This window comes from Paenisporosarcina sp. (genome assembly GCF_049671445.1).
Taxonomy (GTDB): domain Bacteria; phylum Bacillota; class Bacilli; order Bacillales_A; family Planococcaceae; genus Paenisporosarcina.
This window is the reverse complement of the sequence record NZ_JBATUX010000080.1, coordinates 1-51355: the sequence shown is the minus strand read 5'-3', so window position 1 is coordinate 51355 and position 51355 is coordinate 1. Positions and strand designations below refer to the sequence as shown.

46 protein-coding genes and 1 other annotated feature are annotated in these 51355 nt (G+C 37.8%); of the genes, 6 read left to right on the top strand and 40 right to left on the bottom strand.

Features of this window, described 5'->3' with window-relative positions; all coding sequences use genetic code 11:
* Positions 1–11: 11 nt before the first annotated feature.
* From WBG45_RS10505 to citZ, 24 genes are all read right to left on the bottom strand, one after another.
* Positions 12–293, bottom strand: coding sequence for a DUF1294 domain-containing protein (locus WBG45_RS10505; RefSeq protein ID WP_424414344.1), 282 nt, complete (start codon positions 291–293; stop codon positions 12–14).
* Positions 294–499: 206 nt separating this feature from the next.
* The gene (rplT, locus tag WBG45_RS10500; protein ID WP_424414341.1) at positions 500–859 is read right to left on the bottom strand and encodes a 50S ribosomal protein L20; all 360 of its coding nucleotides are present in this window, start codon (positions 857–859) and stop codon (positions 500–502) included.
* 44 nt (positions 860–903) lie between these two features.
* Entirely contained in the window at positions 904–1104 is a 201-nt protein-coding gene (gene rpmI / locus WBG45_RS10495) for a 50S ribosomal protein L35 (RefSeq protein WP_024534254.1), read from the bottom strand.
* Between the two features lie 29 nt (positions 1105–1133).
* A complete protein-coding gene (gene infC / locus WBG45_RS10490) occupies positions 1134–1640 on the bottom strand; it encodes a translation initiation factor IF-3 (RefSeq protein WP_024534253.1) in 507 nt (168 codons plus the stop codon).
* A 102-nt stretch (positions 1641–1742) separates the two neighbouring features.
* Positions 1743–1894: a sequence feature (ribosomal protein L20 leader region), on the bottom strand.
* Between the two features lie 62 nt (positions 1895–1956).
* On the bottom strand, positions 1957–3879 hold the full coding sequence (thrS, locus tag WBG45_RS10485) for a threonine--tRNA ligase (RefSeq protein ID WP_424414338.1): 1923 nt from the start codon (positions 3877–3879) through the stop codon (positions 1957–1959).
* 389 nt (positions 3880–4268) lie between these two features.
* A complete protein-coding gene (locus WBG45_RS10480) occupies positions 4269–5012 on the bottom strand; it encodes an ABC transporter ATP-binding protein (RefSeq protein ID WP_424414336.1) in 744 nt (247 codons plus the stop codon).
* Between the two features lies 1 nt (position 5013).
* Positions 5014–6645, bottom strand: coding sequence for an ABC transporter permease (locus WBG45_RS10475; RefSeq protein ID WP_424414334.1), 1632 nt, complete (start codon positions 6643–6645; stop codon positions 5014–5016).
* A gap of 72 nt (positions 6646–6717) precedes the next feature.
* The gene (locus tag WBG45_RS10470; RefSeq protein ID WP_424414332.1) at positions 6718–7788 is read right to left on the bottom strand and encodes a Fe(3+) ABC transporter substrate-binding protein; all 1071 of its coding nucleotides are present in this window, start codon (positions 7786–7788) and stop codon (positions 6718–6720) included.
* A 399-nt stretch (positions 7789–8187) separates the two neighbouring features.
* Positions 8188–9129 (bottom strand): primosomal protein DnaI, encoded by a 942-nt coding sequence (dnaI, locus tag WBG45_RS10465; RefSeq protein WP_424414330.1) that lies wholly within the window; start codon positions 9127–9129, stop codon positions 8188–8190.
* Positions 9113–10516, bottom strand: a complete 1404-nt coding sequence (locus WBG45_RS10460; protein ID WP_424414328.1) for a replication initiation and membrane attachment family protein — start codon at positions 10514–10516, stop codon at positions 9113–9115. Before WBG45_RS10460 ends, dnaI begins: the two co-directional genes overlap by 17 nt.
* 24 nt (positions 10517–10540) lie before the next feature.
* Complete coding sequence (gene nrdR, locus WBG45_RS10455) at positions 10541–11008, bottom strand: transcriptional regulator NrdR (RefSeq protein WP_424414326.1); 468 nt, start codon at positions 11006–11008, stop codon at positions 10541–10543.
* A 119-nt stretch (positions 11009–11127) separates the two neighbouring features.
* The gene (gene speD, locus WBG45_RS10450) at positions 11128–11511 is read right to left on the bottom strand and encodes an adenosylmethionine decarboxylase (protein WP_024534245.1); all 384 of its coding nucleotides are present in this window, start codon (positions 11509–11511) and stop codon (positions 11128–11130) included.
* Between the two features lie 217 nt (positions 11512–11728).
* The gene (locus tag WBG45_RS10445; protein ID WP_424414324.1) at positions 11729–12751 is read right to left on the bottom strand and encodes a glyceraldehyde-3-phosphate dehydrogenase; all 1023 of its coding nucleotides are present in this window, start codon (positions 12749–12751) and stop codon (positions 11729–11731) included.
* 126 nt (positions 12752–12877) lie between these two features.
* Positions 12878–13468: a dephospho-CoA kinase gene (gene coaE, locus WBG45_RS10440; RefSeq protein ID WP_424414347.1), complete on the bottom strand. Its 591-nt coding sequence runs from the start codon at positions 13466–13468 to the stop codon at positions 12878–12880.
* 15 nt (positions 13469–13483) lie between these two features.
* Positions 13484–14356 (bottom strand): bifunctional DNA-formamidopyrimidine glycosylase/DNA-(apurinic or apyrimidinic site) lyase, encoded by an 873-nt coding sequence (gene mutM / locus WBG45_RS10435; RefSeq protein WP_424414323.1) that lies wholly within the window; start codon positions 14354–14356, stop codon positions 13484–13486.
* 12 nt (positions 14357–14368) lie between these two features.
* Positions 14369–16993: a DNA polymerase I gene (polA, locus tag WBG45_RS10430; protein ID WP_424414321.1), complete on the bottom strand. Its 2625-nt coding sequence runs from the start codon at positions 16991–16993 to the stop codon at positions 14369–14371.
* A 714-nt stretch (positions 16994–17707) separates the two neighbouring features.
* Positions 17708–18700: a protease modulator HflC gene (gene hflC, locus WBG45_RS10425; protein ID WP_424414319.1), complete on the bottom strand. Its 993-nt coding sequence runs from the start codon at positions 18698–18700 to the stop codon at positions 17708–17710.
* Entirely contained in the window at positions 18700–19659 is a 960-nt protein-coding gene (hflK, locus tag WBG45_RS10420; protein WP_424414317.1) for an FtsH protease activity modulator HflK, read from the bottom strand. Before hflK ends, hflC begins: the two co-directional genes overlap by 1 nt.
* Before the next feature lie 555 nt (positions 19660–20214).
* Positions 20215–21759: a two-component system histidine kinase PnpS gene (gene pnpS, locus WBG45_RS10415; RefSeq protein ID WP_424414315.1), complete on the bottom strand. Its 1545-nt coding sequence runs from the start codon at positions 21757–21759 to the stop codon at positions 20215–20217.
* Positions 21756–22469, bottom strand: coding sequence for a response regulator transcription factor (locus WBG45_RS10410; RefSeq protein ID WP_424414313.1), 714 nt, complete (start codon positions 22467–22469; stop codon positions 21756–21758). The genes pnpS and WBG45_RS10410 overlap by 4 nt, the downstream gene beginning before the upstream one ends.
* 53 nt (positions 22470–22522) lie before the next feature.
* A complete protein-coding gene (locus WBG45_RS10405; protein WP_424414311.1) occupies positions 22523–22999 on the bottom strand; it encodes a MaoC/PaaZ C-terminal domain-containing protein in 477 nt (158 codons plus the stop codon).
* A gap of 207 nt (positions 23000–23206) precedes the next feature.
* Positions 23207–24145: a malate dehydrogenase gene (mdh, locus tag WBG45_RS10400; RefSeq protein WP_424414309.1), complete on the bottom strand. Its 939-nt coding sequence runs from the start codon at positions 24143–24145 to the stop codon at positions 23207–23209.
* A gap of 77 nt (positions 24146–24222) precedes the next feature.
* Positions 24223–25491 carry an NADP-dependent isocitrate dehydrogenase gene (gene icd / locus WBG45_RS10395; protein ID WP_424414308.1) on the bottom strand — a complete coding sequence of 423 codons (1269 nt, stop codon included), beginning with the start codon at positions 25489–25491 and terminating at the stop codon, positions 24223–24225.
* A gap of 135 nt (positions 25492–25626) precedes the next feature.
* On the bottom strand, positions 25627–26742 hold the full coding sequence (gene citZ, locus WBG45_RS10390; protein WP_424414306.1) for a citrate synthase: 1116 nt from the start codon (positions 26740–26742) through the stop codon (positions 25627–25629).
* 262 nt (positions 26743–27004) lie between these two features.
* Here citZ and WBG45_RS10385 point away from each other — a divergent pair, with 262 nt between their 5' ends.
* Positions 27005–27964 carry an AI-2E family transporter gene (locus tag WBG45_RS10385; RefSeq protein WP_424414304.1) on the top strand — a complete coding sequence of 320 codons (960 nt, stop codon included), beginning with the start codon at positions 27005–27007 and terminating at the stop codon, positions 27962–27964.
* Here WBG45_RS10385 and WBG45_RS10380 read toward each other — a convergent pair.
* From WBG45_RS10380 to WBG45_RS10345, 8 genes are all read right to left on the bottom strand, one after another.
* Positions 27951–28334, bottom strand: coding sequence for an FxsA family protein (locus WBG45_RS10380; RefSeq protein ID WP_424414302.1), 384 nt, complete (start codon positions 28332–28334; stop codon positions 27951–27953). The genes WBG45_RS10385 and WBG45_RS10380 overlap by 14 nt on opposite strands.
* A 94-nt stretch (positions 28335–28428) precedes the next feature.
* Positions 28429–30189 carry a pyruvate kinase gene (gene pyk, locus WBG45_RS10375; protein WP_424414300.1) on the bottom strand — a complete coding sequence of 587 codons (1761 nt, stop codon included), beginning with the start codon at positions 30187–30189 and terminating at the stop codon, positions 28429–28431.
* Between the two features lie 19 nt (positions 30190–30208).
* Complete coding sequence (pfkA, locus tag WBG45_RS10370) at positions 30209–31168, bottom strand: 6-phosphofructokinase (protein WP_424414298.1); 960 nt, start codon at positions 31166–31168, stop codon at positions 30209–30211.
* A gap of 92 nt (positions 31169–31260) precedes the next feature.
* Positions 31261–32214, bottom strand: coding sequence for an acetyl-CoA carboxylase carboxyl transferase subunit alpha (gene accA, locus WBG45_RS10365; RefSeq protein WP_424414297.1), 954 nt, complete (start codon positions 32212–32214; stop codon positions 31261–31263).
* A complete protein-coding gene (accD, locus tag WBG45_RS10360) occupies positions 32207–33076 on the bottom strand; it encodes an acetyl-CoA carboxylase, carboxyltransferase subunit beta (RefSeq protein ID WP_424414296.1) in 870 nt (289 codons plus the stop codon). The genes accA and accD overlap by 8 nt, the downstream gene beginning before the upstream one ends.
* On the bottom strand, positions 33073–33720 hold the full coding sequence (locus tag WBG45_RS10355) for a FadR/GntR family transcriptional regulator (RefSeq protein WP_424414346.1): 648 nt from the start codon (positions 33718–33720) through the stop codon (positions 33073–33075). Before WBG45_RS10355 ends, accD begins: the two co-directional genes overlap by 4 nt.
* Before the next feature lie 125 nt (positions 33721–33845).
* Complete coding sequence (gene dnaE / locus WBG45_RS10350; protein ID WP_424414294.1) at positions 33846–36926, bottom strand: DNA polymerase III subunit alpha; 3081 nt, start codon at positions 36924–36926, stop codon at positions 33846–33848.
* Positions 36927–36946: 20 nt separating this feature from the next.
* The gene (locus WBG45_RS10345; RefSeq protein WP_424414293.1) at positions 36947–37882 is read right to left on the bottom strand and encodes a DHH family phosphoesterase; all 936 of its coding nucleotides are present in this window, start codon (positions 37880–37882) and stop codon (positions 36947–36949) included.
* Positions 37883–37977: 95 nt separating this feature from the next.
* Here WBG45_RS10345 and WBG45_RS10340 point away from each other — a divergent pair, with 95 nt between their 5' ends.
* A complete protein-coding gene (locus WBG45_RS10340) occupies positions 37978–38286 on the top strand; it encodes a YtpI family protein (protein WP_424414291.1) in 309 nt (102 codons plus the stop codon).
* A gap of 26 nt (positions 38287–38312) precedes the next feature.
* Here WBG45_RS10340 and WBG45_RS10335 read toward each other — a convergent pair whose 3' ends face one another.
* Both WBG45_RS10335 and WBG45_RS10330 read right to left on the bottom strand, forming a co-directional pair.
* Positions 38313–39620: a DRTGG domain-containing protein gene (locus WBG45_RS10335; RefSeq protein ID WP_424414289.1), complete on the bottom strand. Its 1308-nt coding sequence runs from the start codon at positions 39618–39620 to the stop codon at positions 38313–38315.
* A gap of 111 nt (positions 39621–39731) precedes the next feature.
* Entirely contained in the window at positions 39732–40412 is a 681-nt protein-coding gene (locus WBG45_RS10330) for a metal-dependent hydrolase (RefSeq protein WP_424414287.1), read from the bottom strand.
* Positions 40413–40516: 104 nt separating this feature from the next.
* Here WBG45_RS10330 and WBG45_RS10325 point away from each other — a divergent pair, with 104 nt between their 5' ends.
* On the top strand, positions 40517–41617 hold the full coding sequence (locus WBG45_RS10325) for a M24 family metallopeptidase (RefSeq protein WP_424414285.1): 1101 nt from the start codon (positions 40517–40519) through the stop codon (positions 41615–41617).
* A 387-nt stretch (positions 41618–42004) separates the two neighbouring features.
* Here WBG45_RS10325 and ald read toward each other — a convergent pair whose 3' ends face one another.
* Positions 42005–43120 (bottom strand): alanine dehydrogenase, encoded by a 1116-nt coding sequence (gene ald / locus WBG45_RS10320; protein WP_424414283.1) that lies wholly within the window; start codon positions 43118–43120, stop codon positions 42005–42007.
* A gap of 166 nt (positions 43121–43286) precedes the next feature.
* Between ald and WBG45_RS10315 the strand changes: the two genes are divergently transcribed.
* Both WBG45_RS10315 and WBG45_RS10310 read left to right on the top strand, forming a co-directional pair.
* Positions 43287–44594: a purine-cytosine permease family protein gene (locus WBG45_RS10315; RefSeq protein ID WP_424414281.1), complete on the top strand. Its 1308-nt coding sequence runs from the start codon at positions 43287–43289 to the stop codon at positions 44592–44594.
* Between the two features lie 88 nt (positions 44595–44682).
* Positions 44683–45132, top strand: coding sequence for a universal stress protein (locus WBG45_RS10310; RefSeq protein WP_424414280.1), 450 nt, complete (start codon positions 44683–44685; stop codon positions 45130–45132).
* A 46-nt stretch (positions 45133–45178) separates the two neighbouring features.
* Here WBG45_RS10310 and WBG45_RS10305 read toward each other — a convergent pair whose 3' ends face one another.
* From WBG45_RS10305 to sppA, 5 genes are all read right to left on the bottom strand, one after another.
* A complete protein-coding gene (locus tag WBG45_RS10305) occupies positions 45179–46381 on the bottom strand; it encodes an acetate kinase (protein WP_424414278.1) in 1203 nt (400 codons plus the stop codon).
* Positions 46382–46444: 63 nt separating this feature from the next.
* Positions 46445–47374 (bottom strand): class I SAM-dependent methyltransferase, encoded by a 930-nt coding sequence (locus tag WBG45_RS10300; protein WP_424414277.1) that lies wholly within the window; start codon positions 47372–47374, stop codon positions 46445–46447.
* Between the two features lie 100 nt (positions 47375–47474).
* The gene (gene tpx / locus WBG45_RS10295; RefSeq protein ID WP_424414275.1) at positions 47475–47981 is read right to left on the bottom strand and encodes a thiol peroxidase; all 507 of its coding nucleotides are present in this window, start codon (positions 47979–47981) and stop codon (positions 47475–47477) included.
* Positions 47982–48100: 119 nt separating this feature from the next.
* Positions 48101–48682: an RDD family protein gene (locus WBG45_RS10290; protein WP_424414273.1), complete on the bottom strand. Its 582-nt coding sequence runs from the start codon at positions 48680–48682 to the stop codon at positions 48101–48103.
* Between the two features lie 13 nt (positions 48683–48695).
* Positions 48696–49709, bottom strand: a complete 1014-nt coding sequence (gene sppA, locus WBG45_RS10285; RefSeq protein ID WP_424414271.1) for a signal peptide peptidase SppA — start codon at positions 49707–49709, stop codon at positions 48696–48698.
* Between the two features lie 107 nt (positions 49710–49816).
* Here sppA and WBG45_RS10280 point away from each other — a divergent pair, with 107 nt between their 5' ends.
* On the top strand, positions 49817–50617 hold the full coding sequence (locus WBG45_RS10280; protein ID WP_424414269.1) for an NAD kinase: 801 nt from the start codon (positions 49817–49819) through the stop codon (positions 50615–50617).
* Positions 50618–51355 lie beyond the last annotated feature (738 nt).

Sequence of the window (51355 nt, the reverse complement as noted above, 5' to 3'; positions counted from 1 at the left end):
GACACTTTATCTTACAAATCTGCTAATAGTGGTGTTGCCCAAATCAATAAAGCGACATGTGCAATAGCTAATAATGTAAAACCGATGCGAAATGACATGTGTTTTGTTTTATGACGGAATATAATCATTCCAAGGTATGCACCGACGCCTCCACCAAAAATGGCGAGCTTCCATAATGTACGCTCAGGTACTCTGCGATTATTAGCTTTTGCTGCAGATTTGTCATGACCCATTGTAAAGAAGGCTATGATTGACATGACAACAAAAAATCCAATGAAAATGATATGTATCATATTAAATTCCCCTAACAAAAAAACATTTTTTCTTATTCTATCGCTCAGTTAAACAACATTTTGGTTTATCGTACATTTGCGCGAGCCTCACGATTCTCACCCTTGTGGCATGATAGGCGCAAATACTTCTTATTAATCGGCTAACGCCAAAATGATCCGTAAAAAAAGACCGATGGATTATCCATCAGCCTTTTAAGTATTCGAAATTAGTTGTTCATTGATTTTTTAGCAGCATCTGCTAATTGAGTGAATGATGCTGGATCTGAAACAGCTAATTCAGCTAACATTTTACGGTTAACTTCGATACCAGCTAATTTCAATCCATGCATTAAACGGCTGTAAGAAAGACCATTCATACGTGCTGCCGCGTTGATACGAGTAATCCATAATCTACGGAAGTTACGTTTTTTGTTACGACGGTCACGGTATGCATACATACCTGATTTCATAACTGCTTGGTTTGCTACTTTGTATAGTAATTTTTTAGCGCCATAATAACCTTTTGCTAATTTTAAAACTTTATTACGACGTCTTTTTGTTACCGGTGTGCTTTTTACGCGTGGCATAATAATTACCTCCTGCTATTATTTCGAACATTTAATTTCGAGTATTATTTCATGTAAGCGATTAATGATTTGATACGTTTGTAGTCACCTTTTGATACAAGTCCACCTTTACGTAACTTACGTTTAGCTTTAGTTGACTTGTTTGCGAATAAATGACTGCGATATGCACTTGCACGTCTTATTTTTCCAGAGCCAGTCTTTTTGAAACGCTTCGCTGCTCCGCGGTGAGTTTTCATTTTTGGCATGTCGAATTCCTCCTAAACTGTCGTCAATATTACTTTTTCTCGTTCTTCGGTTGAAGAATCAAGAACATGCTGCGGCCTTCCATTTTCGGTTTTTGTTCAACCGTGGCTACCTCAGTACAAGCTTCTGCAAAGCGATCTAATACGCGTTGGCCGATCTCTTTGTGCGTAATTGCACGACCTTTAAAACGAATAGAAGCTTTGACTTTGTCGCCTTTTTCAAGGAACTTGATCGCATTACGAAGTTTCGTTTGGAAATCATGCTCATCGATTGTTGGGCTCAAGCGAACCTCTTTCAATACGATAATCTTTTGATTTTTACGAGTTTCACGATCTTTCTTTTGATTCTCAAACTTGAATTTACCATAGTCCATGATACGAGCAACTGGTGGCTTGGCTTGAGGGGCCACAAGGACAAGATCCAAATTAACGTTAGCGGCAATTTCAAGCGCTTCGAAACGTGTTTTTACTCCTAATTGTTCACCATTTTGGTCGATAATTCGAAGTTCACGTGCGCGAATACCATCGTTTACATACATGTCTTTGCTAATAGTAATCCACCTCCAGATAGTGTCGCGAATACATGGTTTGGGCATATCGTTTATTGAAGACTCCAATAAATCGGTTACGCCGTTCCGACCAATAAAAAAAACGAGCGGACATTCACATAAGTAAATGTCCGCCCGCCGATATATGCAAGTACAACACTGTACGTTACGTTTAATCGTGTGTCGACCTGTCAACAACTTTTAGTGTCAATCAGGTGAGAAGCGGGCAGCCTCTACTTATACCACAAACTTTGTATTCATTAACCTTAATAACTTTATCATGTCTATATGAACCTGTCAACCACTATTAGTTAATTTCTTGTTGAAGGCGTGATAAGAACTCATCAAATGGAATGCTTTCAGAGTTTTGTTCCCCGTATTTACGGACATTGACAAAACCGCTTTCCATTTCTTTGTCTCCGATTACCAGCATGTACGGAATTTTTTGCATTTGTGCTTCTCGAATTTTATAACCTAGTTTCTCTTCGCGGTCATCCATATCGATACGTAAGCCTGCAGCTTGTAGTTTTTCAATAACGCCTTTTGCATAATCAAAATGTACTTCGTTTGAAACAGGAATCACTTGTACTTGAACAGGCGCTAACCAAGTTGGGAATGCTCCTTTGTATTCTTCAATTAAGAAGGCTACAAAACGCTCCATTGTCGATACGACCCCACGGTGGATAACTACTGGACGATGTTGTTTGCCATCTTCGCCGATGTAGGATAGATCAAAGCGTTCCGGCAACAAGAAATCAAGTTGTACAGTTGATAGTGTTTCTTCTTTCCCAATTGCCGTTTTGACCATGACATCCAGTTTTGGGCCGTAGAACGCCGCTTCACCATCTGCTTCGTAGTAATCTAGTCCAAGCTCATCCATAGCTTCTTTAAGCATACTTTGTGCTCTATTCCACATATCGTCATCATCAAAATACTTTTCTTTATCTTCTGGATCGCGATAAGACAAACGGTATGAATAATCGTTAATGTCGAAGTCTTTATATACATCAATAACTAATTGAACCACTCGTTTAAACTCGTCTTTAATTTGATCCGGACGAACGAAAATGTGAGCATCGTTCAATGTCATTCCACGTACTCGTTGAAGACCAGATAATGCTCCAGACATTTCATAACGGTGCATTGTACCAAGCTCCGCAATACGCATCGGCATGTTGCGGTATGAATGGATACCATTTTTGAAAATCATCATATGATGTGGACAGTTCATTGGTCGTAAAACCAAATCTTCATTATCCATGCTCATTACCGGGAACATATCGTCTTGATAGTGATCCCAGTGACCGCTAGTTTTATACAAATCGACACTGCCCATGATTGGAGTGTAGACATGGTCATAACCAAGCTTTACTTCTTTATCTACGATATAGCGTTCGATGATACGACGAATTGTTGCGCCTTTTGGCAACCACATCGGAAGGCCTTGACCTACTTTTTGTGAGTTCATGAATAAATTAAGTTCTTTACCGATTTTACGATGATCACGTTCTTTTGCTTCTTCAAGCATTTGTAAATGCGCTGCAAGATCTTCTTTAGTGAAGAATGCAGTACCGTAAATACGTTGCAACATTTTATTGTCGCTATTACCGCGCCAGTAAGCACCAGCAATACTCAATAATTTAAATTCTTTTAATTTCCCTGTTGATGGCACATGTACTCCCCGACATAAATCGAAAAATTCACTTTGTTCATAAATCGATACTTGGTCATCCTCAGCAATTGCTTCTAATAACTCAACTTTATATTCATCTTCTTTAAACTTCTCAAATGCTTCAGAGCGAGAAACATTATGACGGACAATATCAATGTTTTCGTTGATAATTTTTTTCATTTCTTTTTCAATAACTAGTAAGTCTTCTTTTGTAATTGCTACAGGTGAATCAATGTCATAGTAGAATCCATTTTCTATAACTGGACCAACACCTAATTTCACATCTTTAAATATGCGCTTAACCGCTTGTGCTAATAAATGAGCTGTACTGTGACGCAACACTTCTAATGCTTCGTCTGATCCAGGCATAATAATGGCAATTTCTCCATCTTGGTTAAGTGGAGCTTTTAAGTCGACAAGCTGATTATCTAGTTTACCAGCCAATGCTTTTTTACGAAGTCCTGGACTGATTGATGCTGCTACGTCTTCTGTTGTTGTTCCTTTAGGAAACTCCTTTATTGCACCATCTGGAAACTTCAGTTGAATTGTCTCTGACATGTTGAACACTCCCTTTTTTAGATGTAGTTCAAAAATTTTTGAACATCATTTTTACCATTTTTAAAAATTTGAACGCAAAAAAACCCCGTCCTATGAAAGGGACGAGGTTTGAGTTCGTGGTTCCACCCTTCTTCCTTCTCGATAGTCACATGACTAAAAAGATGAAGCTTTGAGCCGGCTAACGGGCCGTTACCGTCAACAGTTACATTCATTCGTTCACTGTTGCTGCTCCGAGGTGGTAAAAAGACTATCGTACTTAAGAAGCTTCCAGCCATGGCCTCTTTCTCTAGAAAGTCGTACAGACAATTGTTGTCCTCTTCTTGGCATTTCATTATTCGTATGTTGACATTCTACTCTTGCATGAAATGAAATGCAACAGAAAATTGAAATTAAACAGACATTAATTCCCGTTCTTCAATAATGGGAGTAATTTGAGGCACCGGATGTGGATGAGTACCAATCAAGTCACAAGGACGACCTATTAAGTCAATGCAACCATCCTTCAATTTAACAATCCGATCTGCCAAAGCATGGGCATCATTTTCATCATGAGTAACGAATATCGAAGTAATGTTGGCTTTCTTTAATATTTCACGCAAATCTTTGCGAATTTTCACTTGTAGTTCGGCATCCAAATTACTAAATGGTTCATCAAGCAAAATTAAATGTGGATTCGGCGCAATGGCACGCGCTATAGCGACCCGTTGCTGCTGACCACCACTAAGCTGATGGGGATAGCGTTTTTCATACTCTTGAAGTTCGACCAATTCAAGAACTTCTGCAAGACGTTTTTTCTTTTCCGCTTTTTTCAATTGGAATAAACCAAATAAGATATTTTCACCAACCGTCATGTGTGGGAATAATGCATAGTCCTGAAATACCATGCCAATACCTCGTTTTTCTGGTTGTAAAAATGTATTACCATCAAATATCACTTCATCTTGTATAGTCAAGGAACCTTGTGTTGGTTTTTCAAGTCCAGCAAGAAGGCGTAAAATCGTGCTTTTCCCGCTACCACTTCTACCTAATATTGAAATCACTTCCCCTTTTTCAATATTCATTGAAAACTGGTCAAGTGCTGCTTTTTGTGTATTTGGATATGAGAAACAAACATTTTGTATGGTGATAAACATGTCAATCCGGCTCCTTTTCAAGAAACTTATAGAAAACAACAATGGCAAGGGCACTAATACCGACAATTAATAACGAAGCTTGTGAGGCTTCCATAATTTTTTCATCACTTGCATATTGGAATGCTTTTGTAGAAAGCGTATCAAAATTAAATGGACGTAATATTAAAGTTAATGGAATTTCTTTTAAGATATCAATAAATACTAATATAAACCCGCTAATAATCGCGCCTTTTAGCATGGGAACATCAACTTTGAAAAATGTTTTTGTCACACCGACTCCTAATAGTCTCGAAGCGTCTCGGAAGTCTGTTCCAATTTTATCGTATCCAGATTCTATGGAATTATAACCTATTGCAAAGAACCTAATTATATACGCAGAAATTAACATCACTAAACTCACACTTAATACCAGTGTGGTTGTAATACCGATTAATTGATATAACGGTACTAAAAAACGATCCAACGCAATGAATGCAGTGACAACAGCCACAGCAATTACCGCTCCTGGTATAGAATAACCGAGAATGGACAACTTGGGCAATAATTTGGCCACCTTCCCTTGAACAAGGCGACTAAAGTTTCCAACCATTAACGCGAAAATAATAATGGCTGTTGCACTTACACCAGCGACTAAAACTGAATTTTTCACATAGGTTAAAAATTCACCCATAGGGATAGTACCAAATGTTAAAATCATCCAATCAATCAGTTGAGCTATCGGAATAAAGAAACCTAAGCTCAAGATGACCAATCCATAAGTAGTTGCTAGCCCTGCTTTCCAACCTTTTAATTGAATGAGCGGCAGTGGTCGCACTTTTGTTGTGGAGTAGCTATATTGACGTCTTCCACGTAAAACTTTTTCGATTATTAAGATAAAAATAACAAACCCCATTAGGGATGCGGCAAGTTTAATTGATGATTCGATATCGCCTAATCCAAACCATGTTTGAAAAATCGCGGTTGTAAATGTTTGAATGCCGAAATATTTCACGACACCGTAATCATTTAGCACTTCTAGGACAACTAAACTTGCACCACCAATAATAGAAACTCTGGAAATGGGAATAACAACTTGGAAAAATGTACGCCACGGACCTTTCCCCAACATGCGCGCACTTTCAATAAGTGATGCTGATTGTTGTGATAAGAAGATACGTGTAATTGTATAAACATATGGATATAAAAACATCGTATAAATAAATATGGCACCAGGCAAATTCATAATATCAAAATGGGATGGATTCAAAGCCATATCAAATTTTTCACGAAGTGTTGTTTGAATAACTCCCGTATAATTCACGATACCATGATAGGTATAAGCTCCAATAAACGGCGGAATGGATAAAGGCAAGATTAGTGCCCATTTTAAGAATCCGCGTAAAGGAAATTGATATTGAGCAATAAGCCAAGCTAAACTTAATCCAATCGAAATTGTTAATATAGCTGTTGCACTAATTAGAATAAGAGATGTACGTATAAAAGACCCTAGGACAAATTCTTTCATATGTGCCCAGTTTTCATTTGCTGGTGAAAAAATACCCATTACGATCGTTATGTTCGGCAAAAATAATAGAATCATAATGATTGCAGCTGATACCGTCCACGCATTAACATTTGCTAGTCTTCTTTGCACGTTCCAAACACCTCTTCTAATCCCAAGAAATCCCCTGTTACGAAAATTCGTAACAAGGGCTATTTGATTTAATTATTTCCAACCAACTTCATTAAATATTAAAATTGATTTTGCATTGTTATCACCAAGAACCGATAATGAAATATCTTGTTCTTTAAATTCGCCCCATGATTTAAGTAATTCAGTTGCTTCAACTGATTCATTCACTGGGTATTCATAGTTTGCTTCTGCAAATGTACCTTGAGCTTCTGGAGCAGATAAGAACTCAAGAAGTTTAACTGCATTGTCTTTGTTTTTAGAAGTCTTTACAACTCCAGCTCCACTTACATTCACATGTGTGCCTGTTGTATCTTGGTTAGGGAAGAATATACCTAGACCCTCAGCCACTTTAACTTCTTCCGCATCTTCGGAATTCAACATTTGACCAAAGTAATACGTATTCATGATTGCTACGTCACCAACACCAGCAGCAATCGCTTTTGCTTGGTCTCTGTCTCCACCTTCAGGATCACGTGCAAAGTTTGATACAAGACCTGCAGCCCACTCTTTAGCTTTGTCTTCTCCATTAATTTCAATGAAAGAAGCCAACAAGGATTGATTATACACGTTTTCAGACCCACGAATCAAGACACGGCCTTTCCACTGATCTTCTGTTAATGCTTCATACGTTGATAACTCTTCAGGTTTTACTTTTTCCTTATTGTAAATAATGACACGAGCACGCTTAGTTAATCCGTACCACATTTGGTCTTTATCTTGGAAGTTAGCTGGAATTTGTTCGTCTAATGTATCACTTTTAACTGCTTGCAATAAACCTTCATCTTTAGCACGGTATAAACGTCCAGCATCAGCTGTAAGGAATAAATCCGCTTCAGTTGCATCGCCTTCACGTTTAATACGCTCAAGTAATTCATCAGCTTCACCTTTAATCACATTAACTTTAATACCTGTTTCTTCTTCAAATTTCGCATAAAGTTCATCGTCAACATCATAATGACGAGCTGTATATAGGTTTACTTCTTTGCTTTCGTTTGTTTCAGTTGTTTCAGTTGTTTCTTTCTTCGCTGGAGATTTTGTATCGTTACCACATGCTGTTAAAACAAGTAAAGCAAATGCTAAAACTAGGTATAATGCTTTTTTCACTGGATGTCTCTCCCTTAATATGTAGTTAATCGCTATTGAAAACGATTCTCAATCTCAATTATAAATGGCTTATGAGAATTGTCAACAATTCTTGTCTAAAATACTCATAGTCGTACTATTCGGAAAAAATAATAGTTTTTACGATCGATTTCTAAAAAAAAATGAACAAGCTTGATTCTTTACCAATTTTATTCCTCTTCATTTTGTGTTAATCCTATTCACTCGGTATTTATTCCCGTTCACGACGGATTTATTCCCATTCAGCAACACGTTATTCCTTTTCAGAATACTGTTATTCCCTTTCACCCATTTGTCCCCATAAAAACATACTTTCTTCTATAAAAAAAACTACCAGACACTAGTTGTCTGGTAGCACAAATTATTACTTATTTTATGACGTTAGCCATCTCTTCTGTTTTTCCCGCTTAAGCGCATGGGAATGGTTATCGAACGGATTCGTTCCATAATACGAGCAGCTTTTACAAGCTCTCGCTCCCCTTTACTTGAATAAGCTAAGTGTTCTTCTAATCCATCGTAGTCGAAATTCGAAGTGATAAATGTAGGCAAGTTTTCTGCCATTCGGTAATGCAATACGGTCCCTAAAATCTCATCTCGAGTCCAAGTTGATAATGTTTCTGCTCCTAAGTCATCGAGCATAAGCACAGGAGCTTTTTTCACATAATCTACTTTTTCTTGAAGCGATTGATCTTGGATAGCGTGTTTCATTTCGCGTAAAAATTCTGGAACATAAACCAGAACTGTTTTGATTTTTTGTTCAGCAAGTTCATTTGCAAGTGCACCCAATACATAGGACTTGCCGACACCGAACTCCCCATAAATATAAAAACCTTTTGAAGGTAATTGGCCTGTCGATTTAAGTTCTTCCATAAAAGTGTTGGCAGCAGTTCCAAGATTAACACGTGTATTGTGATCATAAGTAACCGTTGCAAGTCTTGCTTTCAAAACATCTTTTGGCATGTGCATGCTCGAAATCATCGCAGATACTTCACGACGTTCGTCCTCAACAATCTTTTGACGACATCTTGAATAATCAAGATCAATTAATCCACGAATCATTGTTAATTGCGGCACATAGCCTTTCATGATGTTCTCGCAGTTCGCAACGTTTTCACATGTTTCACAATCATGATTTTGAGTTGTATACTCGTATAATTTCCCGAGACCGCGGTCTACAATCGCTTTGTTTACAATATCTCCATTTGCAGCTAAAAATGCTTGAACTCCATCGTTTTCAAGAATCTCAGATTTCATTTTTTCATATCGCTCCGTAAATGCATCTGCATTTACGACTCGCTTTAATGTTTCACTTATTGGTTCCACTAGTTTTCGCCTGCCCCTCTGTTACACCGAGTTTCTCAAGCAACTGTTGTTTTTTGGTTTCCCAATCTTCGGTTACTTCATTCTCAACTGATTGTTTAGTTGATCGAGATTCTTTCGCTTTGTAAAACCACTCAGGCACTTTCTCATCACGCACATTTTTACGTTTGTAAGGTGTTGTTGTTGCTGTCTTCGCTGAATTTTGCCAATCCAAATATTGATCATGTTCTTTCCTGGATATCTCAATGGCTTGTTCAGCGGTTTGAATGTTTTCACGCTGCCAATGAGCTGCAATTTTATGCACGTAATTCTTATTTAATTTCATTTTGGCTCGAATTAATACGAATTGCAATAAAACGTTGACAACTGCAGGTGGAAAACTATATTTAAATATCAGTTCGTTAGCTAAGTCCACTTCAACTGGCATCGGTTCTTTACCATTAGATAGATCACGCAACACTTCTAACGGTGGTGTCTCTTCTAAATATTTTATTAAAGATTGATCTTTTGAGAGCACCAAATTTTGTGTTTCGACTTTAGTTTGTTGTGGTAGTTTTTGAGTAAGTCTTGGTGGCTTAGAAGAAATTGATAGTTTGTAGTAATCAGCAGCCGTTTTTTTCAATCGTTCTTCGGTCACACGGTTTTGGTCATCTATTGCCATCATTAATACCTTTTGCATATCAATCGCATTTAATGAATACAAAAAAGCCACTTTCGCAATTAATTCTTTTACAGGTAAAGTTAGAACACTTGAAGGAATCATTACTTCTGACAATCCAGATTTTAATAGATCGAAATCAAAATCCATTGAATAGAATGGGAATTTATTCGGTCGACTTGGTTGTTCCATTTGATCTGGATCGAATACATGTCCAAGTTTCGTATAATCATGATTACTTTTAAAGACGTCTTGTAAATCCCTTGAGACGTTTTCATAGCCACTTTGTTGAGCTTGTTTTTTCACAAATCTTTCTCTTACACGGATATAGGCTTTTTCATGAATGACGCTATATAGGGACGTAGCCAAAATCGGCTCACTGAAAAACGATGCAGCATCAAGGGGTGCCACTACTTCATAAATAAACATGCGTTTATCTTGATCATCTTTTTTCCATGTCTTCATTAAACCAATCGCTTCGAGAGCAACTCGTGCATCAAATATTTTTTTTAATGACATGTTCAAAACATCCATTAAATAATAATGTGATAATTGCTCCGTAATAGGACTCTCTGACTCTGCCCATAACGTGCAGTATAGACTCATTGCATCAGAGCCAATGATTGGCTTGTACAACATTGTGACGAGTTGACGATCGGTATCAGCAAGTGGATAAGGCATTTGGATGATGAAGCTATCTACTGGTTGAAGTTCTTTAAATAAAAGTTGCATACAACATCCTCCTCCTGTTCCTTTCTACTTGTTTTCCGGATTTTTCTTTAATAAGTCTTTTAGTTCGTCAATAAACACATTAATGTCTTTAAATTGACGGTAAACAGATGCAAAACGCACATAGGCCACTTCATCAATTTTCGCTAAACGATCCATGACCATTTCGCCGACTTCTTCAGACTTCACTTCCGAGTTTCCTATTCGACGTAACTCTTTTTCAATAGAGAAAACGACACCTTCAAGCATATCGAGGGATACCGGACGCTTTTCACATGCACGAATAAGACCCCGCAATACTTTTTCATGGCTAAACTCTTCTCGTGACCCATCTTTTTTGACTAAAATTAGTGGCATTTCTTCTACTTTTTCAAATGTAGTAAAGCGAAACCCACAATCTTCACATTCTCTTCTTCTGCGTATTGCTTTATTGTCGTCAACCGGTCTTGAATCCACGACTCGTGTTCCGTTATATTGGCAAGTTGGACATCTCATATTTTAATCTCCTGAGTTTCGGCATTCGTCTAATGTTCTTATTATATCAAATATTATTCATAAAAATCGAAAAAGCAGAGGAATTTCTTCCTCTGCTTACTCATTTAACAGTTTATGTGTTATGCATGTGCTGTTACGAGAGGTTTGCTCGCTTTAACCGGACCCATACCGCGTGGAATTTCTGTCATTTCACGAGTTTGTGATCCAAGTGCATCAGCAATATATTTAGCGGCAATAGTTGGATCTAAATCGCCACATGTATATACATCAATACTTGCGTAACCGTGTTCTGGGAAGCTGTGAATCGTTAAGTGTGATTCTGAAATAATCACGACTCCACTTACACCTTGTGGTGCAAATTTGTGGAATGCTACTTCACGTACTTCTGCTCCTGATTTAAGTGCTGCTTCAACAAATGTACGTTCAATGAAATTCACATCGTTAATTTTGTCAAATTCGCAATCCCATAGTTCTGCGATAACATGACGACCCATTGTCTCCATTGTTTCCATGGTTTGTTTCCCCCTTTGATAAGGTTATTTTTGAATCATCAAAGTCAACTACCACGGGGGAAAGTTAGTCCAGAGAGGTCCTAACCCTTTAAGTAGTCAGTGTATATTTAAAGTACACGAATCACATTATATGATGTATTCAACTACAATGCAATAGATTAAGAAAAAAATCCTTCCTGCTAAATTAAAAGCAGGAAGGATTTTTGTTTTATACGATCACTCTATCTTTTAGAGCTGCTCCAACTTTTTTCGTTAAATCAATTACTCGAGCTGAGTAACCCCATTCATTATCATACCAAGCAAGTACTTTAACTTTACGTGATCCAATAACCATTGTTGTTAATCCATCCACGATTGCTGAGTGAGGATCAGAATTAAAATCAATGGATACAAGTGGTTCAGTTGTAAATCCAAGGATACCTTTCATAGACCCTTTAGAAGCTTCAATAAACGCAGCGTTTACTTCTTCTACAGTTACATCCGTTTTTAAATCTACTACTAAATCAACAAGTGACACATTAGGTGTAGGTACACGGAGTGATAGACCATGAAGTTTTCCTTTTAGCTCTGGCAACACTAATGATAGCGCTTTCGCGGCACCCGTAGAAGTAGGTATAATCGATTGTGCACAAGCTCGAGCTCGACGTAAATCTTTATGTGGGTTATCAAGATTCATTTGGTCATTCGTATATGCATGAACAGTTGTCATAAGCCCATTTTCAATACCAAATGTATCATTTAATACTTTAGCAACAGGAGCTAAACAATTTGTAGTACAGCTAGCATTAGAGATAACATCATGTTTCTCAATATTCAATTGATCTTCATTAACACCCATAACAATCGTGACATCTTCATTTTTTCCAGGTGCAGTTAAAATGACTTTTTTCGCTCCTGCTTGAAGATGCAATGCAGCTCTTTCACGCTCATTAAATTTACCAGTTGCTTCTATAACAATATCGATGTTCATTTCTTTCCAAGGCAACTTTAAAGGATCACGATCGGCTACCAATTGAACTCGTTTTCCATTTACTATTAATGCATTTTCTTCAACGATTATGTCAGCGGAAAATGTTCCGTGGTTTGTGTCATACTTAATCATATGTGCTAACGTTTCTGGTGGATATGTTGCATTAATTGCTACAACATTTATATCATTTTGAAGAATAGCCTGACGAAAAACCATACGACCTATGCGGCCAAAACCATTAATTGCGATAGAAGCTGGCATCAAAAATCCCCCTACAAGTATGTTCTACTGTTAGTCTTTATCCTGTTATTAGTATAACACATTTCAAATTAAGATAAACCCAAAGTTAGCAATATAGAAATGTTCTATTATTCAGAAAGTGGGACGTTAAATGTCCCACTCAACTAATATACGCTCTAATTGTTGCTGTGATTGTGCAATCGTCCCGTTATTATAGATGACCGCATCTGCACCTTTTTCTTTTTCGGAAACTGGTAATTGGGAATGGATTCTTGATGTTGCTTCTTCTTTTGACAGCGAATTACGATTCATTAATCGTTCCAATTGCATCTCTTCGGTTACAGACACTACTAATATTTTATCAACGAAATGTTGCAGTCTACTCTCAAAGAGCAAAGGAATATCCATAATCAAGGTCTTATGACCGCTCTTAAAAAGTTCATCTCGCTGACGCAACATTTCGCTTCGAATGGCTGGATGCATCAAGTCGTTTAATTGTTTCCTTTTTGCCGGATCATTAAAAATCCGTTTACCCAATGCATCACGATTTAATGTGCCATCCTCATTTATTACAGAAGCTCCAAATTGACGTTCTATTTCTTGCAAATTTGATGTGCCTGGTTCTACGACTAATCGAGCAACTAAGTCAGCATCGATTATCGGATATCCTTTTTCTTTTAACATGGCAGAAATCGTGCTTTTACCACTCGCAATACTTCCAGTTAATCCTATAATCATCATATGTTCATCCTCTTATCGTTGACATGAAGGACAGTACCAAGAGTTTCGTCCTCCTAGCACACGTTGTTTTGTAGGGATTAAGCAATGTGGACATTGTTTCTTCCCATACATTTGTAATCTATGTTGCATACCTCCAGCTTCACCATTGATGTTGCGATAATCCGAGATGGAGCTGCCACCAACTAAAATACTTTCATTTAATACAACGACTACCGTGTGAAAAAGTTCGCTAAGTCTTTTTTGACTAATACGGTTTACTTTCCTTGCTGGATGAATGTTCATACGAAATAATGCTTCTGTTGCATAGATATTGCCGCATCCAGAAATAACTTGACCATCCATAATGACTTCTTTAATGGACTTATTCTGATATTTCACAAGCTTAGACATATCAAGAAAATGGTCTCGTGCCGATTCATCAAACGGTTCAGGAGCCATTAGTAATAATGGAGGGAATTGTTCTTCTGATTCTAGTAAACGCATTTCGCCGAATCTGCGAATATCCGCATAAACCAACAACATACCATCATTTAGTCTAAATATCACATGGATGTGTTTTCTGAATTTCTCTTCTGTAATTTCATGTGTTTCGTGAACGTAGAACCACGCACCAGTCATTCCAAGATGATTCACTAATAACAGATTCTTGTGGTTTTTTTCTAAATGAAAATAGATATACTTTGATCTTCTTACGATTTGAATGATTTTGGCATCAACTAGTTCTTGTTTAAAATGAGTGAGCTCGCTTCCTTTGATAATTGCTTGCTTCCCCGCCTTACGGGACACTTCTAAGACAGTTGAAAGAGTAACTTCTTCAATGGTCTTTCCAGTAGCAACAGGCTTAAGGGAGTTTACGACTCCCTCTACCTCTGGTAATTCAGGCATTTTTCGGCCCCCTTACTTCGTATCGTACCAAGTTGGTCCATATGCATAATCAACTTTGAGTGGAACTTTTAATTCAATCGCATGTTCCATTACTTCAGGTACGATTTTTTCTAATATCGCAATTTCTTCTGGCGGTGCTTCAAATATCAATTCATCATGTACTTGTAGAAGCATCGTTGCTTGTAAATTTTCCTTTTCTAAACGAGCAGCCATATCAATCATAGCTTTTTTGATAATGTCTGCTGCACTCCCTTGAATGGGTGTATTCATTGCAGTTCGTTCAGCAAAGCCACGTAAATTAAAGTTTGAACTAGTAATATCAGGCAAGTATCTTCTTCTGTTTAAAATCGTCGTAACAAAACCTGATTTTTTAGCATCATGAACGATATCATCCATATATTGTTTAACACCTGGGAAGCTCTTTAAATATCGATCAATAAATTCAGCCGCTTCTTTACGTGTTATCGATAGGTTTTGGGACAACCCATAATCACTGATTCCATAAACAATTCCAAAGTTTACAGCCTTAGCAGCACGACGCATATCAGACGTTACGGCATCCGCTTCTACATGAAATACATCCATTGCCGTTTTCGTATGGATATCTAAGTCATTGCGGAAAGCAGAGATTAACTCTTCATCATCGGACATATGCGCTAACACACGTAACTCGATTTGAGAATAATCTGCAGCAAATAAAACCCAACCAGGTTGTGAAGGAACAAATGCTTTACGAATTTTGCGACCTTCTTCTAGTCTTACAGGAATATTTTGTAAGTTTGGATTCGTGGAACTCAAACGCCCTGTTTGTGTGAGCGCTTGTTGGTATCTTGTATGAATCTTGCCATCATCTTTGTGAATTTCTTTCAATAATCCTTCGATATACGTAGACTGTAACTTCCCTAATTGACGGAACAACAGAATATGTGAGATCACTTCGTGTTTACCTTCTAATTTTTCTAGCACGTCAGCTGCAGTCGAATATCCTGTTTTCGTTTTTTTCAACGCTGGAAGTCCTAGTTTTTCGAATAGAATCACACCTAGTTGTTTTGGTGAATTAATATTAAATGTTTCTCCAGCTGCATTGTAAATCGTTTGTTCTATCTCCGTTAACTTTCCAGCTAAATCTTCTCCAATGTCGAGAAGTGTTTGACGATCCACATTTACACCATCAGACTCCATTTTCCCAAGAATGGTTGCCAAAGGTAACTCTAAGTCTTGATAAAGTTCATATTGTTCATTGTCTTTTAATTTTTGATCCATTATTGCACGCAAATTCCACACGGCCATTGCTTTTCTAACAACATGTTCTCCTAGCTCTGCATCTGAAGGAACTGATTTTTTTGCGCCTTTTCCATACACTTGTTCATTAGTGAACACATCGCCGTAGCCGAATTCGCGAGATAATACTGCGACATCGTCAGACGTAATTGCTGGATTGACAATATAAGCAGCTAAGACAAAATCGAATTCAACTCCATCGAGCAAGACATCGTTACGATGAAAGGCTGCAAGAGATGCTTTTGAATCAACTAATCTTTTCTTCTTGCTATCATCGGCTAGCCATGTGCGGAATGATTCTGAAGCAAACGCATTCTCGACCTTAATGAAGTAAGCATGTTTGTCATCAACAAGGGCAATCCCTAACATATCGGCAGTGTGATATTGTTCATCATAAAGTTCTAAATGAACGGCCATTTCATCAGACAAATGCTCATCCGTTATCTCGGTTAACTGCGTAAATGTTATGTCAGCCTTTGCTTCTTCTACTTGAGCATATGTTGTTTTTTCGAGTAACGACTTGAAAGCCAACTCTTGCCAAATTTTAATCACCTGATCCATGTCCGGTCCTTTATATGATAAATCGTCGAGACCGATTGTAATTGGAGCCTCTGTTTCGATGGTTGCTAGTACTTTACTCATTTTCGCTTGTTCTTCATTGGCTTCAAGCTTCTCTTTAAGCTTACCTTTAAGCTGAGCAATTCCTTTGTAAACGCCATCAACTGAGTGATGTTCAATTAAAAGTTTCAGTGCAGTTTTTTCTCCCACTCCAGGGACACCTGGAATATTATCTGAAGAATCACCCATCAAACCTTTCATATCAATAATTTGATTAGGTGTTATGCCATATTTCTCTTGGATATGAGCTGGTGTATATTTCTCCATATCAGTGATGCCTTTTCGCGTAATGTAAACGGTTGTTGTATCTGAAGAAAGTTGAGTTAAATCCTTATCACCTGAGACAATGATTACTTCTTCTCCCTTTGCTTCAGCCTGTTTACTAAGCGTTCCAATAATATCATCAGCTTCGTACATCGACAGCTCATATTGAGGGATTTGATAAGCTGTTAGTAGCTTACGTAAATATGGGAATTGCTCAGAAAGCTCGGGTGGGGTTTTTTGACGTCCACCTTTGTACTCGCCAAATGTCGTGTGTCTGAACGTAGTTTTTCCAGCATCAAATGCCACTAGCATATGACTTGGTTGTTCTTCGTCTAATATTTTTTGTAGCATCATGGTAAACCCATAAACAGAATTGGTATGTATTCCGTGTTCATTCGTTAGTAATGGAAGTGCGAAAAATGCTCGATACGCTAAGCTATTCCCATCTAGTAATAAAACTTTATTTTTGCTCAATACTTTTCCACTCCTCTACGCATAAAAATCGTTATCTCCCTTCATATTACCATGTAAGGCAGATGAAATGAAAATGACGTCCCTTGATATAACTAACTTCTTAGAGTTGAGGCTAGATGGAATCGGGCGAGTTATACACCACATGCAGAAAACATCTTGCTTAACGGGGTTAATTTGAGGTGAGCGATCGCTCAGTTGGAATATTTGAGGTTCAAGTTGGAAAATATGGGGGCCAAGTTGTAATTTTCGGGCTCCAAGTTGGAAAAATCTCGCTTCAAGTTGGAATCGCTCCAAAATAAGGACTTTAACCAAAAGATGAAGCGTAATGCTATTTGTAAGAATAGGGCCTTAAATTAAAATGTTGTTTTTAGTACATTTTCTTCTACCGTATGTTCTGCATAAGCCTAGCGCAAATGTACTCTTGCAACTTCATATAAAATCAGCCTTAATTTACATAACCATCCTTGTGGCTCATTTCAATGTGACTAAATACTAAGGGAATCGGCTCAACTCCTGCGGAATAACGGGCTGGCAAGACCCCGCAGCGAGGAACGAGTGAGGAGGTTTGCCTGTTCGTCCGCGGAAAGGGAGCGGATTCCCGCTTTTTTTACACGCTACTTTAAATTATGGTGTTGTTTAACGTACATTAGTTTGTTCTTCACTTATAGGCTTAATAAAAGAAGCACCTCATATGAGATGCTCTCTTTCAGTTCGCTATTCTAAATAGCCTGATAGAATTTTTGCGTAAGGTGAGTCTGATGGTAGGATAATCATCGTATCTTCACCAATTGTTTTCTTATAAGATTCTAGTGTTCGATAAAGTGCGTAGAACTCTGGATCTTTTGAAAACGATTTGTTATAAATTTTTGCAGCCTCCGATTCTCCATCAGCCATAATAATCGATGCTTCTTTTTGAGCGATTGCGACCATTTCTTGAACTTTACGATCTGTCGAAGCTTCGATTGTACGTTTATCTGCGTCACCTTCAGATAAATACTTTTGTGCAATGGATTGACGCTCTGAAATCATACGCGTATATACAGATTGCTCATTTTCTGGAGGTAGATCTGTTCGTTTCATTCGTACATCGATTACTTCAATTCCATAATTGTCAGCTTTCAATAATTCATTCACTCGAGCCGTAACTCGATCGTTTAAACTACCTCTTGATGTATTTTCATCATTTATAATTTCATCATATTCAAGTTGACCAAGCTCCGTTCGAACGACTGAATAAATAAACTCTTCCATCCGGGTTTCCGCACCAATTTGAGTACCTGCATTGGTGATCATATCTATTGGATTTGTAATACGCCATACAGCATAATTGTCGATGATAATACGCTTTTTATCTTTCGTATTGATCTCAGCTTCAGACACGTTATATGTCATTTGATATTTGGGCAATGTTGAAACACTTTGAACAAATGGGATTTTCATGAAAATACCAGGTTCAAATCGAATTTCAACAACTTCTCCAAATTGTCGCACGACTCTATATTCATTTTCTTTAACTACATATACATTCGCTAATAAAATGATGAGTGCAGCAAAGATAATCGTAAAGGCAATAATTGTTTTTACGTGTTTCTTGAGATTTAATGGTTCTCTCGTTTTAGGAACTTTATTGGTTTTTTTGAACTGAGCATTAAACCTTTGTTCTAGGCTTTGGAATGGACTTTGATTGTTTTGGTTGTTCTGATCCATCAGTTTCCATCCCCTTTCTCAGTCGTGACAGGTGGTGCTTGTGTAGGTTGTTGTAAAGGTAAATACTTCACCGTTTCACCTGAATCATTCATGATGTAAATTTGGGCATTAGGTAAAACGGATTCTAGTGTTTCAATGACAAGTCGTTGTCTAGTGATTTCTTGATTGCTTTTGTACTCTGCATAAAGTTTATCAAACACGGCAACTTCACCTTGTGCTTGTTCGATTCGTGCTGTTCGCTGACCTTCAGCACGGGAATCAATTGCTGAGATTTCACCAATCGCTTCACTTTCACGTTGGTTTTTATATTTTTCTGCTTCATTTGTTTTCGTATTTTTCGTTTCACGTGCATCTGTAACTGCCGTAAACGCTGATCGAACTTCTGCATTCGGTAATTCTACGTCTTGCAGTTTAACACCTAAGATTGAGATTCCAATATCATATTTCTCAATGAGTGAAGCTAGTAAGTCTCTAGTTTGCGCTTCAATATCCGCTTTTCCAGAAGTCAAAGCTTCATCTATTAAGGAACTGCCAATAATGGAGCGGATAGAAGCAGAAGTAGCATCATGCAATATGGTTTGTGGAGCTTCTGCATTAAATAAATACTTTTTAGGATCCGATATTTTCCATTGAACAACCAAATCAGTCAATACAATATTTTCATCACCAGTAATCATTTTTGTTTCATTATCAAAGGACACAATCTCACCATCAGGCGATTGTTTATATCCGAATTGCAAACTAAATGTTTCTTTCGATAAGATCTCTACTTTTTGCATTGGCCAAGGCAGTTTAAAATGCAAGCCGGATTCCAAAATGGGATCTTCTGCTTTACCAAATGTAATAACGACCGCTTGTTCAGATTGGTCTACCGTATACCACGACGTGAAAATAGCAATAAGTGCAAAGACTCCAACTATCGCTAAAGACGTAATAGTTAATATTCTTTTAATACTCATATATGTAACCCCTTTTCTATTCTCTAAATGTTTCTACGTTTATAATAGCGGATAAGTTTCAACAACTTTGATTTCAGAGAATTCTTAACAGCCCATCAGAAACAAAAAAAGGAAAGTGGGCTTGTTTAAAAAGTCCCTAATATAAAATAAGTGGAGAACTTAAGTTTGATTGAAGTGAAAGTCGGCGGGAAATCATCTGCTCCTGCGGTTACTCGTCGCAAAGATATTGGACGAATGACAGTTCGTCCAATATCTTTCCAGCGGGATCAGCGGGACAGGTGAGACCCCGCAGATCGCGTAGCGACCGAGGAGGCCCACCGCCCGCCCCGCGGAAAGCGTCCTACTGCAACGGAAATCAATATCTACTAAATATCAAAAAGGAACTCCCCTTAATCATATTTCATGACTTTTAGGTCAACTCATCAGAAACAACAGAACAAGAAAAAAGAGTCCTCATAGAGAACTCTTTTTTCTGCCAAATGCGGTATAAGGGGGTTTCATTAGTAGCTTAACAAAGCACTATGAACCTACTATGAAGAACTTGTAAAGAACATGTTAAGTTGTTTGTTTTTTAGGAATTAGTAATTTAAATTGTGTACCTATTCCAGGCTCACTTTCTACAAAAATCCGTCCATTATGTGCGTCAATTAAATGCTTTACTATCGCTAGGCCAAGACCAGTACCGCCTGAATTTCGACTTCTCGCACGGTCAATACGGTAAAAGCGTTCAAAGATTCGTGGAATCTCTTTTTTGTCCATCCCTATTCCTTCATCACGAATAACAATGATGCCATGGGTATCGCTTTCATGAAGAGATAAATGAACAGACGTGTTTTCTGGTGAATAGGTAATTGCGTTTGTTAATAAATTCATGACCACTTGAATTAGACGATTCATGTCTCCATCAACTATTACATCTAATTCTATATTTGGGACAAATGCCATATTTTTTTCTTCTAATCTAGGACTTGTCATTTCAGCTGCACGTAACATCACTTCGCGTAAATTAGTTTTAGAGAACTCAACAGAAAAACCATGTTGCTCGATTTTCGAAAGTTCAAGTAAATCTTCTATTAACATTTGTAATCGATTGCTTTCTTTGTTGATTATTTCTAAAAAGCTTAGCAATGTTTTTTCGTCTTTCATCGCTCCATCAATCAGTGTTTCAGAGAATCCCTTTATCGATGTTATCGGTGTCCGAAGTTCATGGGATACGTTGGCTACGAAATCTTTTCGAATTTGTTCGAGTCTGATTAAATCCGAAATATCGTGCATCACAATCACTACACCTAACCAGCGTCCGTGTTCGCCAATAACCGGTGCTCCGTAAACTTCCATATGATGGAGTTCTTGTTGAATGACTAGAGTCAATTGCTTACGAGAAGAAGCTTCCATTAAAAAGACATAGTCAATAAACTGCTTCAGTTCTTCAGGTAAACCCACGCTTTTGAATAATTGGTTTTGCACTTCTTGCGCGTTAAAATCAAATTGATCCACAAATGGTTTATTCACAATGCTAATCTGCCCATCACGGTCAATCATCATTAGTGCACTCCCCATGTTTTCAATGAGCGTCTTTAAACGTTCTTTTTCCATTTCACGAACTTTAAACAACTCTTGTAAATTTCGAGCAAGTACATTAATTGACGTGCTAAGTTGTGCGGTACTTAATGAATCATCTTCATAGGCTCTGGCTCTAAAATTTCCTTTAGCAAGTTCTATCGCAACTTCGGTAACATTATCAATAGGTTGTGCATAACGTTTCGTCAGTCGATACGTAAGCAGGATTGTAATGAAAAATGCACTACATAATACAACCAATAAAACTTTCCATAATTGTTGTCGAATTTCAATAAAATCACTGCCTGAAGGATCATTAGAAAGAACATCTTTGATGTCATCTTTCTGGTCATCAGATAAGCTGATATTAGATTGCTTAGCAATCAACGATATTTCATCTACTTTTCCGATAGCATTTGACCTTACTGATTCTTCCACATAAACAGGAAAAAGCTGACTTAAAATAATGCCTAAGCCAGCTAAGATTGAACCTACAACTAAAGTAAACGATAGGACTATTTTTCCTTGAAGTGATTTCATACCACTTTTGGCTCCTCAAATTTGTACCCTAAACCTCGAATTGTTTTAATAAAAATAGGCTTTCGGCTATTATCTTCGATTTTGTCTCTCAAATGGCTGATGTGGACATCGACAATTCGAGTATCACCAGCAAAATCATAGTTCCAAACTGCGCTTAATAGCTGATCACGTGTTAGCACACGATTTTTATTTTCCATTAAGTACACAAGTAATTCAAATTCTTTCGGCGTAAATTCCAATGTTTCTTCTCCCAAAAACACTTCAAATCGATCTGGATAAACACGTAATGAACCAAATTCGAAGGCTTGGTCTGATGCTTTTTGAGGTACTTCTTCTATTGCAGCTGTTGATCTTCTTAAAACGGCTTTAACACGTGCAGTGACTTCTCTAGGACTAAATGGCTTGGTCATATAATCGTCCGCACCTAATTCGAGTCCTAAAACTTTATCAAACTCATCGTCTTTAGCCGTCAGCATAATGATAGGTGTGTTGATTTTTTGTAGACGCAATGCTTTGCAAACTTCCATGCCATCCATTTTAGGTAGCATTAAATCAAGGACAATGAGATCAGGCTTACTTTCTAATACAGCATTGAACCCTTCCATTCCATCGCTAGCTGTTTCAACAGTAAAACCAGCTTGCTCCAAGTTATATTGAAGTAATGTTACGATTGAACTTTCATCATCCACTACGAGAATCTTTTTTGTCATGTTTTTGCCTCCACAATCGATTTAAAACCCCCATCTTAAACCGAATGAGCTATTTAGAAATTATCCATTGATTGAGATGTTAGTTGATTTTCTAAACGAGGAGGAGTTGAAGTGATTTTCCCTTCAATTACAGTATCTCCAGCTTCGTTTGTTGCAAGTACTTCAATCTCTACCAAATTCTTTTCTACGTCTACAGAAATTACTTTTAATAGGAAATCTATCGTTGCGTAGTGATACACAGGTTTCGGGAAAACTAAATGTTGTTCAACAATATGTGAACCCGGTCCAGGTAAATATTTTGAGATGGCTGAAGTCACTATTCCTGTAAGCATAATTGTAGGAACAATTGGTTTTTCATAGACAGTTTGAGAAGCAAAATCATGTTGTATATACAATGGGTTGCCATCGTTTGTTAATCCTAAATATAAAAGTAAATCCTTGTCTTCAATTTTCTCTGTCAGTTTCAACTTTTCTCCCACTGACATATCTTCGACTTTTCGACCTAGTTTACGTTTCTTTCCGAGTAGCATCAGATGTTCCCCCTCTGTTCATGTTCTACCTTCATAGTATCAATAAGTACAAAAAAAATCGAGCAGGGATTTCCTGCTCGATTTTCGTTGTGTCCAGCTCAAGCGCCAGCTCGCACCTCAGCTTGAGAAACTCATTCGAAAACAAATTTTCGATTCGTTCCTTCCACCGTCGGAGTCAAGCTAAAATGTCGCTTTAGCTTTTCGGTATTAAGCTAGAATTCCCATTACATTGCGAACTGATTGTGCTGATTTTGTTAACTCAGCTTTTTCTGACTCCGTTAAATCAAGTTCGAAAATTTTTTCAATTCCACCAGCACCTAAAATTGTAGGTACGCCAAGATAAATACCGTCTAAACCATATTCGCCTTCAAGATATGCAATTGATGGTAATACACGACGTTGGTCTTTTAGAATGGCTTCAGCCATTTCAACTATAGAAGCGGCTGGTGCATAATAAGCTGAACCGTTACCTAGAAGGTTAACGATTTCTGCTCCACCCTTACGAGTACGTTCTACAATTTCGGCTAAGCGCTCTTTTGGAATTAATGTTTCCAAAGGAATACCACCTGCGTAAGAATAACGGACTAAAGGAACCATGTCGTCACCGTGGCCACCAAGAACGAAACCAGTGATGTCTTTAACAGACAAATTTAATTCTTGTGCGACGAATGTACGGAAACGTGCTGAATCAAGTACTCCAGATTGGCCAATTACACGCTCTTTCGGGAAACCGGATTCTTTGTATACAGTGTAAGACATTGCATCAACTGGATTAGTTAAGACAATGATGATGGTGTTTGGAGAATGTTTGACGATTTCACCCGTAACAATTTTCATAACTTTTTGGTTTGTTTGAACCAAGTCGTCACGGCTCATACCAGGCTTACGTGCAATACCAGCTGTGATGATTACGATGTCAGAGTCCTTCGTATCTTCATAGTTAGAAGTACCAGTAACGTTAGCATCAAATCCTTGTACAGGACCTGCCTCTAACATATCTAGTGCTTTCCCTTTTGTTGGGTTTTCCATCTGTGGGATATCAACTAAAACAACATCACCTAATTCTTTTTGAGCAAGAAGGAATGCTGTTGTTGCGCCTGTAAAACCAGAACCGATTACTGAAATCTTTTTACGTTTCATTGTCATCAGAAAACTCTCCCTTTGTTCTTATGTAAAGAGGGTCGAAACCCTCTTTTTGAAAAAAGTGTTTTACTTAATGTCGATTAAAGATTTTTGATTAATTCGTCAGCGAACTCAGAACATTTAACTTCTGTAGCGCCATCCATTAAACGAGCGAAATCGTAAGTAACAACCTTAGAAGAAATTGTTTTCTCCATAGAATCCATTACTAATTTTGCTGCTTCGTTCCAACCAAGGTGTTCAAGCATTAATACACCTGAAAGGATAACTGAAGATGGGTTAACTTTATCTAAACCAGCGTACTTAGGAGCAGTACCATGAGTCGCTTCAAAAATAGCATGACCAGTTAAGTAGTTAATGTTTGCTCCAGGTGCAATACCGATACCACCAACTTGTGCAGCAAGTGCATCTGAAATGTAGTCACCGTTCAAGTTCATTGTAGCAACAACATCAAATTCGCTTGGACGAGTTAAAATTTGTTGTAAGAAGATATCAGCAATTGAATCTTTCACTAAAATTTTACCAGATGCTAAAGCATCAGCTTGCGCTTTGTCTGCAGCTTCTGTACCTTGTTCAGCTTTAATTTGATCATATTGGTTCCAAGTGAATGTATGTTCAGCGAATTCTTGTTCCGCAACTTCATAACCCCAAGTTTTGAAAGCTCCTTCAGTGAACTTCATGATGTTTCCTTTATGAACTAGTGTTAATGACTCGCGACCTTCTTTAATGATGTAGTTAAGAGAAGCTCGTACTAAACGCTTAGTGCCTTCTTCTGAAATAGGTTTAATCCCAATACCAGAAGTTTCAGGGAAACGAATGTTTTTAGTACCCATTTCGTCTTGTAAGAATGCGATGATTTTTTTAACTTCGTCACTTCCAGCAGCGAACTCGATTCCAGCATAGATATCTTCTGTGTTTTCACGGAAAATAACCATGTCCGTATCTTCAGGACGTTTTACTGGTGAAGGAACACCATCAAAGTAACGAACAGGACGAACACATGTGTATAAGTCTAGTTCTTGACGTAACGCAACGTTTAATGAACGAATACCGCCACCTACTGGAGTAGTTAGAGGTCCTTTAATTGCGATTAAATATTCACGAATTACATCCAAAGTTTCTGATGGTAACCATTCGCCAGTTTGATCAAATGCTTTTTGACCAGCTAAAACTTCTTTCCAAACGATAGATTTCTCACCGTTGTACGCTTTTTTTACTGAAGCTTCTAAAACGCGTGCAGATGCAGCCCAAATATCAGGACCGATACCGTCGCCTTCGATGTAAGGAATGATTGGATTATTTGGTACGTTTAGAGCACCGTTTTCAACTGTAATTTTGCCGCCGTTTGTCATGAATAATTTCCTCCTATAGGCATAATCATAGGGCATGTACTTTTAACAGTGACGTTCAATGAGAATACTATTTCTAGCTCTTCTTTGAATAAACGCTGTTAGAAAGTCCAGCCCTACTTATGTTTGATTTTAATATTAACGCTCGTTTACTGGTACATATTTTTGCATACCAGGTCCGATATATTCTGCACGTGGACGGATTAGACGGTTATTAGAATATTGTTCTAAAATGTGTGCTAACCAGCCTGAAACACGTGATACAGCAAAGATTGGTGTAAATAAATCATGATCGATATTTAAAGAATGGTAGACAGATGCTGAGTAGAAATCAACATTTGGTGGAAGATTTTTCTGTCCTGTAACGATTTCATCAATTTTAATTGACATTTCGTACCATTTTTCTTCTCCGCGAATTTTTGTTAATTTTTGAGACATTTCACGAAGGTGTTTTGCACGTGGATCCCCTTTACGGTATACACGGTGACCGAAGCCCATAATTTTTTCTTTGTTTGCTAATTTTTCGTTGATGTAAGTGTCAACATTCTCAACTGAACCAATTTCCGTTAGCATTTTCATAACTTGCTCATTTGCTCCACCGTGAAGTGGACCTTTAAGAGCCCCAAGAGCTGCAACGACACCAGAGTAAACATCTGATAATGTAGCTACACAAACGCGTGCTGTAAATGTTGACGCATTTAATTCATGGTCAGCATGTAAAACTAATGCTTTGTTGAATGCTTCTTCTTCAATAGCTTCTGGAATTTCACCACTTAGCATGTATAAGAAGTTCGCTGCATAACTTAAATCTGATTTCGGCGCGATTGGTTCTTGTCCTTTACGAACACGAGCAAATGCTGTTACTAAAGTTGACATTTTTGCTTGAAGTTGAATTGCTTTCAAGTAGTTCGCTTCAACAGACATATCTTCTGCTTTTTCATCATACAATCCAAGCATAGATACAGCTGTACGTAGAGCTGTCATTGGATGAACTTTTTCAATTGGATACGTTTTGAAGTGGTTTAATACTTCTTGTGGTACAGCCATGTTATCTGCCAATTGTTGTTTCAATTCAGCTAATTCTTCTGCCTTTGGAAGGCGTTGATGCCAAAGTAAATAGATTACTTCTTCAAAACTTGCATGATCTGCTAAGTCATCAATATCATAGCCAACATATGTAAGTGTGTCATCAATGATTGAACTGATAGCTGATTGAGTAGCTACTACTCCTTCTAGACCTTTAGTTGATGTCATGTATATCGCTCCTTCTTCTGTTTGAAATTCATCATGCCACAAAAAAAAACGCAGAATGATGGCTCATCTGCTCATATGAACCTTTTATATTAATCGCTTACATTGTCATTATAATCAATTTTGACTTAATTGTGAATGAAAACGCTCGTTTTTCCAAAACTTTCGCAAAAAACATGATATTTTGTCGCAAAGCAGAAATATTCTGTCTAAACGACATGATAATAAATAAGACCTAATAACATACCAAAAGGGAGGTAGAAATGTGCATGAAAACATAGCGATTTTCCTGAAGAAATGGCTACCGGTAGCTATTATTCTCATTCTTACATGGCTGATTTATCCCGTTACCATCGCCATACTACTTGCATATTTTTTGCATCCCATTGTGAATAAACTACATAAAGCTACACGGTTACCACGATGGATAACCGTTTTATTATTTGAAATTTCCTTACTAGCATCTTTAATACTTGGTGCTACTTTGGTTGTAAAAGAACTATTTGAAATAGTATATCCATTGCGATTCCATTTAGAAGAATTGCAAGTATTACTTAAAACAAATAGAGTGAACTGGCAATCTGTTATTGAAGCCTTATCGATGGTAAGCGAAAATATACTTAAAAAATTAACGTTATTTATCCAACACCTTCCAGCTCAATTCGTCGAAACCTTCGTATTTTTAGTTGCCCTCTTTTTCGCTTTGCAAGAGTCTTTGAAATCACGAACGTGGTTTTTCATTTATATTCCGACGAATACACGCAAAACCATAAAGCCGCTCTTTTTGAAAGCCACGGATCTTTTTGAAAAGTTTACAAAAGTAGAAATTGCTTTATTTTTGATGACGTTCTTGCAACTTTGCATAGGTTTCTATGCTCTTAAATTTTCATCTCCTCTTGGACTAGCTTTTTTGATTTCATTTGCTGATGCCTTACCGTTTTTGGGTACGGGCATAATTTTAATCCCAATGGCAGCTTTTTTCGTGTTAACGAAACAAACAACCCTTGGGATTATCATTCTTCTTCTGTATGCATTTATTCTATTAACTAGACAATTACTAGAGTCATTTTTATGGGCAAATACGATGCATATTCGTGCGGTTCATGTATTTTTCATTAGTGCGTGTTCTTTACTTCTTTTTGGTGTGCCAGGTATATTACTTAGTCCATTCTTTTTACTGGCTGCGGTCCACTTTAGTCAACATCCATGGTTTACATCACAATAATTTGGCCTTTTTTCATTTTTGAACGAATCCATTTATAAACCAATGGCTTAAATAGTTCTCTTGAAGGTGAAAAGAGAAATAAGAATCCAAATAGATCAGTTACAAAACCGGGTGATAGCAATAATAATCCACCAGCAAAGACAAATACTGCGTTAACCATGGCATCCCCTGGGGCTTGGAAATTCTTCATTTGAATTTGGACATCACGTATCGCTTTCAATCCTTGTTTCTTAGCTAAATACGCGCCTAAGATTCCCGTACCAAGGATGATCATAATGGTAGGAAATAAACCAAATGTATTTCCAGACCATAATAAAATACCAATTTCCAGTACAGGAACAACAATAAAGATTAATGCTAACCATTTCATTTCCGACATCTCCTATAAAAATGGCCTCAACACTACTGCGTTGAGGCATTTTGTATTTGACCGTATTTTACATATTCTATGTTAGTAGGTCTTTTTATAAGACACTTGCATGACCTTGATAAATAACTCCAGATTCAGCATCCATCGTTACATCTTGACCATTTTCAATTAGTTTAGTAGCATTTTTTACGCCAACAATTACTGGGATTCCTAGACTCAATCCTACTACAGCAGCATGACTAGTTAATCCACCTTCTTCAGTAATAAGTCCAGCACATTTTTCAATGGCAGGCATCATTTCACGGTCAGAACCAATTGTCACGATGATTGCTCCGGTTGTATCGATGTTTTTTAACTCTTCTGCACTATTTGCTACTACAGTTTGTCCAAACGCAACCATTTTTCCGATACCTTGCCCTTTAGCTGCGATATCACCAATCATATGAACTTTCATTAAGTTCGTTGTACCCGCTTCTCCAACTGGCACACCCGCAGTTATAATCACTAAATCACCATGTTTTACATAGTTGTGTTTCAAACTTTCTTCAACTGAAAGTTCTAGTATTTCGTCGGTTGAACCTACTTTTGATCCCACAATCGGATATACGCCCCACACTAATGTAAGTTTACGAGATGGTCTTTCAGTAGAAGTGACAGCTATGATCGGAGAACCTTGGCGATATTTCGAAATCATTTTAGCTGTGTGACCACTTTCAGTAGGAGCAATAATTGCTTTAGCTTTTAGATTAATCGAAGTATGAGCAACCGCTTGTCCAATTGCATCAGTCATTGTAACTTCTTTAATTTTACTCTTCGCTGAAACAATCGCTCTGTAGTCAAGTGCATCTTCTGTTCGAACTGCAATTTTCACCATCGTCGTTACCGACTCGACTGGATACATACCTGCTGCTGTTTCACCAGATAACATAATTGCATCAGTGCCATCAAAGATTGCATTCGCTACATCACTCGCTTCTGCACGAGTAGGACGTGGATTGCGTTGCATAGAATCTAACATTTGTGTTGCTGTAATAACAGGTTTTCCTGCGTCATTACATTTACTGATTAAACTTTTTTGTACTAATGGAACTTCTTCAGCAGGAATTTCTACTCCTAAGTCGCCACGTGCTACCATTAAACCGTCAGAAACCATAATAATTGAATCAATATTATCGACGCCTTCTTGATTCTCGATTTTCGGGATAATTTGAATATGTCCACCATTATTTTTTTCAAGCAATTCACGTATTTCCATTACATCTTTTGCACGACGAACAAATGAAGCCGCAACAAAATCAACATCTTGTTCAATGCCGAATAAAATATCTTGCGCATCTTTTTCAGTAATACCTGGGAGTTGTACAGAAACACCTGGTACATTAACCCCTTTTTTATTTTTTAAAGTACCCGCGTTGTAGACAATTGTATGAATCAAACCTGCTTCAAGATCAACACTAGAAACACGAAGTTCAATTAAGCCGTCATCTAATAAAATAACAGATCCTTCTTGAACGTCTTCGATTAATTGACCATAAGAAATGGAGAACATCTCTTTCGTACCTAGAACTTCAGTCATCGAAATAGCTAAATTTTGACCTGATTCTAACTCGATAGCATCGTTTTCCATTTGGTGTGTACGAATTTCGGGACCTTTAGTATCTAAAAGAATCCCAACGATTTTCCCGGTTTTTTTAGAAGCTTCACGAATTCGTTTAATACGTTCCCCGTGTTCTTCATGATTTCCGTGGGAAAAGTTTAAACGGGCAACATTCATACCTGCTTTGATTAATTTTTCTAACATTTCTGGCGATTCACTTGCTGGACCAATTGTACATACGATTTTTGTTTTTCTCATTTTTATATCCTCTCCAACACTAGATGGCTAATTCTTTTGATAGTTTATACATAGATAAATCCGCTTTATGCTTTCCTTCGAAAGCTTCTGTCATTGAATAGTCTACCACTTGATGATTACGCATGCCAATGGCAAGTCCTCCATGACCTTCCATTAACATCTCAACTGCTCGAGCTCCAAAAAGGCTGGCCAATACACGATCGCGACCTGTTGGTGAGCCACCGCGTTGGACATGTCCTAATACCGAAACTTTAGTTTCGATATTAGCATGTTCTTTTAATAATTTCGAGAATTCATTCGCATTCATCACGCCTTCAGATACGATAATAATGCTATGTTTTTTCCCACGCTCATGCCCACTGCGAAGGCGAGCTAATATATCTGGCAAATCGTACGGTTCTTCAGGAATGACAATTGTTTCTGCTCCACCAGCTAAACCTGCCCATAAAGCTAAATCGCCAGCATCGCGTCCCATTACTTCGATGATAAATGTCCGTTCATGAGAAGTAGCCGTGTCTCGAATTTTATCAATTGCATCAATAACCGTATTAAGTGCCGTATCAAATCCAATTGTATAATCAGTGCCTGGAATATCATTATCAATTGTTCCTGGTACACCTATGCATGGAAAACCTTTAGCCGTCAAAGCCATAGCCCCACGGTAAGATCCATCTCCACCAATTACTACTAACCCTTCAATTCCATGCTTTTTCATTTGAGCGATGGCTTTTAGTTGTCCTTCTTCCGTCTTAAATTCAAGGCATCTAGCTGAATGCAACTTGGTGCCACCACGTTGAATAATATCTCCTACAGAACCTAAATCTAGTTGTTCAATTTTACCATCTATTAGGCCTTGGTAGCCATTATAAACACCCATAACTTCTAGATCATGATAAATCGCTTTTCTAACTACTGCACGCAGAGCTGCATTCATTCCTGGAGCATCTCCACCACTTGTTAAAACACCAATTTTTTTCAATTGAGTGACCCTCCTTAACCTAATCATATATTCACATTAACACTTTTGAATACTCATTGTTAGTAAAAAAAAAGGATGCGGCAGTCGCATCCTCATTCTGTGAATTCTCCGATTGCTTTAAATTTATTATAACGGTCATCCACTAATTCATCTTCACTTAGTTTGCAAAGCGTATCAATTGACCGTTCTAATGCCTCTTTTAAGTAGATTGCTTGTAGTTTTGAATCTCGGTGAGCTCCACCAGTTGTTTCTTGTATGATTTCATCGACAATACCCATTTGTTTTAAATCTGGTGCAGTAATTTTCATGGCTTCGGCAGCTTGTTTAGCTAGTGCTGGGTTTTTCCATAAAATTGATGCTGCCCCTTCAGGCGAAATTACCGAGTATGTTGAGTTTTCTAACATATGAATGTGGTTTGCCACTCCTAGGGCCAACGCTCCACCACTTCCACCTTCTCCAATGACCACACTTATAACAGGTACTTTTAGTCCAGCCATCTCAAAAAGGTTACGTGCAATAGCTTCGCTTTGCCCGCGCTCTTCAGCTGCTTTCCCAGGATAGGCACCTTTTGTATCGATAAAACAAATAATAGGACGGCCAAATTTCTCAGCTTGTTTCATCAATCTTAACGCTTTTCGATATCCTTCTGGATGTGGCATACCGAAATTACGTCTAATATTTTCTTTCGTATCTTTTCCACGTTGATGACCAATGATCGTAATCGGCAATCCATTTAAGGCGGCAATGCCTCCTACAATTGCTTCGTCATCTCCATAAGATCGATCCCCGTGAAGTTCGATGAAGTCCGTGAAAATTTCACGAATGTAGTCGAGTGTAGTCGGACGTTCCGGATGTCTAGCAACTTGAACACGATCCCAAGGTTGCATATTGACATATATATCATTTTCTAGTTTTTCTAAACGATCTTCTAAATGTTGAATTTCAGTCGATAAATCGACCTCTGCGTTTGAAGTAAAGTCTTTTAACTCACTAATTTTATCGCGTAGTTGAACGACTGGTTCTTCAAAAGGAAGTGTTTTAACCATTTATATGAGCTCCTTTCGAATGAAGTTTCACAAGTGTAGAAACTGTTGATTTCATTGTTGAACGATGAACCACTGCATCTAGTTGACCATGAGCTAATAAAAACTCAGCCGTTTGAAAATCTTCTGGAAGTTTTTCACGAACAGTCTGTTCAATGACACGTCGACCGGCAAAGCCAATTAGTGCTTTGGGTTCTGCAAAATTGATATCTCCAATTGAAGCAAAACTTGCAGATACACCGCCCGTTGTTGGATGCGTCAGAATAGAAACAAATAAATGTCCTTTTTCACTATGACGCTTAAGTGCCACACTCGTTTTAGCCATTTGCATTAACGACAGCACACCTTCCTGCATACGAGCTCCACCACTAGCGGTGAAGATAATAAACGGTACACCTTGCTTCGTTGCTTCTTCAACAGCACGAGTAATTTTTTCTCCAACAACGGAACCCATAGACCCCATACGGAAGTGAGCATCCATAATTGCCACTACTACTTTACGTCCATCAAGTAATCCACTACCAGTTAAAACTGCTTCGTTTAATCCTGTTTTTTCACTATCCAACTTAATCTTATCTGTGTAGCCAGGAAAATTAAGTGGATTGACGGTTTGTAAATGATCGTCCATTGATACAAACGATCCTTCATCTAAGAAAATCGCCACTCGTTCATTAGCTGTCATTTTATAATGATGATCGCAACCTGGACAAACTTTTTTATTTTTCATTAAATCTTTTGTTAAACCGATATGTTTACATTCTGGACATTTTGTCATGATGCCTTCTGGTACATCCGTTTTCGATGCATTGTTAGGAATCGTTGCATATTTGCTTTTACGGTTTCTTGAAAATATATCTCGTATCATGTAAGCTCTCTCCCTTGTGATAACCAAGTTATCCACCCAGTATATGAATCAATAGCTTGTTCAATTTCGCCTTCAATAATAGCCGTTAAGAGTTGTTGAATATGTTGGTTTTCGTCTTTTTCCGAATGACCTTGAAAAGGCTCATCTCCATATTGCTTTAATAAAAACCACATTTTTAATGACAATCGGTTGTTGCTTGAGATTAGAATCTCACGAATCAAATCTTCTCTAACAATTGCTCCTTCTTCTTGTAATTGCAATAGTAAACTACCCCATACAGGTAGTTGATTTAAATTTTGGGTTCCTGTAACAATACGGATGGCTTCCTTTTCATGTATTTGTCGCGTTACATGAACATCGCCAATTGTTTTGGTGTCTTGTAAAATAAAAGTCGATAAAATTTCAACTAATTTATGTTTACGAAAATCCGTTAAAAACGTACCTTCGCCACGTCTTGTTTCAATTAACCCTAACAGCTCTAAACTGCGCAATGCTTCTCGGACGGTCGATCTCCCTACTTGGAGTCGCTCCGCTAATTCACGTTCTGAAGGCAATTTGCCTCCCGGTCGAATATTTTCTTTTTCAATAAGAAGACGAAGTTCACGAACGATCTGTAAATACATTTTTGTCGTTTGATTGGTCATTTTCATCCCTCGGTCTTCCATTTTTTTCAAAGTGGTCTGACCACTCAATGAACCTATCATACAAAAAAATCGCTTGTCATGCAATGGAAAATTAAAAACAACCCAACAAAAAATGTGTTGGGTTGTTACTTCGACAAAGCTCTTATATTTTTGACAATGATTTGTGGTTTACCTTGCCTCCACTCGACATTGCCTTCGACAGAAATTACATTTTGTTCTTTAATTAATAGATTGTGATGAGCATAGTCCTTTGGAAACAATGTACATGAGACATCAGAAGTTTCGTCCTGGACGGTAACAAATGCCATCGCCTCTCCTTTTTTCGTTCGAATTCTGCGAATCTCTTCAATCATGCCAATAATGACAACTGAACGGCCATTTTGCTCATTTTTAATATCTTGAATAGCCGAAACTTGTAGCTTCAATTCCTTTTTCAAACGCTCTACGGGATGATTTGACATATATAACCCAAGAATTTCTCGTTCGAACTGGAGTTTGATCATTTCAGGCATTTCTGTATTTTTCACATACTTTGGCTTACCAAAAGAAATGACATCTCCGTCAAATAAGTCGTGCTCGACATTTGGTCGTACGAGTTCTGCATAATGAACGGCCGCATCAAGAGTGGCCAATAAAGTGGCTCGATCTTGTCCAAAACCATCAAGTGCACCTGCTTTTATTAACGGTTCAACCTGCTTTCGTGAAAATTGTTCCGCAGATAAACTCGCTGCTAACTCAAAAATATCTTGCCATAGTGGCTGTTGGTTTTTACGGTTTTCTATCATTGTTCTTAAAAAGACATTGGAAACCCCTTTAACAGCTGATAACCCAAAACGGATAGCGCTGTTTTCAACTCGGAATGTTAAGCCGCTTTTGTGTATTGAAGGGGGCAGGAGATCAATTTTATGATGTTTCACTTCTTGTATTAAGCGCATGATTTTATCCTGATTGCCCATGGCTGCTGTCAGTAACGATGCATAAAAATAGGCAGGATAATGGACTTTTAAGTAGGCCATTTGATACGAAATTAAGCTGTAAGCAACTGCATGGCTTTTTGGAAAACCATAATCAGCAAATCGCACTATTAAATCATATACTTCGTTTGCTTCTTGCTTAGTAAATTGATTTTGTTGAGAGCTTTCAACAAAATGTTGGCGTTGCTCATCAAGTACGTGTCGATTCTTTTTACTAACAGCACGTCTTAAAATATCTGACTCACCGAAAGAAAAACCAGCCATCTTAGATGAAATTTGCATAATTTGTTCTTGATAGACAATAACACCGTATGTTTCTTTTAAAATGGGTTCGAGCATCGGGTGAACATACACTGTTTTTTCTTCATGGTGTTTTCGACGTTTATAGGTTGGAATATTATCCATCGGACCTGGGCGATACAGGGCATTCACTGCCACAATATCCAGAAAATGAGTAGGTTTAATATCTCGTAAAGCTTGTCTCATACCATCTGATTCTAATTGAAATACACCTGTTGTGTCCCCTTGTTGAAGAAGTTTAAATGTTTCTTCATCATGTAGAGGAATTTTCTCAAAATCTAACCACTTATTTTGATTAAACCAAATCATCGCGCGAATTCTCTCAAGAATGGTTAGGTTGCGTAACCCTAGAAAATCCATTTTAAGCAAACCGCTTTGTTCTACTTCCTTCATTGGCCACTGGGTTAAATACATACCGTCTTGTCCTTCTTCGATTGGTAGTAAGTCCACTAAAGGAACAGGAGACAACACGACCCCAGCTGCATGGGTTGAGGCATTCCTCGGTAATCCTTCAAGCTCTTTTACCGTATCAAACCATTTTTGATGCGTTTTATCGAGTTCCATCCACTTTTTTAAGTAATGGGAGCTATTAACGGCTTCTTCAAATGAAATACCCGGTTTATTGGGTAGTAGTTTTGAAATCATGTCAAGAACTGAACTATCAAATCCGAATACGCGTGCCACATCTCTCGCTGCAGCTTTTGCTGACAATGTACCAAACGTTACGATTTGTGCAACGTGTGAGTTCCCATATTTTTTTGCAACATACTGGATAACTTCTTGTCGTCGGTGGTCTGCAAAATCGATATCAATATCGGGCATAGAAATACGTTCCGGATTTAAGAAACGTTCAAACAGTAACCCGTATTCTAGTGGATCTACGTGCGTAATGAATAAAGAATACGCGACGAGAGAACTTGCAGAAGATCCACGACCAGGACCCGTTAAAATTTGTTTACTTTTTGCATATTCCATAAAATCTGCCACGATCAGAAAATAATCTGCATAGCCCATTTGATTTATGACCTGAAGCTCCATTTCAAGACGCTCTTTATATGGTTCAGTAAATTGTTCTAAACGATTTTCAAGCCCTTCTAGACATTTTTCACGTAATACGTCCTTTGTAAGGACATTATCTGTTACGGGGAATTTCGGCATATGTAGTTGGTTGGTAATAAGGTCAACGTGACAGCTATTTAGACATTGTTCTGTCTGCTGAAGCCATTCAGGGTGATCCGCGAACCATTCAATCCATTGTTCTCGGGTAGGTAAGTAATGATGTTCATGAAGAGGCTTCTGTCGATTTACATCGTTTAATTTCACACCATTAGCAATTGCTTGAGCGACTTCATAAGCAAACGCATCTTTAGCAGATACATATTTTGCTTGATGAGTAGCCATTAGCTGAATTTGTCTTTCTTCACAGAGATTAATAAATTCATTTTCTTGACTATCAACTATTCCACCTGGTCGTTCAACTCCACCTAATAAATCTGAACCAAGACTATTTTTCAATTCATCTAGTATAGATACCTTAGCTTCTAGTGAAGATTGTTTTAGCATGCTAACCACAACTAAACAATCTTGTTTGTATGCTTGCAACCATTTTATCGGAAGTGCAGAAAGTGCTTTTACTTCTAGTGCACTACTAATTTTTAATAGGTTTTGATAACCAATGTTTGATTTTGCATATACTTGTACGTCCGCATTGTGTTCTTCACTTATTTCAATTCGACAAGTTAATCCAATCACTGGATGAAGTCCTGCTTTTTTAACCATTTGGTAAAATGGCAAAACGCCATACAAACGTTTATTTGTAATGGCTACAGTGGTCGCTTGTTGATGTTGAAGGAAAGGAATCAATGATTCCAAGCGAATCGTACTATTTAGTAAATCAGCTGATGTACCTACTTGTGGATAAACTGGATTCATCGTTCCCTCACCCTTTCAACTTACTGACATAATTTTTTCAACTTAGTGATTACTTCATCTGCTGTATCCCATGAATAGACTGAAGCTCCTGAAGCAAGAGGATGACCCCCACCACCGTATTGCTTAGCCAATTCATTAATAATAGGACCTTTAGAGCGAAGTCGAACACGAATTTGATCTTCTTCTTCTATAAACATAATCCATGCTTTAATTCCTTTAACATTGCCAAGAGATCCAACTAAAAGTGAAGTTTCACTTGCAGTCACTCCGAATTCTTCCAAGGTTTTGATTGGCAATTTGATATAGGCCGCTCCATGATCATCCATAGTGAAATGTTGATAAATATGTCCCTGTAAATGCAATAAATTTCTTTCCACTTCATACATACCATTAAAAAGTTCTGTGCGATCAAAGTCATATGTAATTAAATCGGCGACAGTTTCGAATGTCTTCTTGCTTGTACTTTGAAACATAAAGCGTCCTGTATCGCCTACGATACCAGCGAACAAAATTCGCGCAGCTCCATTAGACATTGTCCAGTTGGCAGTCGCTTTACCTTCTTCGAATAATTCATAGATCATTTCACTTGCTGAACTTGCCTGTGTGTTTACCCATAACAAGTCTCCATAGGCATCGTCATTCGGATGGTGATCAATTTTGATAAGGTATGCACCATTCTTATAACGTTGATCATCAATGCGCTCTGTATTAGCAGTATCTGTAACAATAATGAGTGCACCTTCGAATTGCTCATCGGTCACGTGGTCTGGTTTGTCTAGAAAATCGAGCGTTTCCTCATGCTCACCTGTAACAAAAATTTGTTTATCAGGATAACTCGCTTGTAAAATTCCTTTTAAGCCCATTGAAGATCCATATGCGTCTGGATCTGGTCGAACATGTCGATGAATTATAATGGTTTCGTATGTAGATATTGTGTCTATGATTTGACGCTTCATGTTTTTTTCCTTCCACCTTTCATAATTACAATTCGCATTTCCATGCAAATGTCGATACAATAATGACAGTTTCATTTATTTACAGGAGGTTTACAATGATAAATGCACTATTTGTAGTTTTAATAGTTTTGTCGTTTGTTCTTTATTTTTACTTTAAAACAAAACAATTTCGAAGTGACTTACCTATCGCTAAGAGATGGTATGCGAACCGCTCTTTAGTTGCTCTTGGAAGTTTATTATTTTTCTTTGGCATTAATCAAATAACTTTATTTCCTTCAACTTTAACTTATGTCATTTCAGGTGTGTTAATTCTCATTGGGCTGTACACAATGGTTTATTATTTCCGTGTTGCAAAACATTATGGCCAATTTGTGGAAGAAGAATTTCGTTTGAACAAAAAGTGATGCTATCTAGCATCACTTTTTTTACTTTACCGCTCTAACAATTGGAACATCATCATCGCTTTACCGACCAACACTTGTCCATTAAACACATCAAATTCCATTTTCACAAACTTCCGACTCATATCAAGAATATTAGGACGCACTGTTAACACGCTATCCATCTGAACAGGTTTGATGAAGTAGATGGTCATGTTTTCAGCTACACTATCCCCACGCTTTTTATTTTTCAGTGCATAATTGCCCACTTCAGCTAATAGTGTGGTGAATGCGCCATATGAAATCGCACCAAACTGGTTGGTCATTTGCGGAGTAACCGTAAATTCTATCGTGAGTTCATCTTCTTGCGAAACCTTCATTTGATTTTTTACAATATCATCGATTGTTTCACCTTGCTGTGGTTGTCGTTGTGCTAATTGAAGTGCTTTTAACACATCTTGACGACTGATGACGCCTTCTAATGCTCCGTTATCATTTACTACTGGCATTAAATCGATGCCTTCCCAAATCATACGATGCCCTGCAGTGGCTACACTCGTTTTCATGGTCAATGTGATGGGATTTTTCGTCATGACTTTTTCAATTGAATCGCCATGCTCTTTTCCAATCACATCTCTTGCTGTAACGATACCCACCACTTTTTGATTTCCATCAATGACAGGGAAACCAGCATGCAAAGTTTGCACATTTTTTTCATGATAAGCGGATATAGTTTCATTGGCACGCAAAAAATCGGTTTCTTGGAGAGGTACATAAATATCTTCAATAAACAAGATTTCTTTTTTAATTAACTGATCATAAATCGCACGGTTTATCATTGTCGCGACCGTGAATGTGTCATAACTTGTCGAGATAATTGGAAGTTCTAACTCATCGGCTACTTTTTTCAATGACTCTGATGCTTCAAAACCACCCGTTATTAATACCGCTGCTCCTGCTTTTAGGGCTGTAAAATGGGCTTTTACTCGATTCCCAACAATGAGGAGACTTCCAGCATCTGTATAGCGCATCATATCTTCTAATTGCATAGCTCCGATAACAAACTTAGTTAACGTTTTATGTAAGCCACTTTTCCCACCAAGGACCTGACCATCCACAATATTTACAACTTCAGCAAACGTTAAACGTTCAATATTTTCTTTCTTTTTCTTTTCAATTCGAATAGTTCCAACTCGTTCGATTGTGCTGACATATCGCTGAGTTTCAGCCTCTTTTATTGCTCGATAGGCTGTCCCTTCACTAACCTGAAGTTCTTTTGCGATTCGTCTGACAGAGATTTTATCTCCAACCGGTAAAGACTCAATATATTGCAGTATTTGTTCGTGTTTTGTAACCATTTAATCACCTATTCCCCAAACAATCGTTCTATTGTTAGTGTATCACAACCATTGGTTTTTATTTACACAAAAATGCACGGAAAGTCTGTAGCTTTCCGTGCATTTAACTTTCTATAATTCGATTCCGTCACCTGGACTAAGAATGTGTACCGTCGCATCTTTAACTAAATCTTTAAAGTCCTGTGGGTTTTGTTTTATTGGAGGGAATGTATCGTAATGAATTGGCACAACTGCTTGTGGATTCAATAATTCCACTGCGTAAGCTGCATCTTCAATTCCCATCGTAAAGTTATCACCGATTGGTAAGAACGCTAAATCAATAGGATGTCTTTCACCTATTAATTTCATATCACCAAACAAGGATGTATCTCCAGCATGGTAGATGGTTTTACCTTCTGCTGAAAATAGGATTCCTGCTGGCATACCCGTATAAATCACTTGCTGATCTTCCGTAACATAAGCAGAACCGTGAAAGGCTTGTGTTAATTTCACTTTACCAAACTCAAATTCTCTTGAACCACCAATATGTAATGGATGTGTTCTTACTCCTTGCCAAGATAGGTACTCAGCAAGTTCGAATGGGGCTACTACTAGTGCATCATTTGCTTTGGCGATTGCGACTGTATCACCTACATGATCATTATGACCATGTGTTAATAAAATCACGTTTGGTTTTTCATTATCAGCAACTAAATCTGTTAATTCATTACCTGTAATGAACGGGTCGATTAATATCGTAAATTCTCCCGTTTTTATTTTGACAACGGAATGTCCATGAAAAGTTACATACATTTAGTCCAACCTCCTTTTCTTCATACTAATATTTATTCGGTATGAATGTCGAATCTCCTGTTTTTTGATATGCTTAAGGAAGAAAGATAAAAAGGAGAGCTATTATGACTAAAATTAATCAATTATCTTCATATTTAAGTGAAAACAATCTCGATGCTGCATTCATTACAACTCCAGATAACGTGTTTTACGTTTCTGGATTCAGAAGCAATCCTCATGAGCGTTTATTAGGAGTTGTCATTTTTAAAGATGCTGAACCTCTTATGATTTGCCCTAAAATGGAAGTACCAGATGCTAAAGAAGCTGGGTGGTCTTTCGATGTTGTAGGTCACCAAGATACAGACCAACCTTGGCAGTTATTAAAAGAAGCAATTGTTGCCAAGGGGGTTACGATTAATCAACTTGCAATAGAAAAATCACATATGACTGTCGAACGATTAGAGGCTCTTCAAGAATTATTCCCACAAGCTTCTTTTGCTCGATTAGACGACCAACTAAATTCAATGCGAGTAATTAAGGATGAAAGTGAATTAGACATTCTTCGTAAAGCTGCTGAATATGCAGATTTTGCGATTGAAGTTGGCGTTAGTGAAATTGCTGAAGGAAAGACTGAACTTGAAATTCTTACAGCTATCGAGCTTGCATTAAAGAAAAAAGGAATCGCGCATATGTCGTTCGATACTATGGTTTTGAGTGGACCAAAAACGGCATCCCCTCACGGTAAACCGGGTGATCGCAAAATTCAAAAAGGCGATTTTGTACTGTTTGATTTAGGTGTTATTTACAAAGGATATTGTTCGGATATTACACGTACTGTGTCTTTCGGAGAACCTTCAGATGCTCAAAAAGAAGTATATGAAACCGTAAGAAAAGCAGAACAAGCTGCAGTTGATGCAGTTAAACCTGGAGTACGTGCAATGGATTTAGATAAAATCGCACGTGATGTAATTACACAAGCAGGTTACGGTGAATTCTTTACACATCGTCTAGGTCACGGCCTTGGTATCTCAGTTCATGAGTTCCCATCTGTAACGGGCAACAATGACATGAAATTAATCGAAGGCATGGTCTTTACGATTGAACCAGGAATTTATGATCCAAGTATAACTGGCGTGCGCATTGAAGACGATGTCGTGGTAACAAAAGACGGCGTAGAAGTTTTGACAAAGTATCCGAAAGAATTAGTAATCGTACCAAGCGCATAGAAGTGAAAGACCTGAATTGCATTTCTGCAAATCAGGTCTTTTTTGTATAAGCTTATCTTTTGTTTATCGTACATTTGCACTGACCATTTGTTCCGAATGCATACTTGTTAGTCACTCTGTGCATATGCACTGTTTTGTTTGTTATTAATATCGACAGCATTCTTAAAAAACCTAGATAATTAGGAGGAAATTGGATAGTTGCAACGAAAACGCAAAAGTTGCAACGAAATCCTAAAAGTTGCAACCAAAACGCAAAAGTTGCAACCAAATCCTAAAAGTTGCAACCAAAACGCAAAAGTTGCTACGAAATGCCTTTTTCCACTACTCAACGCATGGAAATCAACAAAAAACCCTTTTCACCAATTAGTGAAAAGGGTTTTCCATAGATTAAGCTAAAAGTGCTTCTACAGGAACGTATGGAAGTCCTTGTGCATCAGCTACGGCTTGATATGTCACGTGTCCTTCTAATGTGTTAATTCCTTTTAGAAGAGCGCTGTTATCTAGGCAAGCTTGTACATATCCTTTATTTGCAATTTGCACTGCATAAGGAACAGTAACGTTAGTTAAAGCCATTGTTGAAGTACGTGGTACAGCTCCAGGCATATTTGCTACTGCGTAATGAACTACACCATGTTTTTCATATGTTGGGTTATCGTGAGTCGTAATACGATCTGAACTTTCGAAAATCCCACCTTGGTCAATAGCAATATCAACTACTACTGAGCCAGGTTTCATCGATTTAATCATTTCTTCTGTAATAAGTTTCGGTGCTTTTGCTCCTGGAATTAATACAGCGCCAATAACAAGGTCCGAATCTTTTACAGATTCTGCAATGTTAAAAGGATTCGAGATCAATGTTTGTACATCGCGACCGAATAGTTCTTCTAATTGACGAAGACGATCTGGGCTTAAATCGATGATTGTAACATCTGCTCCCATTCCAACTGCAACGCGAGCTGCATTTGTTCCAGCAATACCTCCACCAATAATTGTTACTTTACCACGAGAAACTCCTGGTACTCCACCAAGTAAGATACCCATTCCACCGTGGATTTTTTCTAGGAATTGTGCACCGATTTGCGTAGACATACGACCAGCTACTTCGCTCATAGGTGTTAATAATGGTAATGAGTTGTTTGGTAGTTGAACTGTTTCATACGCAATTCCAACCACTTTGTTGTCCGTTAATGCTTTTGTTAATTCAGGTTCTGGAGCTAAATGTAAGTATGTGAACAAGATTAAACCTTCATGGAAATAACCATATTCAGAAGCAATTGGTTCTTTAACCTTCATGACCATATCAGCAGACCATGCTTCTTTAGCTGTTGCAACAATTTGTGCACCTGCTGTTTCGTATGCTTCATCTGTGAAACCTGAACCTAATCCGGCTCCTGCTTCGATTAATACTTTATGTCCGAAAACCGATAAGTTTACAACTCCTGCTGGTGTCATAGCAACGCGGTTTTCATTGTTTTTAATTTCTGTAGGTACTCCAATAATCATTTTGAAACCCTCCTGTGTGTTATGTAATTAAGTCAGTTGAGCCGACATAAATAAAATTGTTGAAAGCAAATCAATTCTATCAGATATAATTGAAAATGGCTTTAAAAATTTTTCGATACAAACATATTAAATAACTCTGTTTATTGGAAGTTGGTGTGAATTAAAAATGGCAAGATTGAATAAACAAAATTTTGAACAATTCGGGTTGGAAGCAGTCCCCTCTTCACTCCAGCAATCTACTTGGAAAGAGTATGCCATCATTGCTTTTGCTTTTTCTGTTAACGCCGGAAACTTTTTGGTTCCAGCTTTAGCTGTTACACAAGGAAATCTTCCTTGGTTAGCTGCTTTTGTTGCAGTTTGGATTGGTGCAATTTTAGCGTTTTTGTGTGTATCCGCTCTGTCTATCCCTGGTGCTCTTTATGGTCTCCCAGGTCAATACATATTACGTGCGTTTGTTGGATCTTGGCTCGCTACAAAAATCGCTTCGCCTATCCGTGTATTAACATCATTATATTGGTTTAGTGTTCAAACAATTGGTGGAACATATATTCTCCAATCCGTTATTTCTAACTTCTTAAACATTCATATTCCTTTTGCGCTATTAGCAGTCTTTACAGCTAGTCTAATGGCTTACTTGGCTCTTGTTGGATATGATGCGGTAAAAAAAGTAACGAGATTATTTTTGCCCATATTGATTATCGGACAAGGTCTTATGCTTTTGGTTATCTTCACCGAAGTTCCTGTACCGGCTGGGAAGTCCTCTCCTAATGCAACCTTGGACTGGGGGATATTTTTCTTCTATATGAGTTTAGCTTTCGTACAATTTGTTTCGGGTGTTAGTGCTTCGAGCGACATGACACGTTATGCTAAATCTGCACGCCAAGGATTTTCTGGAATGTTCCTTGGGAATGTCGCTGGCTATTTTATGACCGCGTTAATTGGTACATTAGTGGCATCATCCTTTCATTCAACAAATCCATTTGTAGTGCTTAGTGAAGTAACAACAACTTCATTTGTTGGACTATTTATTACGTTTAGCGGTTTACTAGCCATGATTTCTATTAATATCGGAAATGCATATACGGGAGGTTTTAGCCTACTTAACACTTGGCCAGCACTAGGCAGAATAAAAAGTGCCTTATTATTCGGTTTAGTCGGTGTCATACTAAGTTGTTTCCCAACACTTTCTACAGAAGCAGCATCCATTATATCGATATTAGGTGCAGGCATCGTCCCTTTATCAGCAATAATTGTTGTCGATTATTTATGGATAAAAAAACGGTCCATTTCTGAAGAACTACTCATGAATGTGGTTCTTGGGACATATAAATTAAATTTAGCAGCCATTCTTACATTTGCCGTTATGAGTATTGCCTATTTGATGATTCCTAATGAGTATTCACCTGGAATGGTCATATTTATCAGTAGTTCGATTGTTTACCTTTCCCTAAAGAACTATGTATTCACAAATTAGACGTAAGTTGTCGAAGACATTAGCAGGAATTACAGAGTATTTATCGAAATCTATAATATGTAAATAAAATTCACAAGGAGGAACTAATATGACACTTTCATACAATCATATTTTAGTCGCAGTTGACGGTTCTAAAGAAGCTGCATGGGCTTTCAAAAAATCGATTGGAGTTGCACAACGTAATGATGCGACATTAAATCTTGTAAACATCATAGATACACGATCATTTGCTGCTATCGAGGCATATGATCGATCGATTGCAGACCGCGCACAAGCATTTGCTGAAGAGTTACTTGGTGATTATAAGAAAGAGGCTGAAGCGGCCGGGATTACAAAAGTCAACGTAATCGTGGATTATGGTTCTCCAAAAACAATGATCGCTAGAGAAATTGCTAAAAAAGTAGACGCAGATTTAATTATTTGTGGTGCAACTGGTTTAAGTACTGTCGAACGATTCTTAATCGGTAGCGTATCTGGACATATCGTACGGGCTGCAAAATGTGACGTTCTTGTAGTCAGAACTGAAGACCACGATTAATCACATAAAAATCCCGAAGGCTCTTTATTAGAGTCTTCGGGATTTTTTAATGCTTAATATTCGCCAATCGCACCGTATCCCTAGCAATCATCACTTCTTCGTTAGTAGGGATAACAATAACTTTTACTGGCGAATGTGGATAGCTAATGAACGCTTCTTTACCGCGGATTTTATTTAAGTCTGGATCCATATAGACACCCATGAATTGAAGACCTGCCAATACTTTTGCACGAATCACATCGCTGTTCTCCCCGATACCTGCCGTGAAAATAATGGCGTCCACTCCGTTCATGCGAGCTGCATAAGATCCAATATATTTATGAATTCGACTAGCAAAAACATCAAGTGCGAGTTGTGCACGTGAATTACCTTTTAGCGCTTCTACTTCAATATCTCGTAAATCACTTGAAAATCCGGATACGCCTAACATTCCTGATTTCTTATTCAAGATATCCAATACTTCTTCTGCACTCTTATCAGTCTTTTCCATTAAGAATGGAATCAATGCAGGATCTAAGTTACCTGAGCGTGTACCCATCGTAACACCGGCTAAAGGTGTGAACCCCATAGAAGTATCAATCGAACGTCCCCCGTCAATGGCGGCTATGCTAGCGCCATTTCCAAGATGACAAGATATCAAACGAATCTTGTCTACTGGCCGATTTAATAAATCGGCTGCTCTTCCCGTTACATACTTGTGAGAAGTGCCATGAAACCCATATTTTCGAATGCCATATTTTTTGTAGTAATCATATGGGATGGAATATAAAAATGAACTTTCAGGCATGGTTTGGTGAAATGCTGTATCGAAAACTGCTACTGCCGGAACATGGGGCAAAGCTTTATGGAATTCTTTGATTCCTGTAATATTTGCCGGATTATGCAATGGCGCCAAATCAGAAAGTTTTTCGAATGCCTCAATTGCTTGCTCATCAATTAATACGGAATCACTATATTGTTCTCCACCATGAACAAGTCGGTGACCGATACCATCAATATCATGTAAGGAATTCACGGCTTTTTGTTCCACGAGATGGTGTAGCAAAAGTTGAACTGCTTCTGTATGATTTGAGATTTTTTCTATATCTGTCAATTCAAGTTTATTTCCATTTGTCGTCATAGAAAAGATGGGTTCTTTTAACCCGATACGCTCAATTAATCCTTTTGAGACTACATGTTCTTCAGGCATTTGAAGCAATTGAAATTTTAATGAAGAACTGCCTGCATTGATTGCCAAAATATTGACCATAAAAAAACGCCCCTTTTCCACTTATACAGTTATTGTACAGTGGATAAATGAGGCGGACAACTATCAGTTTGTATTTTCTTGTCGCCAGATTTTGACCTTCTCGAAAAATAAAGTCATGGCTTCTTTGTTTGACATATTCGGAACTTTTGCAAGGAGCACTTCTTTTGGTTGTTTTAACTCACTTGATTTCTTTTGAAGGACAAGCAAACTCTTGGCATGTGCTTCATTTTTAAACAAGTTCACAGGCAACTGAACGACTGCTTGGATCCATGCATGTTTAGCAAAGTAAGCATGTAAATCTTTTGCTTGTGGCGACTCAAATATTCCTTGTGGGACTAAAAATACTAAGTAACCACCGTCCACTGTGTGACGTATCGATTGCTCGATCATTAGATGGTGAGCGAAAGACATACCTTCCTTTGCATTCAACTCATATCCAGATGCGGTTTTTTCGTCTGGATAAAAACCAACTGGCAAATCACTTAAGACCACATCAACTGGATCGATTAATAATGGTTGTAATGCATCCTGTCGATAAAGAGTAACTGGTTGTTGTAATAAATCACCTGTAGACGCTGCAAGTCTTATTAGCATGTCATCAATTTCAACAGCTGTAGACGTCGCTTTGCCTTGTAAAAAGTTTAATACAGTGAATAACAAATTACCGGTACCAACAGCTGGGTCTAAAATCGAAACTTGTTCTTTACCTTGTGTCAATTGATCGACGAAATAACCGACAAGCAGACCCAAGGAATCAGGTGTCATTTGATGATGTGCTTGAACATGTTCTTTCATGCCTTTTAGAATGGCAAGTTGAATTGCTTTTCTAATATCTTCTTTTTGGATATTTTGGATGTTTGGTTCGATATCGCCATCTAGCCACATTTCAGTTGTTTCCAAGACACCTTCAATATAGGTAAATTCTTCAGATGTTTGCATTTTTTTTGCGTGGCCATCAATAAACGTGAATAATTGTTCAACTGAACTGTTCATAATGCTCTCCTTTAAATGGCGCTCAAAGAAAATGTGTCTTCCTTTTTGAACGCTAATGAAAATGGCAAACCCACTCAAATAGCGAGTGGGTTTGTATTACTTAATTTTTAGCAGCTTTTACCGCTTCAATTGCTTTTTCGTAATTTGGATGCTCAGTCGCTTCCGGCACATATTCAACATATGTAACTTTATCATTACTATCTACAACAAAAATTGAACGCGTTAACAATCGTAATTCATCAATTGCAACTCCATAGGCTTCACCAAAAGATAAATCACGGTGATCCGAAAGTGTTTGTACTGAATCAATTCCAGCAGCTGCACACCAACGTTTTTGTGCGAATGGTAAATCATTCGAAATGGTTAAGATGACAACATCGTCACCAAGTTCGGCTGCACTTTCATTAAATTTACGTGTTTGAGTGTCACAAGTTCCTGTGTCTAATGAAGGAACAACACTTATTAATCTTGTTTTTCCTTTTGAATCTTGTAATGTCACTGGGCTAAGGTCGTTCGCTAATACTGTGAAATCTGGCGCCGTGTCACCTACTTTTACTTCATTACCAATTAATGTCATTGGATTTTGCTTGAATGTAATTTGTGCCAATTATAACGCCTCCTTTTTAATAATTAAAAGTATACCATTTCCTTAGAACAACATTCGAATGATAAGACTCTATCTAACTTTAATAAACTGATCGTTAATCCCTTAATTAGAAATCCTTCTTAACGAGGCAAATCGTTCCCTTTAGAAACAGGGTTATACGTTGTGTCAACCTTCTTTTCATACACTTGTTCATGGATAACCATAGTGTCAGCAATAAAGTCATGTAACCCTTGTTTTTTGGGTGTAAAACCGATTACCCAATATAACGGCCATATTGTTGCAGAGAAAAAACGACCAATCCATTCACGGAATAAAATCGTAACTATCGTTACTGAATCCTCTTTTAACGATATCACACGTAAACCAAACACCATTTTCCCCACTGTTTGCTTAAAGAATTTCGTCAAAACAACGAAATAAGCATAAAAAATGAATCCTGTTATAAAGCCGATTGGTGCATACCATGTTGTGCCTTGTATATCCCATCCGAAGATACGAAATAACGGATAAATAATAATTGAAGAAACAGATGAAATGACGAGTAAATCAAGTAAATACGCCCAAAAACGCACCCAAAATCCTGCAGGCTTATGAGAATAACTCTCGTGTTTTTCAATTGTGTAAGTAGGCTTTTGAGGATTGCTTTGGACTTCTGTTTCTACATTAGCTTCGTGTACAAATGAATCATGTTGATCAGTCATCTCAGGTTCCTCCTCACTTCTCACCGTATAAATACATCATACGGGGTGCGTTATAGTCGGAAAGCAAACGGCCAATCAATTGTGTTTCAGCGTCTCCACCAAAGAAAGACTGTGTTTTCATTGAAAATAGGCTAGTCAATCCTTGAGAGTATCCATACTCCATCACTTCAGCATCTTGTAATTTTAAATCTTTTCGAACTGCGGTAATAACATCGTCTAAGTAGCCATATTCATCTGCAAGTCCAGCTTCAATTGCTTGACGTCCATTCATAATACGTCCATCAGCTACTGCTTTTACTTCCGCCTCTGTCATGCCGCGTCCTTGCTCAATAATATCAACGAATGATTCATACGATTCATTAATCATATCTTGCAACATCGCTCGTTCATCTTTTGTCATATCGCGTGTTGGACTCATAATATCTTTATACGGTCCTGTTTTAATGGTCACGAAGTCTACTCCATATTTTTCCGCAAGCTTGCCGTAGTTTACACTTTCCATAATTACTCCAATTGAGCCTGTTAAGGTTTCTTTATTCAAGAAAATCTTATCTGCAGGAGCTGCGATATAGTATCCTCCTGAAGCAGCCATACTTCCCATAGAAACATAAAAAGGAACACCGGCATCTTTTTGTACTTCTAATATTTTATCGTAGATTTGTGCTGATTCTACTACTCCACCACCTGGTGAATTGACTTGTAATACTACTGCTTTAATTGAATCGTCTTCTTTAATCATTTCTAATTGATTCATAAAAAATTGATGATCATATCCTTGCGCTCCAAAAAGAGAATTAGCACTACCTGTGTCTTGAATTACACCATCAACGGTTAAAACCGCTATTCTCTTTGAAGGATTTCCTGTTTCTAAAACGGTTTCGCTATATTCACTCTCTGGTACAGCTAACATATTTTCGAAACTCGATGTCCAATCATTACTAAACGCAAAAGAAGCGATATTCACAATAATAGACAAACCAAATAATAGTGCAGCAGCCCCTAAAGCTATCCAACGTTTTGTATTCATTTAAACGTTCCCCCTTTTCTACTCTTAACGTAATACGAAAACAATCCAAAAATGTTTCAGAACATGATAAAATAACCACAAGCATTTAATGAAAGGTCGTGGCAGTATTGTCCGAACGCACACATATTTTTATTTATTCCAAACATGATGAAGACTCTAAGCAAAAAAAATTGCTCCTTTCAGAAATGATCACGAATTATGGGTTCACTCCAGTTGAAGATGCGAAACAGGCAAATATTATTGTTAGCCTAGGTGGAGATGGATCATTCCTACAAGCCGTTCGCAAAACGGGTTTCCGTCAAGACTGTTTATACGCAGGCATTTCTACTACAGGTACACTCAGTATGTATTGTGATTTCCATTTTCATGAGATGGAGACGATGATTAAAGCAGTTCAACACTCGGAAATTGAAGTACGTCGTTATCCTATTTTACAAGTTATTGTAGATGACAATCCACCTTTTTATTGTTTGAATGAATTTAGTATTCGTTCAAACATCATTAAGACCTTTGTACTCGATGTGATAATTGATGGTTTGCAGTTTGAAACGTTTAGAGGAGATGGGATGATCATCGCTACTCCTACTGGAAGTACGGCTTATAATAAATCGGTCAATGGTGCAGTAGTTGATCCATTGCTGCCATGTTTCCAAGTATCTGAACTGGCTTCTGTTAATAGCAATAAATACCGTACTCTTGGCTCTTCTTTCATATTAAGTGGTCAACGACAATTAACTTTACGCTTAGCAGAAGGCGGAAATGACTTCCCAACTATGGGGATGGACAATGAATCATTGAGTATCCAACATGTAGATTCAGTTAATATTGAGTTAAGTGACCGTGTTGTAAAAACAGTAAAATTGAAAAACAATTCATTCTGGGAAAAAGTAAAACGGACGTATCTTTAAAAAGATGGATTTCTTTATCGCTCATTTGCTAGCCGTACGTTCAGCATGCGTCAAAGTTTGAAAACCAAGTACTAGTGGGTCTTATTCTCCTAAGAATTGCTCCTACGGTTACTCGTCGCAAAAAACGGGGCTGTCATAAAAGTCATAAAATATGACTAATGGCAGTTCCTTTTTCTATTTTAAAGAGTTGACTTACGTTACAGACGGACGCTTTCCGCGGGTGGTCCGTGTGCCTCCTCGTTCGCTTTGCTCTCTGTGGGGTCACACCTGGACACACTTTTCTCGCTGGAGTCGCCGTCTTTCACTCCAATCAAAATTAAGTTCATCATGAGCAAAACAGTCAAGTATACATGGTTACAATGTTCAAATGTAGGTACAGGAAAACGACGGATTTTCTTCACTATATATTTGGGACTTATTAGACAGACTCATATTCTTTCATGCGGCATGCTAGGAGGAAATGAACCTCTTTTAGTTAAGATAGCTTTTCTAAAGCCTCTAGTGAATTGAATTGTAATCGAATAAGAAAGTATGGGAATGTGCAACTCCCCGCGGAAAACGAGCCGGCAAGACCCCGCAACGAGGTATAAGTGAGGAACCTTGCCTGTTCGTTCTCGGAGAGTGAGCCGATTCCCACCCTCTTTATAACAGGATATTCAAAGTTGTATTGTTGCATATCTTACATTTCCGCTTTTAACACGTTCCGAAAATGAGCCCGTCCATATTAACAGCATTTTA

Excerpts from the sequence above, each read along its gene's own strand:
- pyk (WP_424414300.1), bottom strand. The coding sequence starts at position 30,189 with ATGAGAAAAACAAAAATCGTATGTACAATTGGTCCAGCAAGTGAATCG.
- thrS (WP_424414338.1), bottom strand. The coding sequence starts at position 3,879 with ATGTCAGAGACAATTCAACTGAAGTTTCCAGATGGTGCAATAAAGGAG.
- icd (WP_424414308.1), bottom strand. The coding sequence starts at position 25,491 with ATGACAAACGGCGGCAAAATTACAGTTGAAAACGGTGCTCTAAACGTA.
- rplT (WP_424414341.1), bottom strand. The coding sequence starts at position 859 with ATGCCACGCGTAAAAAGCACACCGGTAACAAAAAGACGTCGTAATAAA.
- dnaE (WP_424414294.1), bottom strand. The coding sequence starts at position 36,926 with ATGAATCCAGTTTATCCACAAGTAGGTACATCAGCTGATTTACTAAAT.
- WBG45_RS10410 (WP_424414313.1), bottom strand. The coding sequence starts at position 22,469 with ATGACAAAAAAGATTCTCGTAGTGGATGATGAAAGTTCAATCGTAACA.
- pnpS (WP_424414315.1), bottom strand. The coding sequence starts at position 21,759 with ATGAAATCACTTCAAGGAAAAATAGTCCTATCGTTTACTTTAGTTGTA.
- WBG45_RS10345 (WP_424414293.1), bottom strand. The coding sequence starts at position 37,882 with ATGAAGCGTCAAATCATAGACACAATATCTACATACGAAACCATTATA.
- nrdR (WP_424414326.1), bottom strand. The coding sequence starts at position 11,008 with ATGAGATGTCCAACTTGCCAATATAACGGAACACGAGTCGTGGATTCA.
- hflK (WP_424414317.1), bottom strand. The coding sequence starts at position 19,659 with ATGAGTATTAAAAGAATATTAACTATTACGTCTTTAGCGATAGTTGGA.
- WBG45_RS10405 (WP_424414311.1), bottom strand. The coding sequence starts at position 22,999 with ATGCTACTCGGAAAGAAACGTAAACTAGGTCGAAAAGTCGAAGATATG.
- WBG45_RS10355 (WP_424414346.1), bottom strand. The coding sequence starts at position 33,720 with ATGACCAATCAAACGACAAAAATGTATTTACAGATCGTTCGTGAACTT.
- WBG45_RS10300 (WP_424414277.1), bottom strand. The coding sequence starts at position 47,374 with ATGAACAGTTCAGTTGAACAATTATTCACGTTTATTGATGGCCACGCA.
- WBG45_RS10305 (WP_424414278.1), bottom strand. The coding sequence starts at position 46,381 with ATGGTCAATATTTTGGCAATCAATGCAGGCAGTTCTTCATTAAAATTT.
- sppA (WP_424414271.1), bottom strand. The coding sequence starts at position 49,709 with ATGAATACAAAACGTTGGATAGCTTTAGGGGCTGCTGCACTATTATTT.
- accD (WP_424414296.1), bottom strand. The coding sequence starts at position 33,076 with ATGATACGAGATATATTTTCAAGAAACCGTAAAAGCAAATATGCAACG.
- WBG45_RS10480 (WP_424414336.1), bottom strand. The coding sequence starts at position 5,012 with ATGTTTATCACCATACAAAATGTTTGTTTCTCATATCCAAATACACAA.
- ald (WP_424414283.1), bottom strand. The coding sequence starts at position 43,120 with ATGATTATTGGAGTACCTACAGAAATTAAAAACAATGAAAACCGCGTT.
- WBG45_RS10315 (WP_424414281.1), top strand. The coding sequence starts at position 43,287 with ATGGCAAGATTGAATAAACAAAATTTTGAACAATTCGGGTTGGAAGCA.
- coaE (WP_424414347.1), bottom strand. The coding sequence starts at position 13,468 with ATGATTATAGGATTAACTGGAAGTATTGCGAGTGGTAAAAGCACGATT.
- hflC (WP_424414319.1), bottom strand. The coding sequence starts at position 18,700 with ATGGATCAGAACAACCAAAACAATCAAAGTCCATTCCAAAGCCTAGAA.
- accA (WP_424414297.1), bottom strand. The coding sequence starts at position 32,214 with ATGGTTAAAACACTTCCTTTTGAAGAACCAGTCGTTCAACTACGCGAT.
- WBG45_RS10290 (WP_424414273.1), bottom strand. The coding sequence starts at position 48,682 with ATGACTGATCAACATGATTCATTTGTACACGAAGCTAATGTAGAAACA.
- mutM (WP_424414323.1), bottom strand. The coding sequence starts at position 14,356 with ATGCCTGAATTACCAGAGGTAGAGGGAGTCGTAAACTCCCTTAAGCCT.
- speD (WP_024534245.1), bottom strand. The coding sequence starts at position 11,511 with ATGGAGACAATGGGTCGTCATGTTATCGCAGAACTATGGGATTGCGAA.
- infC (WP_024534253.1), bottom strand. The coding sequence starts at position 1,640 with ATGTATGTAAACGATGGTATTCGCGCACGTGAACTTCGAATTATCGAC.
- WBG45_RS10325 (WP_424414285.1), top strand. The coding sequence starts at position 40,517 with ATGACTAAAATTAATCAATTATCTTCATATTTAAGTGAAAACAATCTC.
- rpmI (WP_024534254.1), bottom strand. The coding sequence starts at position 1,104 with ATGCCAAAAATGAAAACTCACCGCGGAGCAGCGAAGCGTTTCAAAAAG.
- citZ (WP_424414306.1), bottom strand. The coding sequence starts at position 26,742 with ATGACATCAACTAAAGGTCTAGAAGGAGTAGTAGCTACTCAATCAGCT.
- WBG45_RS10340 (WP_424414291.1), top strand. The coding sequence starts at position 37,978 with ATGATAAATGCACTATTTGTAGTTTTAATAGTTTTGTCGTTTGTTCTT.
- WBG45_RS10460 (WP_424414328.1), bottom strand. The coding sequence starts at position 10,516 with ATGCAACTTTTATTTAAAGAACTTCAACCAGTAGATAGCTTCATCATC.
- WBG45_RS10445 (WP_424414324.1), bottom strand. The coding sequence starts at position 12,751 with ATGCCAGCTTCTATCGCAATTAATGGTTTTGGCCGCATAGGTCGTATG.
- WBG45_RS10380 (WP_424414302.1), bottom strand. The coding sequence starts at position 28,334 with ATGAAATGGTTAGCATTAATCTTTATTGTTGTTCCTGTACTGGAAATT.
- mdh (WP_424414309.1), bottom strand. The coding sequence starts at position 24,145 with ATGACAATGAAACGTAAAAAGATTTCAGTAATCGGTTCTGGTTTTACA.
- WBG45_RS10335 (WP_424414289.1), bottom strand. The coding sequence starts at position 39,620 with ATGGTTACAAAACACGAACAAATACTGCAATATATTGAGTCTTTACCG.
- WBG45_RS10330 (WP_424414287.1), bottom strand. The coding sequence starts at position 40,412 with ATGTATGTAACTTTTCATGGACATTCCGTTGTCAAAATAAAAACGGGA.
- WBG45_RS10310 (WP_424414280.1), top strand. The coding sequence starts at position 44,683 with ATGACACTTTCATACAATCATATTTTAGTCGCAGTTGACGGTTCTAAA.
- WBG45_RS10505 (WP_424414344.1), bottom strand. The coding sequence starts at position 293 with ATGATACATATCATTTTCATTGGATTTTTTGTTGTCATGTCAATCATA.